The organism is Herbaspirillum sp. RV1423, from assembly GCF_000577615.1.
Lineage (GTDB): Bacteria > Pseudomonadota > Gammaproteobacteria > Burkholderiales > Burkholderiaceae_D > Herbaspirillum.
Window position 1 is genome coordinate 57,672 of the sequence record NZ_CBXX010000008.1, and the last position, 56,641, is coordinate 114,312.

The window sequence follows — 56,641 nt, forward strand, 5'->3', positions numbered from 1 at the left end:
GTCTTGCCGGTCTGGCGGTCGCCGATGATCAGTTCGCGTTGACCGCGGCCGATAGGCACCATGGAGTCGATCGACTTCAGGCCGGTTTGCATCGGCTCGGAGACGGATTGACGCGCAATAACGCCCGGAGCGATCTTTTCGATCGGAGCTGTCAGCTTGGCGTTGACCGGTCCCTTGCCGTCGATCGGCTGACCCAGCGCATTGACCACGCGGCCGCGCAGTTCAGGACCGATAGGCACTTCCAGGATGCGACCGGTGCACTTGACGGTGTCGCCTTCGGAAATATGTTCGTACTCGCCCAGAATAACGGCGCCGACGGAATCGCGCTCGAGGTTCAGCGCCAGACCGAAAGTGTTGCCTGGGAATTCCAGCATCTCACCTTGCATCACGTCAGACAGACCATGGATACGGCAGATACCGTCGGACACGGAAATAACCGTGCCTTGATTGCGAATCTCAGCGGTATCGCCAAGGCCTTGAATCCGGCTCTTGATCAGCTCGCTGATTTCAGATGCGTTGAGTTGCATACTAACTCCTAAAAATTTTTCTATCGCTTAGCTATTACGCCAGGGCTCAGGCACACGCAATTAAATTACGCAGCCAGAGCAACATGTAACTGTTGCAGCTTCGCGCGCACCGAGGTATCGAACACTTCGTCACCGACAACCACGCGCACGCCGCCGATCAAAGCATTGTCCACCTTGACGGTTGGCGTCAGCTTGCGACCGAATTTCTTTTCCAGCGTGGCGACCACATCCTTCAATTGCGCATCGGACAGTGCGAAGGCGCTGGTGATCTCTGCGTCGGCTGCGCCTTCCTGTGCGTTTTTCAACGCATGGAATTGCGTCGCGATCTCCGGCAACAACGCCAGACGGCCGTTCTGCACCAGAGCGTTGACGAAGTTTTGCGCTTCGACGCTCAGCGGTGTTTTCAGGACGGAAGCGAACGTGGAAGCGACCTGCTGATCCGACAGCGCCGGATTTTGCACGAACGCCTTGACGTCAGGATGCGCTGCGGCTTGCGCCATTTCGGAAACGAGATCGGCCCAGGCTGGCAGACTGCCGGCCTTGGCCACACGGAACAGGGCTTCTGCGTAAGGGCGAGCAATCGTTGCGAGTTCGGCCATATTACAGCTCTGTTTTCAGTTGGTTCAGCAAGTCGGCATGCGCCGCTGCATTGACTTCACGCTTCAGGATCTGTTCGGCGCCTTTGACCGCGAGGGTCGCAACTTCGCCGCGCAATTCTTCCCGCGCTTTGGTCACTTGCTGCTCTGCATCCGCCTTTGCATTGGCGATGATGCGCGCTGCTTCGTCGGAAGCGGTCTTCTTTGCTTCTTCGATGATCAGTTGCGCACGCTTTTCAGCGTCGCCGATACGTTTCTGGCCTTCGTCGCGTGCGGTCGCCAGCTCTGCCTGGACGCGCTTTTCAGCGGCGGCCAGGTCGGCCTTGCCGCGGTCTGCTGCGGCCAAACCGTCCGCAATCTTCTTCGCACGCTCGTCGAGCGCCTTGATCAACGGCGGCCAAACGAATTTCATCGTAAAACCGGCGAGGATGAAGAAGACCACGAACTGCGCAAACAATGTTGCATTTAAGTTCACGGTAATTTCCTTCTCAGAATATCGTGTGCCGAATCAGTCAATCCGGCAAAAATGAGAATCGGCTATGCCGTCGGATTATTTCGCGATGAACGGATTTGCAAATGCGAACAACATGGCGATACCGACACCGATCAGGAACGCAGCGTCGATCAGGCCGGCCAGCAGGAACATCTTGGTTTGCAGGGTGTTCATCAGTTCTGGCTGACGTGCAGATGCTTCGAGGTATTTACCACCCATGATTGCGATACCGATACAAGCGCCGATAGCACCCAGGCCAATGATCAAACCGCAAGCCAAAGCAACGAAAGAGACATCAGTCATGACAATTCCTTAGAAAGTTAAAGTTAATACGAAAATCAAAAAACAAACCAAAAAGCTAGAACCGTACTGCAGCCTTGTTAATGCGCCTCATGCGCCTGGCCGAGGTAAACCAGTGTCAACATCATGAAAATGAATGCTTGCAGCAGCACGATCAGGATGTGGAAAATCGCCCAGATCGAGCCCGCGATGACGTGGCCGACAAAGCCGAACGCCGTGGCGGCCGAACCCAGCAACGCGATCAGCAAGAACAGCAGCTCGCCCGCATACATGTTGCCGAACAACCGCATACCCAGCGACACGGTCTTTGCAGCAAATTCGATGATGTTCAACAGCAGATTGAAAGGCGCCAGCCAGATGCCGAACGGCGCCGCAAACAGTTCGTGAATAAAGCCGCCCAGGCCCTTGATCTTGACACTGTAATACAGCATCAGCGCCAGCACGCCCAGTGCAATGCCCAGCGTGCCGTTGAGGTCGGCGGTAGGAACGATGCGATGATGGATTTCTTCCATGCCGGCCAGACGCATGATGCCCGAGACCAGATCAACGGGCAGGAAGTCCAGCGAATTCATCAGCGCCACCCAGACGAACACCGTCAATGCGAGCGGCGCGATGAAGCTGCGATCGCCGTGGACGATGGCCTTGGACTGGTCTTCGACCATTTCGACAACCATTTCGACAAAAGCCTGGAAGCGGCCCGGAACACCGGAAGTGGCCTTGCGCGCTGCCAGGTACATGAACAGACAGGCAACCACGCCGCAGAACACCGACCAGAAAATGGTGTCCATGTTAATGATTGAAAAATCAACAATCTTGCTTTGGTGCTGCGAAGAGAAATGTCCCAGATGGTGGACAATGTATTCCGAAGGAGTAGGTGCGTGCGCAGCAGCAGTCATGGTCGATGTCTAAACAGTAAAATTAAGTAACCTTTAAGCACCGCGATGAAGCTCAGCACAAATGCGAGCCAGTTAACATCGCGATACAACCAAACAACTGCGCCCATGAGCGCAAGAGTCGTAGCAATCTTGATAAATTCCCCGAAGAAAAACGTCATCGGGTTAGCCCCATCAGGTTTGCGAGCACTTGTATAGAGACGCAGGGCGAACAGACTATTGGGGACGATGCAGCACATTCCCCCCAACAATGCCGACCACAACGCAGATACGCCGCCCAACAAACCAGCTGTACATGCAGCGACGACCATGGCCACAAGCTGCAGAAGGATGATACGCAGCATATATATCCAATATCGTGCAAGCCGCACTCATTATGAGCAGACGGCGGTTTAGAAGCCCGGCGATTATAAAGGCTTGCATCCGCATCCGTCAAACTTTTGGCGCGGGATTACCGTGATATATGGTGAAGTTGCCGGTCAATTGTCGGCTTTAACATACAACTGCATAGTGAGCCAAAATCGGGCAAAGGGCGATTACCTGCGAGGTAATACGAACAATACGAAACAAACTTCGGCAAAGCTGTCATTTGACTGACAAAAACGCGATCCTGTTTGGCAAAAATGCACAGGAAATACGCCGTGAGGTACGATGACTTGTGACGAGAACCTTAATACTGGCGCGACTTCTCCCTTACCCTTGCCATTTTTCACACCGGCAAGGTGACCCTGCCCCCTAAGCGCGTGCCATCGCCGCTCGATAGACCATGCCGCGCAGCTTTGCTGTATCGCTGTGTCAAAGCTGAATTCAGGCATCATAACCTTGTCGGGCCAACAATGGGCGATAAGTTTCCCAGTGAAATTATTTTGGAATGCACCTGCGTGAAGGCGTCCTAGCAACTGAGCATTCCTAAAACTCATTTCATCAACGGGCGTGAGTGCGAGCTTGCCCTGTTTGGGATGGAGTGCAAGGCGCGAAATGGGGTCAAGACTGGACGCCTTGCCCCCATTTCGTAACCCAGCAATCCGCCCAAACAGGCCGCTCCCTTCGGGTTCTCTCCAGAAAGGGCACTGGCAAGGCGCGTAACGCGTCGCGTAGCGATGCTACGCGCAAGGAGCGCAACGCGGCCAGCGCCCTTTCTGGAGAGAACACATCTCACGCCCGTTGATGAAATGAGTTCTAGTTACTATGCTGAACCGGCCGAGGCCTTTAGCAATCCTTTGCCAAGACATGATTACCAGGCAGGACTCTTACCGGATGGCGCAGACCACGATCAGCGTTATGCTGCAGTTGGGCGCGCAGGACGGCATTGGCCTCCTCGCTCAGCCAACTACGGTTATGTCCCCATATGCTGGGACCATCGGTCAGTTCCACGGCCTGCCAATTGGCGGGATCGATGACCAGACCGCCCCAGCCGTACTCGATCATGAATTCCGAAGGCGTCCTTACATAGAAGGACGTCATGTGGTCGTTGGAATGCCGCCCCAAAGTCACGGCGATGTCTTCCTCGCGCAACTGGGCGAGATCGTGCGCGTGGCCCACATCGTCGAACTGCATCAGCTCCATCATCAGGTGATGGAAGCCGCGCTGTCCCGTTTCTATCAGAGCAAAGCTATGGTGGCGCGGATTGACGTGCATGAAGTAGGCCTTGAACGGGGCCAGCACGTAGTCGGACACACCGAAGCCGAGCAGTTCGGTATAGAAAGGCAGGACGGACTCGATCCTGTCGCACGTCAGCACCACATGGCCGATGCCAAGCGGGCCGGTGCGGAATCCGGCGATATTGCGACCGGGCTCAAATGGATGATCGGCTTTTTCCGGTCCCCAGTAGAGTTCGACCCGGTTTCCTGCTGGGTCAAGCATCCAGATGAGTTCACGCACGCGACGCTGCCCGGCCAGCGCGGCACTGCCCCGCTGGACCCGAACGCCAGCCGCCTCCAGCCGCGCCGCCAGCGATTGCAAGGCCGCATCGCTTTCCACTTCCCATCCTATATGCTGGATGACGCCGTCCGGACCTTCTTCGAATTGAAAACGCTGGCTCTGGTCGTCCATGCGGAAGGACAGCGTCCGCGCCGATTGGTCGGCAATTTGCAGACCGAGAAATTTCGTGCCGAATTCAGCCCATTCTGGAAGGCGGCTGGTGCTGACACCCACATAACCCAACGCTACGACGCTCATACGGATTCCTCCATGAAACGGGTGACGATGCCAAGGAATTGCTGTTTCTTTTCGATCTGCACCCAATGGCCGCATTGGTCGATCGGATATAGGGTCGCATTGGGCAGTTTTTCCGCCAGCATTTCCGCCACCCGGAATGGGATGACGCGATCGTCGCGGCCATGCACGAGGGCCACAGGCATACGGATGGCGTTCAATTGCGCGTCGCTCAGTGCGAGCATGTCGACGCCCTGCTGTCGCGGCGCCGGGAACAACCGGGAAAAACGTTCCTGGACGTCGGCGCGAATGCTGGCGCGGTAGCGCATCTCAACCAGATCGTCCGTGACGATGGACTGGTCGTAGGCGAAGACGCCTATCAGTTCGCGCATGGCTTCGTGCGAAGGCTGATATCCCCACACCTTATCCAGCCCTTCGCTGATGGGAAAACTCGTCCCCACCGAACCCATCAGCACCAGCTTCTTGACGCGATCCGGATACATGCTCGCCGTCCTGAGCGCAATGGCTCCGCCGAAGGAATTGCCGATGATGGAAAACTGCGCGATCTCCAGTGCATCCATGAGGCCAATAACCTGCGCGACCCAGTTTTCCGGCGATGTCTGATATTCAAGCGGCGTTTGCGTGTAGCCGAAGCCCGCCATGTCGGGCGCGATCACACGATGTGTCGTCGCCAGCTCCGGCAGGACCAAACGCCAGTTGGCCCACGCCGTCACACCCGGGCCGGAGCCGTGAATGAGCAGGATGGCGTCGCCCTGCCCTTGGTCGTGATAATTGATGTCAACCCCGTCGAGGGTGATGCTGTCGCCAATCTCGGGAACGTTCTGGGTCATGCTTGCCTTTCGAATTCTTATGCCGTGATGAAGAAGAAAAATCAACCGCGCTTCCAGACCAGCCGTGCAGTGCGCGCCTCCGAGGTACCCTCCTCCAGGCGCGCCGCCAACACCAGTTGGCCGGCATCCATCGTTTCGATGCGGCGCTTCTGGATACCGCCCTTCCAGTTGGGAAAGGCGCTCAACTCGACGTGATGGCTGACGGTATCCCCGGCAAAGATGTAGGTGCCGGCATAGGCCAGCATGGAGCTGTATGCTTCGGCCTTTTCTTCCTGCGAGGCGTTCCATTGCCCGCCGGTGGTGAAGTTCTTGCGATCGCCGCGGCACAGAATGCACATCATGCGGCCGTCCGGATCATATTGGATGAAGCCTTCCACTTGCGGCCCCATCGGATAGGTACGGCGGCCATCGTCGTAAACCTGTTCCCAAGCAACGATTTGCCAGCGTCCGATTATTTTTTGCTCGCTCATTGACTGTCTCCTGTCATGTAAATTGTTGAAATCCCGTCACCCGGCAAGAGGCAACCTGTGGGTCTCTTCCTGCCGCATCAGTCAGCAAGGAAGTCCAGCACCATGCGATTGAATTTATCCGCATGCTCCCACTGCGCCCAATGGCCGCAGCGATTGAAGATGTGCATCTCGGCATTCGGCATGCCCCACAGCAAGCGCAGACCGACATCGAGAGGTACGAAACGATCATCCCGACCCCAGATGATGAGAGTCGGCGCCTTGACTTCGGAAAGGCGCGGGCCGTAGTCGCTGAACTGCTTCGGATTGGCCGCCAGGCTCTTCACCCAGTTGTCGAGATGGTCGCGGCGCGAGAGCATGTTGTCCACCCGCAGTTGCAGCAAATCGTCCGTCAGTGCGCTGGGGTCGTACACGAAGATGTTCATCATGCGCTTGACATTGTCGAGCGTCGGTTCGCGGTAGACGTGGTTGATCAGCTTGATGCCTTCCGTCGGCATCGGCACGAACTGGCTCGGACCGCCTGTGCCGCCGCCCATCAGGATGAGCTTGCCGACGCGATCCGGATTGGCGAGCGCGAAGGCCGTGGTGCTGTGTCCGCCCATCGAATTGCCGAGCATGTGAGCGCGCTCGACCTTGATCTGGTCGAGCACGAGCTTGACGATGCGGCCGTTGAAATCCGAACGCGAACCGGCCGTATTGAGGAACACATCGCTCTTGCCGAAACCGGGCATGTCGATCAGGAGCAGGCGATAGCCGGCAGCGGCAAAAGGCTCGATGTTGCGATGGAAATTGGCCCAGCCGGTTGCGCCCGGGCCCGAGCCATGCAGCATCACGACGGCTTGCCCGGATGCAGGACCGACATCGTTGTAGTGAACGTTGTATTCCACATCGCCATCGCGGACTTTTACGAACTTGCTTGTCGATGCTTCACTACAGGTTGTACTCATCTGCGATTCCTTCGCGTAAACGTACTTCGATGAAATGCGCCTGTGTCAGGCAGCCTTCTGCTTCAACATATCGAGGGCGACGTCGACGATCATGTCTTCCTGGCCGCCGACCATGCGGCGCTTGCCGAGTTCGACGAGGATGTCGAAGGCCAGCAGGCCGTACTTCTGCGCCGTCGCTTCGGAGTGACGCAGGAAGCTCGAATACACGCCGGCGTAGCCCAGCGCCAGCGTCTCGCGGTCCACGCGTACCGGACGCTCCTGGATAGGACGCACGATGTCTTCGGCCGCATCGATCAGTTTCTTCAAGTCGCAACCGTGGTTCAGGCCCATGCGATCCACCGCGGCAACAAACACTTCCAGCGGCGCATTGCCGGCGCCCGCGCCCATGCCGGTGAGACTCGCGTCGATGCGATCGCAGCCGTTCTCCAGCGCAACGATGGAGTTCGCTACGCCCAGGCTGAGGTTGTGGTGCGCATGCATGCCGGTATGCGTCTCCGGTTTAAGCACGTCCTTCAAGGCCTTGAAGCGGTCCGCGATGTCGTACATGTTCATCGCGCCGCCTGAGTCCACCACATAGATGGTGGTCGCGCCGTAGCTTTCCATCTTCTTGGCTTCTTGCGCGAGATTCTGCGGTGTAGTCATGTGGCTCATCATCAGGAAGCCGACGGTATCCATGCCGAGTCCGCGGGCGTATTCGATGTGCTGCCTGGAGACGTCCGCTTCGGTGCAGTGGGTGGCGACACGCACGACGCGGGCGCCGGCGTCGTAGGCATTTTTCAAATCGTGGATGGTGCCGATGCCGGGAAGCAAAAGCGTGGCGACCTTTGCATGCTTCAGTACACTGGCGACCGCTTCGATCCATTCCAGATCGGTGTGTGCACCGAAGCCGTAGTTGAAACTCGAACCTTGCAGACCATCGCCGTGAGCGACCTCGATGGAATCGACCTTCGCTTCGTCGAGCGCCTTGGCAATCTGAATGGCTTGCTCCAGCGAATACTGGTGACGGATGGCGTGCATGCCATCGCGCAGGGTGACGTCGGAGACGTAAATCTTCTTGGATTTGTCGAATTTGGCAGTCATGTTCTTTCCTTTGCTCGTTCTTACGCCGCCACGGGCGACAAGATGCGTCCGGCCATGCGCTCCGCCGTTTTCAGCGCGGCGCTGGTCATGATGTCGAGGTTGCCCGCATACGCCGGCAAGTAGTGGGCTGCGCCTTCGACTTCGAGGAAGACGGAAACTTTGAGGCCGGGTAGTTTGCCGACGCCAGGCACGTTCAGCGGGGTGTCGAAGCGGTCGAACTGGACTTCCTGCTTCAAGCGATAGCCCGGGACGTACTCTTGCACTCCAGCGACCATGTCGGCGACCGATTTGCGGATGGCGTCCTGGTCAGCATTGGCTTCCGTCAGGCAGTACACAGTGTCGCGCATGATGAGCGGCGGTTCGGCCGGATTCAGGATGATGATGGCCTTGCCCTTTTGCGCACCGCCGACCTGCTCAATCGCATTGGAAGTCGTCTCGGTGAATTCGTCGATGTTGGCGCGAGTGCCAGGGCCGGCGGATTTACTGGAAATGGAGGCGATAATTTCGCCGTAATACACCTTGGCCGCGCGGGACACCGCTGCCACCATCGGAATCGTGGCCTGGCCGCCGCAGGTGACCATATTGACGTTCTGCGCGTCGAGGTGGGTATCGCCGTTCACGACCGGAACGCAATACGGGCCGATGGCGGCAGGCGTCAGGTCGACCATGCGGATGCCGGGCTTGAGCTTCCTCAAGAAGGCGTCGTTCTTGACGTGCGCGGATGCGGAGGTCGCGTCGAACACGATGTCGATATCGGCGAAGTCCGGCATGCGCGTCAAACCCTCCACGCCTTCATGCGTGACAGCCGCGCCCATGCGCAAGGCACGCGCCAGACCATCCGAACCCGGATCGATGCCGACCATCGCGCCCATTTCGATATTCCTGCCGTGGCGCAGGATCTTGATCATCAGGTCCGTGCCGATGTTGCCCGATCCGATGATCGCGGCTTTGAGTTTCTTGCTCATGGTGACTCCTTAGTCGATAAATATCGCGCGCACACTGCCAAGTCCGTCGATCTGCGCCGTGAACGTCCCCGGCTGCGTGACGGCCACCATCGGACCGAGCGCGCCGGTCAACACCACATCGCCTGCGCGCAAGGGGGTGCCCATCTTCACCATCATGTCCGCCAGCCAGACGGCGGCGTTCAGCGGATTGCCGAGACAAGCGGCGCCATTGCCGCGCGACAGGACTTCGCCATCGCGGGACAGCGTCATCGCCGCTGCGACGAGATCCAGATCCGCAAGCCGCACCGGACGGCTGCCCAGAACGAACAATGCACTCGATGCGTTGTCGGCAACCGTATCCACAAAACGGATGTCCCAGTTCCGGATGCGACTATCGACCACTTCGATCGCCGCCAGCGTGTAGGCGCTGGCGGCGACGACATCGGCGAAGGTGTGCTTTTCTTGCGTCAGATCATGCTCCAGCACGAGCGCGATCTCTGCTTCGACCTTAGGCTGGATCAGGCGCGACAGCGACATCGGTGCGCCGTCGCCATAGGCCATGTTCGCAAAGAGCGCGCCGAAATCAGGCTGATCGACGCCGAGCTGCTTTTGCACCGCCAGCGAGGTCAGGCCGATCTTGCGGCCGACGATGCGCTCGCCTTGCGCAAGACGTGCATCGACGTTCGCCTGCTGCACGGCATAGGCCAGCGACAAGTCGTCGAGCGGGATTTCTCCGCGCAACGGAGACACCGTCTGGCGTGTTTCTTCTGCGTTGCGCAGCCTGCTTGCCAAGGTTTGTACAAATTGTTCTGACATTGGTATTCCTTTTGTGTCGGCTGTATTTTTTATGCCGCAGCGGGCACGGCGTGCATGGCTGCGAAACCCGCGATCCATTCCGGAATCGGGCGATAGAAATCCAGCGAGGCGCGGTAAGCGCCGTAGGCGGACAAGGCGCCGAAGGCCGCGACCCAAGTGCGGATTTCTTGCGCCGACCTGCCGCCCTCACGCACGATTTCTTCGTTGGTCATGCCATCGACGGCCGACAGCTCGAAGGCCAGTCGCACGAGAAACGCGCGGTCCCATTCGGGATTCAACGGATGCATGTTGCTGGCGCCTGCCGTGAATGCCCTGGCTGCGGCAATGGTGCGATCCTGGCGTGCATTGCGCGCCTCGGGCGTCGGATTGCGTCCGGCAATCAGCCGTTCCGTCGCTTCCGCATTCGCGCCTGTCAGTTCCGGCACCGGCGGCTCGTGCGAAATACCGCCGGAGCCGATCACCAGCACGCGCTTTCCGCTATGCGCCAGGAAGCGTCCGATGGCTTCGCCCAGCAGGCGCGCACGACGCATTCTCCCCATCGGCGGTGCAACCGAATTGATGAATACCGGGATCACTGGAAAGCGGTCCAATCCACCGGTCAGTACTTCCAGCGCCTGCGCGCAACCGTGATCCACCTGCATGCGGTAAGACAAGGCCACATCGATATCGGCAGCCAGCACGCTGCCGACCAATTCCTTGGCCAGTTCGGTTGGCACCGGTAACGGCCCGGCGAGACTTTTGTAGTCGCCGATCGAATGCGCTGCCGCGCCGATGCAAAACGGCGGCATCAGGTCGTAAAAGAAGCCGTTGTAATGATCCGGCGCAAACACGACCACGAGTTCCGGGTCGTAGGCGAGCACACGCTCGCGCGCGGCGGCCTGCACACGCTCGACTTCGGCGAGCACTTCCGGTACAGGATCGAAATAACCATGCAACGGCGTGTGGGACAGGCATTCGAGATGAATTGGCATGGATGCTTTATAAATTCTTGCTGAAAGTAATGCGCAAGGCGTTGCGGAAAATCCGTTCTTTCAATCCGCTGCGGCGCCATCGACCGGCCGGCGCCGCAGCGACTATCCCGAAACAATCCGCTCGTCCATCCGCATGAGTGTGCGAAGGAACGAGCGGTCCCGCGACCGACATCAGCGTCCTGCGGATTCCAGACGGGTCAGTGACACGTCGCTCGGCTTGGCCTCGAAGTTGGTGCGCCAAGTCGACACGTCGATCAGCGAAGCCGTCGCGTGGTTGCGCTGGAAGTCGATCACGTCCAGAGCGACAGTACGGACGTCGCCTTCCTTCTGATTGACATAGGAATGCAGTTCGATGAACTTCCAGAATTCGCCCTTGCGGTTATATGCCTCGACGTAGTGCACGCGAGGATACTGGGTCTCGATGTAGAGCACCTTCTTGCTGTACGGGTGCTGCGACGGCGTGACGGCCTCGACCACATAGACTTCACGCGGCTCGAAGGTGTCATCCAGATTCCAGTACGGCGCGGCGCGATCCAGGGTCGGATACTTCTCGGGAGTCGAAGACGCCTTGGTGTTCCAGACGTCAAGCTTGCTGTTGGCGGCAGCCAATACCCAGCGCTTTCCCAGCAACTTGTATTCGGGGTACCAGCACGGACGCGCATTGAAGCCGTCCAGATCGTCCTGCAACTGGTCGGAAGAGCCGACCGGGTCCATCCATGCGCCGCCCGACAGGCGGCGAGTGCGGCGAACGGCGGGAACGTAGGCCCAGACGTCCGGCACCTTGGTGGAGTCGTAGATCACGGTGTAAGTGCCGACGCCCTTGACTTCGGAAGGCGCCTTGAAGAACAGCAACTGGCGTACGCTCTCGTTATCGTCGCCGATGGATGTCGCGTTGCCGGTCAGGCGGCCCTTCATGTTATAGCGGGTGAACTCGGCCACCAGCTCGGCGTGGATGCCGCTCTTGCCGTCGATCAGCAACTGCGTGAAGCTGGGTACGGAAGACACGTCGCCGACCAGGGAACCCAGACTCAGGTTCCAGATAATCTTCTTCGCCGCTTCCGGATCCTTCGCGTCAATCGTCGGGAATGGTTCACCTGCTTTCCAGCCGTCGACTTGGCATGTCGCATCGTTGATCTTGGTCTTGCCTTCATTGGCCTTGCTGGCCTTGACCCAGCGCGCATCAAGGGCAACTTTCTTCGGCTTGGCCAGCGTCAGCTTCCAGCCGCTGTTACGGATGCGCCACTCCATTTTTTCGGTCAGCATGCTGGCGATGGTATGGCCTTCGAACGTGGCGCTCTTGACCTGGTCCAGGTTGGCGGCGGAAATCACCGTGCCTTCGGTCAGATCGGCAGCCAGGGCTGGCAGGCAAGCCGCGCCGATCAGCGCAGCCATCAGGGATTGGTACAGGGTAGTTGCTTTCATGATTGTTCTCCAGTGCGATCGATTAGAACTGATAAGTCAGGCTGGTGTAGACCTGGTCGCGATTGTGCAGATAGCCGAACAGCGTGGTCCTGTCGTTGGCATTGTTGGCCTTCATGTAGCCGCTGTCCCAGAAACCGTCGTACTCGACCTTCCAGCGCCAGTTCTTGCCGAACTGCATCGTGACCGACGGAATGAAGAAGCCGCCGCCATTGGTGATGTCCGAACCCAGCACGAGCTGCGGATGGACACGGCCGTTGTCGTAGCTCAGATCGAAGATGGTGGTCAGCAGCGCATTGTGCCGCTTCACACGACCGCCCCAACCCACGTTATAAAGCAGGTTTTCATTCGCGTCGAAGTTCTGAATCCACTTGTCGAACAACTGCACCGAGAAGAACATCGGCTTTTCCGTTCCCAAAAGCCCCTGCGTGAAAGCGAAGTTCTTGTCCATGCGGATCATGGAAGCAATCACGTTCTTGGTCTTCCAGCCATCGAATCCCGGCGCGATGAACTGGGTCATCAAGGACGGCGTCGCCGATGCATAGTTGAAAGGAGCGTCCTTGATATAGGCTACTTCGGCGCTGAACACGGCATCGGCCAGGTCGGAGTAGCGGCTGGCCGTTGCTCCAAACACGTTCACGATCGGATAGATGATTTCGCCGGCCATGCCCGCCGTGGTCGTACTGCCAATCGGCGTCGCGCCGGAAGGTACGCCCGCGAAGGTCGGCGACGGGTTCAGGATCGGCGAGTTGTAGAAGGTGCGCATCCACGACACCGAATAGTTGGTATCGCCGGCGATGCCGCTCCAACGTACGCCGCCGGTCTTGCTTTGGATGTCGGCCTTGGAATTATTCCAGGCGTAAGGATCGATATTCCGGAAATCCACGCCGGCATAGGGTTGGCTGGACCAGCGACCGCCATAGATATCGATTTCCGTACCGATATCCTTCTTGCGATCCCAGCCCGGACGAATGAATGCCTCGATGCCGCCGTTCGCTTCGGGAACGTCGACATTGACCTTGAGCGCGATATTGCCCTTGCGCAGTTCTTCGTTGGCTGGCTCCAGAAAGCTGCGCCAGACATTGCTATAACCCATGGCAAGGTCGTTGGCGACGAAGAAGTCGGTCTCGCCCCAGACGATTTGCTGCTTACCCAGACGGAACTTGACGCGGTCGCTGGCCTTGTAATCGGCATACCATTCACGCAGATCGACCTCGTTGTACAGGTCCATCACGCCGTGGTTGTTGTAATTGTTCGCCCCCATCCCTTCCAGATGGCCCAGGAACGACGTCTTGATTTCCTGAGAAGCGCGCGCCTTGAGGACGAAGCCGAGGGAATCATTCGCCTTGAAGTCGGTGTTCAGACGCAAGGTCGTACGTGCCATCGACACCTTGCCCTGGTCGTTATAGTTTGGCGTATCCTGCCAGTCCTTGGCATTGATGGATACTTCTTCCCGCACATAGCCGTCGAAGTGAAAACGATTCTCGCCGCCGTTGTCGTCGGCCATTGCCAGCGGAGCCGCGGCCACCATCACGGCAGCACGAATCAGCGGGCGGACGAGGCGGCTGGGTCGCATGATGCTCGATTTGCGTTGCTTCATTTTTTCTCCCGAAAAAGAGATGTGGATAAGAGCTGCATGTATTGGTGGGACTTTTTGTTTTTGTTCAGTAAATCAAGCCGCCTGCGGCAGCAGTACTTTGGCGTCGCCCCCCTGCGCGCCAAAGATGAACTTGGGACGGAACACGTAAATCAGCGAAGGCATCACGAACAGCGCCGACATCGCGGACACCGAGAGCCAGATGGCCATCAGCAGCCCCATCTCCGCCTGGAAACGCAGCGACGAAGCCCACCACAAGAGCGTGCTCAGGATCAGCACGCTGGCCGTGACGATGACGCCCATGCCGGCCGAGTGCAGCGCCTGACGGATGGCATGCTCGGGCGAACTGCCGATGGCGATTTCTTCCTTGACGCGGTCGGCGATGTAGAACGCGTAATCGACACCGAGGCCGATGCCGAGCGCGGCCACCGGCACCGTATTGATGTTCATGCCGATGCCCTTCCAGACCATGAAGGCGAAGGTCAGCATGTTGGAGATGATGACCGGCACCATGAACAGCATCCCGGCGATCGTCGAGCGATAGACGATCGTGCACAGCACCGCCAGCACCAGGAGCGCCAGCGCGATGGCTTCGATCTGGCTGGACAGGATGATTTCGTTGATTGCCGCCATCACGCCGACGACACCGCCGGCCAACTGCCAATGAGCATCCTTGACCGGATTGGCGGCGATGAATTCCTGGATGCGCGCGACCGCGGTGCGGATGGTTTCACCCTGACGATCGCGGAACATCAGCGTGACGGAGGCGTTGGAAGATTGCCGGTCAATAAAGCGATCCATGTCGCCCGGCTCGGAGACCGATTCCAGCATCGCCATGAGACTGGCGTTGATGGCCGCGTTGTCCGACATTTCCTGGTAATGCGGATTACCTTCGTGCAGGCTGGCGTTCACCTGCGGGATCACGTCGGCAATCGACAGCGAGCCGCCGATCTCGGGCTGTACTTCCATGAAGCGCTGGAAGCGGTCCATCGATTGCAGTACGTCGTTGCTTTTGACCGCACCCGGCTTGTCGCCGTCGCCGATCACCACGAACATGCGGTCGACGCCTTCGAAGCGCGAATTGATCGCCTTGGAATCCTGGTTGTACTTCGCGTGGGGCCACAGGATCGGCGAACCGGGATTGGCGTCGCCGATCTTCAGGTTCAGCGCATAAATGCCGGCGCTGACGATGACCACCAGGCTGACGCCCAACACTGCATAGCGGGCGCGGGACAAGGTGATGAAAACCGAGAAGTCCAGGACCTTGCGCAGGAGCGGTTGCAGGTTGAGCGGATGTGCAAAGCCGCGCGGCTTGCGGATGTAGGACAGCAGCACCGGCGTCAGGATGACGGCACTGACGGTGAGCGTGGAAACCCAGACCACAGAAAGCACGGTGAGCTTTTGCAACATCGGGATCGGACTCATGGCGACCACAGCCATGCAGGCGGCATCGGCAATCACGCCCAGCATGCCGGGGCGGAATAAATCGGCCAGCGCGACACGTGCGGCGGTGCGAGACAGTTCTTCGCCGACAAGTTGCGGTTGCGCATCCAGTTCGTCATCGAAGCGATTGACGATCTGTACCGAGTGCGATACGGCGCGTGATGTGATGAGCATCGCCACCACGATCACCAGCGGTTCGAAATTGATGTGCAGGATCTGGCAAATTCCCAGCGCCCAGATGGCGGAGACAAGTCCGGCCAGCAACGGCAGCATTACGCCGCGCCAGGTGCGCAGCAGCACGAAAAGCATGGCCAGCGTGACACCCAGCGCGTAGAGCACCAGATGCAAGGTCTCGGGCAGATAGTGATTGACCCAGCCGAACAGGATCGGATCGCCGACCACGCGAATCTTCACCGAGCCGTCATCGACCTTGGCGATCTGCGCGTTGATTTCTTTGAAGACCGTGGCGTAATCGACTTTCTGGTCGATGAAATCCACCGTGATCAACGTGGCCTGCAAATCCTTCGAAACATACGGGCCGTACACCAGCGGATTGCGCAGCACCGCCGACTTCAGCTCAGCCATCTTCTCGGCCGTCTGCGGCACATCGGGCCACATCAGCGGCGAACTCTCGATGCCGCTGGTCGAGGCATGCACTTCCTTGAGTTTCTTCGAGGCCAGCGAGGTGATCTGGAACTGGTTGACCGCGGACACTTCGCGCATGCCCAGAGTCAGGTCGCGCACCTTCTCCAGCAAAGACTTCTGGAAGATGTCGCCCTTGTCGACTTCGAGCATGATGGTGACCATGTTCGAGCCGCCGAAGGTGTCCTTGAATTTCTCATGCGTCTTCACGTACTCATGCTTCGAGGGCAGCATGTCCTCGAACACCGTACGCACCTGAATGTGCAGGGCGAACCAGCTCAGGATGAGGGTACAGGTCAGTAACAGACAGACGACCAGTTTGCGTCGGCTGATGCAGAAATGCGCGATACGTTCAATCATGGGAGCAATCTCGAAAATGGTGCGGTGATTTAATTCGATGCCAGCGGTTTCCATTGCTGGCCATCCCAGCTACCGACATCGGCGCCGGTCAGCCAATAGGAAGAACCGGATGCCAGCGCGCGGGTGTGCCACGACAGGGTGTGTTCGCCCAGCGTGCCGGTCTTCCATTGCAGGCCGTCTGCGCCTTGCTTACCGCTGATCCAGCGGCCCAGCGCGCCGACCGCGAACCATTCGTTCTTGTCGGCGTTCCACAGCACATCCAGCAAGTGGTCATGCACCGGCAACTTGGCGCTGGTCCATGTACGTCCGCCATCGCTGCTGCTCAGCACCGCTCCATCGAGGCCGACGGCAACGCCATTGGCCGCATCGCGGAAGGCGACGGACATGAGCGAACCCTGCACCGAAGCCTGCTCTTTCTCCCAGTTCTTGCCGCCGTCGCCGCTGCGCAAAATCTTGCCGAACTCCCCCACCGCGACGAACGTACCGCCATCGAGGATGGCGACGTCGTTCCACGCCACATCTTCTTCTTCGCGCATGCGCTCCCAGGTCTTGCCGTAATCCTGCGTGCGCAGCAGCGCGCCCATCTCGCCCACGGCGACCGCGACGCCATTGGGGCCGGTGCGCACGCGGTTGAGCTTGTTTGCGACTTGCGAGCGCGGCACGCTGTCCGCCTTGGTCCAGTGCTTGCCACCGTCTTCGGTATGCAGAATGACGTTGTCGTTGCCGACGGCCACGGCATGCGCGGCGTCGAAGGCGGCGATGTCCTGCAGGGACAGATTGACCGGCGTTGCCTGGCGCACAATCTTGTGGTCTTCGCCGATAGAGAGAATCTTGCCGTTGGAAGCGGCAACCAGAAGCGTGCCGCCTTCACCCTGCGCAATGCCGTAGACGCGGTCGCGCCGCTCCAGCGCCGGCGGCGTGACGCTCGCGCCAACGGCCTTGGGTTTGATGAACAGGCCGGCATACAGCAGACCGGCAATGATCATCCACGGTAGGGCTGACACAAGCAGACTGGTAACGCGCCGTTTCTCACTTGGCAGCGTCGGGTTCTCCACACGAAGACTGAAAGACTTGTTCATAGAGCAATTCACTTGGTTGACATGTAAAAAACTACTGGTGCGTACTGATTTTCTCGATTCCGATCCGGCGCGACTATCCGAACAACGCGGGCTTATCCCTTGCCCGCAATATTCATGACGGCGGCGTGACAATTTTTGGGTGGGTGCATCGCGCAAAAAGACGGCGCGCCGGGAATTGCCCCGGCACGTGGCCAGCCAAGGATCAGAAAAAGAATGTTTCAGGCCGGCGGGATGCGACCGAGCACGGATTCGAGGGCGATGCCGATCGCCAGCAGACGGCGATCGCTGCCCGCCGGCGCGTCCAGCTCCAGTCCGACCGGCAGGCCGGTGCGTCGTCCCAGCCCGACCGGCAACTGGATGCAAGCCAGTCCGGCGCTGGCCCCGGGCTCGGTATTGCGGATCAGGCGCTCGAAGATTTCCGGCTCGTTGACTTCGGGACATGCCACCGGTGCAACGATAGTGCTGGTGGGAAAGATCAACGCATCGGCAGCGTAGGTGTCGTACAGATACTGGTAGTGTTGCTTCAGCGCGGTGCGGCCGGTGTTCTCGGCGGCTTCGAACAACGGTTCGACATCGACCATGCCTTCGGGCGTCGGCGATTTTGCCGGCAGCACCAACTGCTCGTAGATCGACTTCACATCCGGGCTGTGGATCTTGCTGACCATTTCTTCGATGGACATGCCCGGGCCCTGTTCGCGCAAATAGGCTTGCATGCCGACCCGCGCTTCGTGGATCACCACCGGAAAACCGATCGGCTGGTTGAGTTCAAAAATCTGCGCATGAGGAATTTCGACCACGGTCACGCCGTGCGCACGCAGCTTGTCCATCGCCGCCAGCGCAGCTTCCTGCGTGTCTTCGTCGAGTCCCTGCCAGAACTGGGCCGGCATCCCCAGCCGCAACTTTGACAGCTCGATGGGCGGCAGCGTGTATTCGTCGGTGATCAGCGCATCGAGCAAAGCGACGTCGGACATACATTGCGCCATCGGTCCGACCGTATCGCGACTGGTCGAGATGGGAACCGTGCCTAGGCGCGGGTAGCGGCCGCTGCTCGGACGCAGAGAAGCGCAACCATTGAGCGCGCAGGGAATACGCATGGAGCCGCCCGTGTCAGTGCCAAGCGCCGCCAACGACATGCGCGCGCCGAGCGCTGCCGCACTTCCGGAAGACGAACCGCCGGCGATCCGTTCGCTATCGTAGGGATTGCGGATGCCGACCTTGCTGCCGGTATTGAATGCGCGGTTATAACCGGTCGCACCAAAAGCGAACTCGTGCAGGTTGGTCTTGCCCAGCACGATAGCCCCCGCATCGCGCAGCTTCTGCACGGTGGGTGCATCCTTTGCCGGCACGAAATCGGCGAACGCCGGCGAACCCGCCGTGCACGGCATACCGGCCGCATGGATATTATCCTTGACCACGAAGGGAATGCCGGCCAACGGCTTGAGCGGCTTGCCGGCGGCACGGTCCCTGTCGGTTTGCTCAGCCGCTTGCAATGCACCTTTTGCATCGACGGTCACAAAGACATTCAAATGCCTGAGTTCATCGATGCGGCGCAGACAGGCTTCAACCAATGCCGTGCTGGTCAGCGTGCCGTCGCGAAACGCCGTCATCGCTTCGTGAATACAGAGATCGGTCGACAGCGCCTCTGCTACCAATGGGGAAGTGCTCATACAGTACTCCTGGATTGTCGAATCAAGTGCAAATCAAATACAGATCAAATACGGAAGGCGTAGTCCTTGATCACTTCCGGACTAGGGAAGGCGGTCTTGCTGTGGCTGATGCCGAGGTCGAGCATCAGTTCGCACATCTTGTAGGCGATCACGCCGGGATTGAGGACCGGCACCGACAGGTTGGCCGCCAGGTAGGCATGCGACTGGTGCATGGTGGTGGACCCCAGCACCAGCACATCCGCGCCGTCTTGCTCGATGGCCAGCTTGGCTTGTTCGAGCAGCTTGCCGAACACGACGTCCTCCTTGCCTTGCAGCAAGGACTCGGTGTCGGGACGCACATCGATGGAGCGGATCGATGCCAGGCGCGATTCGAGGTTGTATTCCTTGAGCGTCTTGCGATACAGCGCGAACCACTGCGGCCACATGGTCAGGACGCTGAACTTGTGGCCCAGCGTGCAGGCCAGATGGAAGGCGCTCTGGCCCGGCGCCATCACGGGAATGGACAGGCGTGACCGCAAACCGTAGAGGCCGGAGTCGCTGACGGTATTGATGCACACCGCATCAAAGCCCTCCTCCTCGGCCTTCATGCCGGCAGCCAGCACGGCGGCGTCCATCATGGTCGTATCGTAGTAACTGTCGGCGAGGCTGAGCACGCTGCCCGCGCCGACGAACTCCACTTCGATGTCGTCGCGCACCATGCCGGGGGGAAGCTGCGAGGCAAACATCGCCTTGGTCTGCTCGTTCATTGGCACGGGGACGATAAGCTTGATGCGTTTCTTCATGACAGATCCTTTCGTTTTTTGCAGATTCATCGACAAAATTCCTTTACAAACCTATTTCGCTGCGCGGGCGCGTCAGCGTGTCGATCAACGCGTACATGATCTTTTGGGCGCAGGGAATCAACTCGGGTACGTAGGTCGCGCCCATGCCGCCCAATCCTTCAGCCACCGGCAACGGTGCGCCTTGCGCCGGCCACGGCCAACCGATGCGCGCGGTCGGCACGCCATAACGGCGCAATGCCGCACCATCCGTCTGTCCGCCCAGCCAGTCGGGCGTGCCATGCGGCTTGCCTTCGATGTGTTCCCAGCCGCGCTTGCAGGACTGGATGATCCAGTTCTGCGGATCGGTAGTGCCGCCGGGCACGGATCCGTACATTTCCCAATCCATTTCCAGCTCGGGACGTCGCGCCTTGAGGTCGGCGACGAAGGCCGCGAATTGCGCCTTCACATCGGCCGGCGAACTGCGCGGATTGACACGCACGTCAAAAAACAATTCGGTGAGGAAGGAAGGGAAAGCCGGACGCTCGGGATTGCCGCCGCGCACACCGGCGATCCAGCCGTGCGGCTTGATCACGCCGGAGGTGTTTTTCTCGGCATAATCGAGAATCCATTTTTCCAGTTCGGGAATGACTGTCGCAGTCGCACCGACCGAGCTACGGAAGCCCGGGATGTCATGCGGTACGCCCGCGTAACCCAGCGTGCCGTACACGCGCAGCTTGAACCAGGCCATGCCCGGCTCTTCGTGATAGACCCAGTTCCACGGCTTCATGATGACGGCGAAGTCGGGATACATGCCGCGATTGAGCAGATGCAACACCCCTCCGGACATGCCCGCGTGCTGGCGCGAAGAAATGTCCACCGGCATGCCGCCGTCGGCCATTCCCATCAGCAGATCGCCCCGCAGCGGTACCTTGGCTTCGATCAGTGCGGCGGCGACTTCGGTGAGCGTGGCGATCATGCCCTTGGGGTTGGATGCGCCGAGACCGAACACCCAGTCGTCGACCTGTTGCGCGCGCGGCTGCATGTCGGCCTCGGTGGCGGGGCCGGTCAGCAGTTCGCGTTCTTCCGGCGTGCAGTCGAGGTGCGTGTCGATCGGTGCATACAGCATCACGGAAGCGCCGCCGCCTGCGCCCTTGTATTGCGCCTTGACGTTGCCGCTGATGTCGGTCAGCGGCTGGTAGTCGGCCTCAAAGCCAAGCTTCGCCAGGTGGGCGACCATGAATTCGCTGGCTGCACGCGTGGCGCCGGTCGGGCTGTGGATATCGGTCAGATCGAACAACAGTCGTTGCAGGCGCCTGGGGTCGATTTTCGCGCAGGCCTGCTCATACCATTTCTTCTGTTCGGCGGAAAATGGGAGGGGAGTTGTTGTGGGTAGCATGACGGCGCTCCTTCTTGTCTCAATTGGTGGGCGTGAATTGTTCGCTGTAGATGTTGGCCGGGTCCGCACCCAGTTCGATCAGGCGTTTGGTGGCTGCGTCGATCATCACTTGCGGACCGCAGAGATAGGCGACGGTGTCGGGCGTCACATCGCCTTCGCGCAGGGCGCTGACCGGATTGCCGTGATGCATGCCTTCCTGCGGATCGCGGTCTACGCAGATGCGTGATTCAAGCGTCGGCAGCCATTGCTTGCGCAGCGCGATGTCTTCCAGGCAGAACAGTGCGTCCGGCGTGGCGCAGCCGAAGCTGAGCAGCATCGGCGGCTTGCGTCCGCCGCTCTGGCGCAGGGTGTCGATCATCGACAGGATGGGGGCAAGGCCGGTGCCGCCGGCGACGAAGATATGCGGGGCACGCCTTTTCTCTTCGCGCAGGAAGAACGAGCCGTACGGGCCGGTCAGCCTCAGCACCTGATCCGGCTCGGCCATCTTCGACAGGAAGTTGGACATCGCGCCGTCGGGCAGGATGCGAATGAGAAATTCCAGCTTCGGTATATCAGTGCCTACGCTCGAGGGCGAATAGCTGCGCAGCACGCCGAGTCCCGGCACTTCGATCTGCATGAACTGGCCGGGACGGAATTCCATCCACTCGCCATCGGCCAGCTCCACCGTCAGACGCACGGCATTGCTGGCAATCTGCTCGACTGAATCGATAAAAGCGTGGACTTCGTGCGCGACGCTGGTGCCGGCTTTGCTGGTGTAAGCGAGGTCGAAACTGCAATCCGACTTTGCTTCGCACACGCACAGCAGGCGTGTGCCGGCCGCCACTTCGCTGGCGAGCAGGGTCGAGCTGACACCGGCGCGAACCTGCGCGTCGCCGGACGCCAGCGTGGCGACGCAAGTCGAGCAACTGCCGGATTGGCACTGGTACAGCACGGGAATCTCGGCGGCGATGGCGGCGTCGAGGATGAATTCGCCGGCGGCGACGTCGAAACTACGGCTGACGCCGTCGGCATAGTGGAGGGTGACATGAGGCATGGTGTTTCTCGTGGCGATGAAATTTAAATACCGGGCGGATGCTGCTTGTGCCAGTCGCTGACGCGCTGCACGGCGATTCCCGCGCGGCACAGGAGGTTTTCCGAGCCTTTTTTCCCGATGAATTGGGCGCCCAGCGGCAAGCCCTGCCGCGTGAAACCGCAAGGCAGGCTCAGGCACGGATGGCCGCTGACGTTAAAGGGTGAAGTGAACTGAATCAGGCGCCGATTGGCTTCGGGGTCCGACGCGAGGTCGGCCAGTTGTCCGTAGGTCGGTGCGGCATACGGCTGCACCGGTGCGAGCACCAGGTCGACCTGGTTGAACAAGGCATCGACTTCACCGGTAAAGCGCTGCGCAGCGAGCAGGATGCGCTGGTAATCGAGGCCGCTCAGTTCGCGCCCGCCGTCGATCAGGCGGCTCAACGCCGGGCCGTATTCGGCGGCGCGACTCGGATAAGTGGCTTCGTGCGCGATCGCTGTCTGCACGCCGCAGTGACGTTCCCAATTGGTGCTGACGGTGCGCGTGTCGGGCATGCACACGGCCTGCAACACGCCGCCGCCTTCACGGATGAAGTCGATGATTTGCTGCAAGCCTTTCTGGATGGCGGGATCGACGCCGTCGCTCAACCAGGACTCGTCCACGCCGATGCACAGCCCCTCAAAGGTTTCACTGACGCCGGAGATTTCCAGGCTGCCGCCGGGTAGCGACGTGGGATCCTTGGGGTCATGACCGGCGATGACGGACAGCAGCCAAAGTACATCCCTGGCGCTGCGGGCCATCGGACCGACATGGTCGAGGCTGGCTGCCAACTCGAATGCACCGTACCGGCTGACGCGGCCCCACGTCGGTTTCAGGCCGGTAAGGTTATTGGCGGCGGAGGGGAAACGGATCGAACCGCCGGTGTCGGTGCCCAAAGCTGCGTAGCAAAGGCCGGCCGCCGTGGCCACGCCGCTGCCGCTGGAAGAAGCGCCGGCCCAATGCGCCGCCCCCCAGGGATTGTTGGGCGCCGGCAGCTCCGGGTGATGGATGGCGAACGCGCCTTCGGTCATGCGCATCTTGCCGAGGATGACCGCACCCGCATCCTTCAGCCGCGTCACCACCGTGGCATCTTCCGATGCGAGATAATCGCGATAAATCGTGGTGCCCGCCGTGGTCGGCATGTCCTTTGTCCAGAACAGGTCTTTCACGCCGATCGGCACGCCATGCAAGGGGCCGCGGGATTCGCCGCGTGCGAGTTCGGCTTCGGCCTGACGCGCTTGCGCCAGCGCTTGCTCGGTCGCAGCACAGGCATAGCTGTTGAGTTTGCCGTCAAGCTGTTCGATGCGCGCGAGTTGCGCCTGCGTGACTTCGACGGGCGAGATCTTGCCGCTGTGGAGGAGCTGCGACAACTCGGATATTTCCAGATAGTGCAATTCGTTTTCCATGCTCGCTCCAGGCCACGGAAGAAGCGCAATGTGAAGGTCTCGGCGCACGGCGACGTTGTTCGACGCGCCGTGCTGCGAAAAAAAGAAAAGTTGCGAACCCGGATCGAACCTGCCGACGGTCGGCAGGTTGCGAGTCGACTCAACAAGACCGTGCTTGATGGCACAGCCTTGTGCGCGACTTACACGTCATCCGAGATCTTCGGGACCTTGTAGCCGGGGCGCATGCCGTCGGCCGTATCCTTGAAGCGCAGGCTGGTGTTTTTCAGCGCGCCGGCAACGCCGCGTCCGGGCTTGGCGATGCCGCGATTCCAGCGCGAGGCCAATTTTCGCCAGGTGATCGGGGACACGTCGGTCGCCACCAGTTGCTCGTCATCCCAGCCGGTGCCGTCAGAATAGAAGTTCTGCATGGCTTCGCGGGCATACAGGTCGCAATCGTTGAAGCCGTGCAGGGCGAGCGGCTTGAAGACGCGGTCGAAGCGGTACTGGAACTTGTCGCGTTCAGCCTGAGTTGGACAAACGCGCACCAGCACTTCCCAGTATTCGTGCGTGTCGTCGGTGATCGGCACGTACCATTCGTACTGGACCACGTGCTCTTCCGGCCAGTTCTCGACCATCAGCACGCCCGGCAACACGACCGAGGTGCGGTAGAAACGGCCTTTGATGCCCTCCACCTTGAGGCCCAGCTTTTTGTTCTCCAGTACCGGTGCCCACTTGTCGGTGAACAACCACTGCATCAGCCCCTTCGGGCCCTTGTCGTCTTCGACGGTGGTGATGCAGTCATCGGCAGCCGGCAGGATACCCAACGGCAGCACCCACTCCATTGCATGAACGATGGTGTTGTCCTTGTGGACCAGAATGTGGGCATTGTCAAAACCGTTCTCGCAAGCGATGCGCCAGTTGCCGAAGCCGGTGCGGTGCATGCCCAGCGCGACAGCGCCTTCATCCAGCACGCTCGGTGCGGATGGCCACAGCGGATGTGGGAAGCGCTCGCTATTTTCCGGGAAGCGGAACGGCAGGTCGTCGGAAAGCGGCGGCACATCGGCATCGGGGAAATCGTCTTCGCGCACGAACACGAAGATCATGCCGGCCAGCTCCTGCACCGGGTAGGTAGTGATGCCGGTCGTGCCGACCAGTTTGTCGTCGGGGTTGGCCACGATGGTGGACAGCACGCCGGAATCGAGATCGAAGGTGAAGCCGTGGTACCAGCAGGAGATCGTTTCCTTGTTGAAGCACATCGGCTTCTCGGACAGGCGAACGCCACGGTGTACGCACTGATCCTTCAGCGCGTAGACCTTGCCGTCGACACGGCGCAGAACGATGGGGATGCCGCAGATCTGGATGCCTTCGACGTGGTCTTCCGGCAGCTCATTGCTGAACAAGGCCGGATACCAGTGATTAATGAAACCCCAAGCCGCATCTTTGTACGGCTGGTATTGACTCTGGACTTTGCTGCTGTTGGTGCGCTCTTCGCTGATGCCGTTCTTGATGACGCGGCGACGGACAACGGGTTGATCTGCCATGAAAGCCTCCTACGGACTGGAAAAAAGCTTCGCGCCTATGCGAAGCAGTTGATCTCATCCTACGTATCGCCATCCCGCTTGGCGCTCCCGTAGGTGAAACCTCTATCCCGTCAATGCACAAAAACACCGGAACTTCTCACGCTCACCTGTGTGCAGCGATCGGGATGTATCGATGTAGTCGTGGAGTCGATCCTGTAGCCAGCGAAATGAGGAAAGCCCCGGCAGAACGTCCGCCGGGGCTTGAGAGAAATGTTGCCGCGTTACTGCCTGCTTCACGCCGTCAGGCCGTCATGCCGCCATCGACCGACAGCATCGCGCCAGTGACGTAGCTCGACTTGTCGGACAGCAGGTACAGCACTGCTTCGGCCACTTCATTGGGCTGGCCGATACGGCGAATGGGGATCATGTCGTCGAGCAGATGGACATCGCCGCCGGTCGAACGCATGTAGTTCGGCGTCTCGGTCGCACCGGGACATACCGCATTGATACGGATGTTCTGACCCGCGTATTCTTTTGCGACCGCCTTCGTAAGACCGACCACCGCGTGCTTGGCGGCCACATAGTGGGCGATGCCGTTCATGCCTCGCAGGCCGAAGATCGACGCATTGTTCACAATGGCGCCGCCCCCCGTGCGCAGCATCGCTTCGATCTGGTACTTCACACCGTAGTAGACGCCCTTGAAGTTGAGGTCGATGATCCATTCCGATTCTTCGACCGGCGTCTGATCGATCGGTTTGAAGTCGGCGTGACCTCCCGCATTGTTGAACGCGAAATCGAGACGGCCGAAACGCGACTCGATGAACTTGACGAGTGCTTCATTATCCTCGCGGCGCGAGGCGTCGGTCACTTTGATCTCAGCCTTGCCGCCTGTCTTGACGATTTCGTCGCGCACCGCGGCAAGCTTGTCTTCGGTACGACCGGCCAGCACCACTGTCGCGCCTTCGGCTGCGAGCGCCAGAGCCGCGGCGCGTCCCATACCCGAGCCGCCGCCTGTCACCAGGCCGATCTTATCTTTCATCAACATACGAATCCATTTTTAACACTGCTTTCGCTCAGGTGAAGGCTGACTCTTGCTGCACACCGTTACCGAGGTCGCGCCGCAGGATCACCGGTGCGCCGCCGTACCGACGTTTGCTGATCCACGCGGACAGCGCGGAATCGAGATAGGTGGCGTGCTTCGGGAACCAATCCGCGAGCGCGACGGCAAGACGACGCACGTCGCGTAAGCCGACCTGTCCGATCTTCGCCAGCGCATTCACTTGCTGCACGGAGTCGAGCACCTTCTGATGTTCGTCGAGGTGACAATCCATATTCGGATACTCGGTGCGCTCCATCCACTCGCGCTCAGTACCGAAATGTGCAAGCAGGTGATCCTCAACCGCCTGGAGGCAGCCGAGGGCCGTCACCGCATCACATTTGGAAAGCGCCTTGACGACGCAGACGAATTCTTCATGGGCGTCGTCGATCGGACCATGACCGAGCAGCATCGCATCGCTCCACTCGAGTTTTTCGGCAGCCTTCTCGTCTAACCCGACCTGATGTGCGTGCGCGTGGTGATGGGACATGCATGAACTCCTGTGTCAGTCTGTCGGACAGTATTATTTTTTGGCGCCGATGAGCACGGACAGCATCACTGCCGGTGTTTGGCTGCGATTGCGCCAGGCATGGCGCGTACCGTTCTGGATCACGACATCGCCCGCTTTCAGATGCCGAATCTCGCCATCGTCGAGTTCGAGCCAAAGCTCGCCGGACAGGATCACGTCGTAGTCGACCGTTGCAGTGCGGTGAAAACCCGATCCGTCAGTATCAAACGACTCGGCCAGGCCCGGAAGGTACTTGGCGTATTCCGCGCCGGCAGCGGCGCCGTCGAAGTCCTGCGCAGCCATCACGCTATCGGGCGGAAACTGCACGACGATCACGCTTGTGCCGTGCGGCGCGGGCAGCATGGGTTGGATGCCGACCACCGGGTCGCGTCCATCGAAAGGCAACTTGGGCTCAGCCGTGGTCGTGGCCCATACCAGCGTGGTGCGAAAACCCGGCACCGCCGCGTAGTCGTGCGTGTTCTCGACCGGACCGTCAGACATCACCACCGACTTGCCGTTACGCTCGCCGGTTACGATACGTCTTACCATTTCAAACTCCTTGTTCTTGTTGCGAATGGGTCGTGCACTTACTGCACGATCACCACGTTGACGAAACCGCCCTTGCGTTTTTCTGCATCGGCGAGCGCCTCATTGGCCTGCTCGAGCGCATAGGTGTGATTCTCGAATACGCTCAAATCCAGTGTGCCGGCTGCGGCCATATAGGCCAGATCCTGGCCTTCGCCGACCGTGAACCACAGAGAGGTCAGCAGACTGATTTGCGAGCACATGATTTCGTGCAGGTTCAACGGCAGCGGATCGGACATCGCCCCCACCTCGACCAGACGACCGCCTCGCGCCAGCGACCGCAGGCAGTCGAGCGTGACCTGATGCGACGCGCCCGGGCCGATCGCGTCAAGCACCGCATCGACACCCATGCCGTCCGTCTCGCTCCGCACCCATTCACCGAGATCGCCGGAACCATACGAGAAGGTGCGAATGCGGTCTGGATCAAGTGCCCGCAGACGTTCGAGCAACTCGACATTGCGCGCCACGCAGAAGATCTTGACCGCGCCCATCGCCCTCGCAATCTGCACCGCGCCCAAGCCCAGCGTGCCGCTGGCGCCGCTGATCAGGACCGTCTTGCCGGCGCCGATACCGGCTTTGCGCAAGCCCGAATAGGCTGTACCCAGATAGCCGAAGCGGGCAGCTTGCTCGAAGCTCACCGCCGCCGGCAGCTTGACGAGACCGTCGGCCGGCGCCGTCGCATACTGGCTGAAGCCGCCATAGGGGTACTGCTGGTAAATCTGCTTCGAACGCGGGCCGAAGCCGAAATAGCCTTGGAAGGTATAGGCCACGCAGTTGGTCGGCTCACCCATGCGGCAAGCGTGGCACGAGCCGCAGGAGCGGCCCGGGTTGATGTACACGCGGTCGCCCGGCACAACCCCCGTCACAGCCGAACCGACTTCAGCCACTACGCCGGCGATATCGAGACCAAAAATCGCAGGCAGGTCCGGCAACGTCAGGTAAGAACGTTCGCCATAGTGGCTAATCACATTGCGCAGGTTCGGCACGACGCCGGACGCCTTGACCTTGACGACCACATCCGTCGGACGCAACAGCGTCGGGCGCGGAATCGTGTCCAGTTGGAAATGCCCACTGGAGTCGTACACGCGCATCGCCTTCATTACATTCTTTGCATTCATGTCTGTTTCCTTGATCTGGTAATAGGGTCGAGTTCACCCCGTGCGGCCCGCGCAGCAGCGGGATGTGGAGTGCGCCGCTCACGGCGCGGCCGACAACACCTGTCCTGGGGTCGATCCTATGCATGTAGAGCGCGGCTGGCGCTCCCGCAGGCGAAACTACTATCCCGCTAATGCAGAAAAGCGGGAGCCTTTGCGCTGACCGGCCTAGTTAATTACGGCGCGGGGGCGTTCAGGAGCGCATCAATGTTTCGGAGGGATTTCGTGGAAGGCGGTGGCGGTGGCACTTCGCCTGGCAGGGTGAGACTGAAGGAAGTTCACACATGCTGCAAGCGCACTACCTTGAGGTAATGCATCCGCGAGGGTGCTGTTATTTGGCTGGACAAAGCGCCCCTTGTTGAACCGGCGGGCAGCCGACCGGATTCCGAAGCCGTCGTAGGCCAGGACCTTGATCGTAGTCAGGCGCACGTCATATGTCACGCCGGCGAAGACGACGTGGCGAATTCAATCGATGAACAAGGCGACCTGAAGCGGTAAATTGAACCGCGACAGATCGGTCATGTCGGCAGCGTTCAGGAGCGCATCAATGTTTGGGACGGGGTTTCACCGAAGCGGCGCTTGTAGTCCGTCGTGAAATGCCCCAGATGACTGAACCCCCAGCGCAACGCGACGTTGGTCACCGCCCCGCTGGTAGGGGAGGCCAGCAGGAGTTCCTCATGCACACGGCGCAAGCGGACTTCCTTCAGGTAATGCATAGGCGAGGTATTGCGGAAGCGACGAAAACCCGAGTACAGGGAACGGCTGCTGACACCGGCATATTCCGCCAGGTCGCCCACCGTGATTGGCTCATGGGCATGCTCTTCAATGTAATGTTCAACTCCCTTGACAAAGGAGGGCGCAAGAGACTTCCCTTTGTCCTCGTACAAATCTTCACTGTAGTTGTTCTCCTGGCAGTTCAGCAGCATGCCCACGAACGTGCTTTCGAACTGGGTGCTCAACAGCGGCGATACCTTATCCGTGTTCGACAGAACATCGCACATCCATGCCAGCATCTGAACCAGACTGCGCCCATCCGGCGTATCCAGCGCCATTTCCATCTTGAATTCGACATCGTTCTGCAAGGTGCGTCCCAGATGCTGCTGGCACTGGCGCCTGACCACGTCATTGTTGACACGGACGATGATTTTCTCGGTGCCGGCCATGTGTCGAATGCTCGTGCGGACATGTGCATTCAGCACAATGCCCTGGTCGGGCTCGAGCAAAGCCCGTTTACCGTCGGACTCGATGAATTCGCGCCCCCTGATAGGAATCTGGATCAGCGAAAACGATTCCATCACGTCTGGATCAATGATGGTCTCGCCGCCATAGGTCATCCTTCCCACGCCCAAGCCGCCCACACGCCGATAGTTGATACGCGTATTGAACTGGGGATCTTTGGAATAGATGGCGTTTTTGCAAAAGATGCGCTCGCCAACCGAACGCGCCTCTTCGATATCGGATGTTTTGCACACGTCGTAACGTGACAGCACGGAGTCAGCCGGGGTCAGGGAAGGAAAAAGGGAGTGCGCCATTATCTGTCTCCTAGATAAATGATAAAAACCAGATACCGGGGTCCAGTTTGCCAAACGCACTGACTTCCGAGCGCACCGATCGGTACGCACATTGACGCAAAAAATGTGCCAGAAAATCCATCACTCAGCCTGTCTCCCCCATTACATGACGCGCACGATGTGAGCAGTGCTTTTGCCTGCTTCTTTATAGGAATGATCTGCGCCAAGGGTGAAAAATAGTATATACGATATGCGAACAGAACTTCCGTATTTTTGCCGCGCCCAATATTGGTGTATCGCCCAATTATGGGGCGCCCCCAGTAGGACATAGGAACGCTGCCAGCAGCAAAGGTGTGAAGCCGCTTGTGTATGCGGGAGCCGCGCCGAGTCATCCGCAGGATGACGCTGGAGCCGAACACGTGGTGCCGGCATGAAGGCAAGCCCGGCAAGGAGAGGAGTTTTTTGCGAGTGCCACTTGTAAAATGACCCAGGGCGTGCGGACTCTCCGACTCAGAGACCCGGGGCCGGTTAACCATTAATTTGGAATTATCGACGGGATTCGCTTGAAGAATGGCCCAAAGATATTTATATTGCCCAGCGTATTCGCGCTGCGCAATAAATGCACTATGTTCCCATAGCGAAATGCATTGCCATTTATGCAATTCAAAGGCCGTTTTACGGCTGGCAAACAGGCAGCGGAAAGTGGGCAGGCTCTAGAAGTGCGGATGTACAACGTTGTCGCTCGGATTCGGAAGCAAAAATCTGCCACGCGGCAAACTGATACTTCCAGCGACATGACTGATCAATAAAAGAAAACATGGTGCGGCTGGCGGGGATCGAACCCACGACCCTTGGCTTCGGAGGCCAATACTCTATCCACTGAGCTACAGCCGCTTTGGACGAACGTCGGAGAGGCATGAAGGATACAGTTTTTCCCTCTCGCCGTCCACGCAAAGCAACTATTTTCCGTTCCCAATGAATTACATTGTGTCTATAATCAAAGGTTGGGCGAGACAGCGCTTCTCTAAACAGTAATAAACACTGATTTTGCTTGAAATCAGGTCAACGCTTTCGAAGAATATTGCACTGAGGGAACTATGAGCGACGCACATAACGAACACGAATCCGCAATCAAGACGCCGAAGCAACTGATTGCCGCAGTATTGGCAGCTTTTCTGATCCCCATCGTCTGCATCGTCCTCCTGGTCCAGTACGTGACCAATGCCCAGAAGACCGGCGCCGGCTCCGAGAGCCAGACTCCCGAAATGATCGCCGCACGCATCCGGCCCGTCGCCGACGACGGCTTCACTTTCCGCGACTCCAGCGCACCGAAGCAATTGCTGAGCGGCGAAGAAGTCTTCAAGACCACTTGCTCGGCCTGTCATGCAGCCGGTGTTGCCGGCGCACCGAAAGTCGGCGATCCGGCCGCCTGGAAAGCCCGCATCAGCCAAGGTTACGACACACTGCTATCGCATGCGATCAATGGCCTGAACGCAATGCCTGCCAAGGGCGGCAATCCCGACCTGGATGATGTCGAAATCGCCCGTACGGTGGTGTATATGGCCAATCAGTCCGGCGCCAGCTTCAAGGAACCCGAAGTGAAAGCACCGGCGGCTGCGCCTGCAACCGATGCCGCAGCTCCTGCGGAAAAGAAATAAAGCGACGCCGGCTGCACGTCGGCAGCCCAGTCAAAAGCCCCGCATGTTGAAGTGCGGGGCTTTTTTCATTCCAGCGCGACCGACTTTCGTCGCAAACAAACATGAGACTTACCGCTGCTGTGGTTCCGCGACGAAAATTTCAACACGGCGGTTCCTGGCGCGATTGGCTTCGGTATCGTTCGCCACCAATGGCTCATGCGAACCACGGCCATCGATATGGAAACGGCCCGGTGAAACGCCGCGTGCGGTCAGGTAATCACGTGTACGTGCGGCTCGTTCCATCGACAAAGGGTTGTTGATGGCATCGCTGCCGGTGCTGTCGGTGTGGCCGATGATGGTCACCGTGGTTGACTGATTTTCGTTCAGCGTAGCGGCAAATCTGTCCAGCACGGGGCGCATGTTTGGCTTGATGTCGGCACGACCGGTGTCGAAGGAGATGTCGCTCGGGATTTCCAGCTTGAGGCGATTGTCCTGCGTCTGCGTGACTTGCACGCCGGTGCCTTGCGTGGCTTGCTCCATGGCGCGCTTCTGGTTTTCCATACGGGTTGACCAGACATTGCCGATTACGGCGCCAAGGCCTGCGCCAATGGCGGCACCTGCAGCGGTACGACCACCGCCGCCACCGCCTGTGGCAGCGCCCAGAATGCCGCCGATACCTGCTCCGACGCCAGCTCCCGTGGCCGTGCCGCGCTGGGTCGGCGACATGTCGGCGCAGCCGGCTGCCATCAGGGTCAGCGCGAGCGCGCCGATTGTTAATTTACGCATGATGATTTCCTTCTTTCTGATTGATGCGCCTGACGTATTGCGGCGCATCTTTGTCATTCAATTCATTCGCCGTCCGGCGTCGAAATATTATTGTCGACGTCATCGGCTTCAGGCGCGTTTTGCGCGCGATCCTCGCGACGCGTCAGATAATATGCAAACGCCGCGCCGGCGCTGATCACGGTGCCGTACAGCAAAGGCTTGCGCAGATAACGCTTGGAGAGCAGCGAAATGCCGCCGATCAGCAATGGCGACAGCGATTGCAGAGTGCCGCCACGCTTGCCCGAAAACGCCGCGCCGAACGTCGAAGAAACCGCGCCGACGATGCGGCTAAGCGCGCCTTTGGCCAGCGACTCGGCGGTCAGGTTGGCGCGCACGGTGCCGCGCGCCTGCATGATGCCGATCCGGAACAAGGCGCCTTCGGCCAACAGCTTGCGCTTGCGTTCTTCCAGCGGAACATCGGTTTTCCAGTCTGTTTGCGCCATGATTTTCCCTTATAGCAAGGCGTCGCGGTCTTTGCGCAGTTCCGCCATGGTGGCGGGCAAAGAGAGCTTGCCCTGCTGCAGGAGGGAGCGTGCATACCAGGCGATCGCCGCCGTTGCGATGGTGAAGAATGCGCCCAGGACTAAAAAAATCTTCCAGCCCCAGGAATCCCAGGCGAGGAAGACCAGCAGCACGGCCCAGAACGCCACCGCAAACCACAAGGCAATCGCCGCCAGCGTGAACAGCACGAGGAACCTCACCAGGTTGCCGCCTATTTCCGACAACTCCAGCGATGCCAGCTCGATGCGATTGATGATCAGGCCGAGCAGGTTCCGGGTGATGCCGAGCAATCCGGCAATCAGCCCGGGATTGGCCTGTTCCGCCTGCGCGTGTTTATGCTCCATCGTCGGCGCGCGCGATTACTTGCTGCGACCGATGACCAGACCGACCAGCAAGCCGACGCCGGCCGAAATCGCTACTGCGCGCCATGGATTCTCATGCACGTAGTCGTCGGTGCGGGCAGCCACTTCCTTGCCCTTCTCGATGGCGACGGCTTGCGCATTTTGTGCCGCCTCAACCGCTGCTTCCAGCATGGTCAGACCCTTGCTGCGCAGTTCGTCGGCCTTGTCGCCGGTTGCGGCTGCGGCTTCACGGAATAGTTCTTGTGCATCTTTGACCAAAGTTTTCATATCGTTTCTCACTGTTTTAAGGGCGGACTTCGTCATGGAGATTCTCCTATTGATTGAATGCTCAAGCGCATCAAAGCGATAAATGCAGAGAGAGCCCGAGCACGGCATCGACGATACATGATACCGCTACGCGCTTCGTGAGTCTGCCATTTCGACTGCGAAAAGCCAGACAAACCATCACGACGCAGGCTCGTTTTGATAGCGCCCTTCCATTATAAGTTTCCTGAAGGGCAAAACCGTTCAAAACCGCGTTTCCCGCGCAGTACGCAGGAAACTGTCGAGAATCGGCATGCAATCCAGCAATTCCGGCCCACCGGCGCGGTGAAATTCCGGATGCCACTGCAAACCCATGACGAAAGGCGCTTTGCGGTAGCGGATCGCCTCGACGATGCTGTCCGTGCCGGACACCGCCTCCACCGACAAGTCGCGCCCCAGGTCCTTCACTGCCTGGTGGTGAATGGAATTGACCACGGCGTTCTGGGCATTGAGCAACGACGCCAGCGTCGAACCGGCCGGAAAAGTCAGCTCATGGTAATTGCTGTCGTACAAATCGTTGACGTGAGCGATGGCAGCCGGCACGTCGGTTGCGATGTCCTGGTAGAGCGTACCACCAAAAGCGACGTTGATCAGTTGGCAACCGCGGCAAATGCCAAGTACCGGCTTGCCGGCTTCGATGAATTCATGCAGCAGTTCCAGCTCGTACATATCGCGCACGCGGTCGCCGTTCCATTCGGGACGGGTGGCGGCCTCGGCGTAGCTTTGCGGCGAGACGTCGGCGCCGCCCTGCAGCACCAGGCCGTCCAGATGCTTGGCGTAATCGCGCAGGCGGATGTTGCTGGGATGGACCAGGCCATTGGTATTGACGGTCGGGATCATGAACACCAGCACGTCGCGCGACATGACCCATTGCGCGATCGATTCTTCGAGATATTGCAGGGTCTTGCCGCGCAAGCCTTTGGCGCCGGTTTCGGGATGGAAGATGCGGGCCGAAATGCCGATCTTGAGCGTGCGCTGCATGATGCGGCGGCCCGCCTTGTCGGACATGGCCTTGAAGCGCGCGGCCAGCAGCTTCCAGGTTTGCGCCCACGGCGTTTCGATGGGCGGCGGCGAGAAGGACGAAGGCGGCTGCGGCGATTGGTGCGGTTGGTGCGGCTGTTGAGACGACGATGAGGTGTCTGGACGAGGCGGAGGCGGCGGGGAATTCGACTGATTGGCTTCGGAATCGCTAATATCGGACATGGCGGCTATCTAGGGTTGAAATCAAGGCTGTGACCAGGTGCAGCGCCCGCGAACAGGATTGCCAAAGTATAAGCGCATTGATTTGCTTTTGGCATCCGGAAAAGCGGGGGAACGGGCAAAAACGCCGTCGATGGCCTTTTGCGCTTCCCATTCGATGCAATAAACCAGACAACAATTCCGCAAGATATGTTCCAATCCTTGCTGATCTATTTCATTTTCAGGCATGCCCCACCATGACCACCTCTCGCATTCTTATCCTCTATGCGCACCCCGGCAGCGAACACTCGCGCGCCAACCGCGCCATGATCGAGGCAGCGCGCTCCTTGCCGCAGGTGCGCATTCACGACTTGTACGAGTGCTATCCCGATTTCCATATCGACGTCGAGTATGAACAGGCGCAATTGCGTGAAGCGGACCTGGTCGTGTTCCATCACCCTATCCACTGGTACAACATGCCGGCGCTGCAAAAGGAATGGACCGACCTCGTCCTGCAGCGCGGCTGGGCTTTCGGCCCAGGCGGCGAAGCCTTGCACGGCAAGGACTTCTGGCTGGTCGCAACCACCGGCGGCGATGAAGCCGCCTACCAGGCCGGCGGCCGCCACGGCCATGCGTTCGCCGACTTCCTGCCGCCTTACCAGCAGACCGCCAGGCTGTGCGGCATGCGCTGGCGGCCGCCCTACGTCCTGCACGGCGCGCATCAGGTGAGCACCGAAACGCTGACCATGCATGCCGCCAACTACCGTGCGCTGCTCGACAGCTATCCGGACTGGCCAGCCGCCGATTCTCCACAATAAAACAAAGACTTCACCATGGAACAACACCTGCTCAACCCGCTGATCTACCTGCTGGCGGCGGTCATCGCCGTGCCGATCGCAAAGAAATTCGGCCTGGGCGCTGTGCTCGGCTACCTGCTGGCCGGCATCGCCATCGGGCCGTGGGGACTGGGCCTGATCAGCCAGGTCGAGGATATCCTGCATTTCTCGGAATTCGGCGTGGTGCTGCTGTTGTTCCTGATCGGTCTGGAACTCGATCCGAAACGCCTGTGGTCGCTGCGCCGGCACATCTTCGGCTGGGGCAGCGCGCAGGTCGGGCTGGTCAGCCTGGGCCTGTTCGGTGCGGCGCTGGCAGTCGGCATCGACTGGCGCGTGGCGCTGATCGGCGCGCTCGGCATGTCGCTGTCTTCCACCGCGATCGCGCTGGCGACGCTGGGCGAACGCAAGCTGACCGCCACACCCGCCGGCTCGGCCGGATTTGCGATCCTGCTGTTTCAGGACATCGCGGCGATCCCGATGATGGCGGCGGTGCCGCTGTTGGGCGTGGCCGTCGCGCAAGGCAGCGGACAGGGCTGGCTGCACACCGGCCAAGTGGTTGCGGTGATCGCGCTGCTGATCTTCGGCGGCCGCTACCTGATCCGCCCCATCCTGCGCATCATCGCCAAGACCGACATGCGCGAAATTTTCACCGCATTCGCGCTCTTGCTGGTGATCGCCACCTGTCTGCTGATGCAATCAGTGGGCATGTCGATGGCGCTCGGCACCTTCCTCGCCGGCGTGCTGCTGGCCGATTCGGAATACCGCCATGCGCTGGAGAGCGATCTGGAACCGTTCAAGGGCCTGCTGCTGGGTCTGTTCTTCATCGCCGTCGGCATGTCGGTGGACTTCGGCATCTTCCTTGAGCAGCCCTGGCTGATCCTCGGTCTGGTGTTCGCTTTCCTGGCCATCAAGATCGCTGTGTTGTACGGCCTGGCGAAATGCTTCCGCATTCCGCGCGACCAGCAGGTGTTCTTTGCCTTCCTGCTATCGCAGGGCGGCGAATTCGCATTCGTGGTGTTCGGCGCAGCAGCAGCCGCGCAAGTCCTGACGCCGCGCATCTCGTCAATCCTGGTCGTGGTGGTAGCGCTGTCGATGGTGGTTACGCCGTTGCTGCTGCTCCTGCACGACCGCCTGCTGCTGCCGCGCCTGCTCGCCGCCAACAAGCGCGCCGAGGACGACATCGAGCCGCAGGACAATCCCGTGATCATCGCCGGCTTCGGCCGCTTCGGCCAGATCGTCGGCCGCTTGCTGCATGCCAACGGCATCGGCCTGACCATCCTCGACCACGATCCCGACCAGATCGAATCGCTGCGCAAGTTCGGCTTCAAGGTGTTTTACGGCGATGCCACGCGCATCGATCTGCTGCGCACCGCCGGGGCCGACAAGGCGCGCCTGTTGCTGATCGCCATCGACGACGCGCCGGCCAGCCTGAAACTGGTGGAGGCGGTGCAGCGTGCTTTCCCGCACCTGAAGATCGCGGCGCGGGCGCGCAACGTCACGCATCTGTACGACCTGATGGACCGTGGCGTCACCGTGCTCGAACGCGAAACCTTCGAAAGCGCGTTGCAGATGGGCCGCCAGGTGCTGCGCCAGCTCGATTTCGGCGCCTACCGCGCGCATCGCGCGGCGATGAAATTCCGCGCCCACAACATCGAAACGCTGCACAAGCTGTATCCGCATTACAAGGACCAGCAGCAAATGGTATCGATGGCGGTGCAGGCGCGCGAAGAACTGGAAGCCATGTTCGCCAGCGACAACGAGGCCATTTCAGACGACAAGCATCGCTGGGACTGAACGCCGGAAAACAAAAAAAGGCCGGACGCTGCCGTCCGGCCCTGGCCTGCTTACCGCCCGATATCAATTCAGATACACCGGCACGAAGATCTTGTCGTCGCCGCGCTCCACCAACAAGGCCACGCTCTTGCCGGCCTTGCTGACCAGGCTGCGCAACTGCTCGACGCTGGTCACCGCATTGCCGTTGAGCGACAGGATCACGTCACCGCTCTGGATGCCGGCCACCGCCGCCGGGCCGTTGACGTCTTCCACCAGCAAGCCGCCATGCACGCCGATCTGCTGCTGTTCATCCTTGTCGAGCGGGCGCACCGCCAATCCGAGACGGCCTTGCGGCTCGCCGCGATTGGCGCCGGTTTCCTTGGCGACCTTCATTTCGCCGACCGTCACGTTCAGTGTCTTGAGCGAACCGTTGCGCATCACGTCCATCTTCTGCGTGCTGCCGGGGGCGGCATCGGCCACCAGCGTCGGCAAATCCACCGAATGATCGATAGGCTGGCCGTTGAAGCGCAGGATCACGTCGCCGGGCTGCACGCCGGCTTTCTCGGCGGGACTGCCCTTTTCAACCGAACTGACCAGCGCACCTTCGGACTTCTTCAGGCCGAAAGATTCCGCCAGCGCCTGGTTGACTTCCTGCACCGAGACGCCGAGACGGCCGCGCGTCACCTTGCCATGCTGCACAAGTTGCTGCTCGACCTTCATCGCCACGTCGATCGGGATCGAGAACGACAAGCCCTGATAGCCGCCGGTCTGGCTGTAAATCTGCGAATTGATGCCCACCACCTGGCCCTTCAGGTTAAACAACGGACCGCCGGAATTGCCCGGATTGACGGCGACATCGGTCTGGATGAAAGGCACATAGTTATCGTCCGGCAGGCTGCGCGACTTGGCGCTGACGATGCCTGCGGTCGCGGTATTGTCAAAGCCATAGGGCGAACCGATCGCCAGCACCGGCTCGCCGACCTTGACCAGCGCCGGATTGCCGATCTGCACCGTCGGCAGATCCTTGGCTTGGATGCGGATCACGGCGATGTCGCTCTGCTTGTCCGAACCCAGCACCTTGGCCTTGAACTCGCGGCGATCGGTCAGCTTGACGGTCACCTCCTGCGCGCCGTCGACCACATGCGCATTGGTCAGGATCAGGCCGTCGGGGCTGATGATGAAACCCGAACCGAGGCCGCGCATGATTTTCGGTGTGCGCGGCTGTTGCTGAAACTGCGGGCCGAAGCGCTTGAAGAATTCGGAGAACGGATCGTTGGGATCGGCATCGGTGTTGTCGTCGGCCACGCGCTGCGCCTTGCCGGTGACGCTGATGTTGACCACCGCCGGACCGGCGCGCTCGACGATGCCGGAAAAGTCGGTGGGCGTCGCCAGTCCGCCGGGAGCGGCCGCAACAGCAGGCGCAATGGCCGCGGTCTGGACCGGCAGGATGCCGGCATGCGCGGCGGGAATATCGGCGCCACGGAAATACACGTAACTGCCGCCGACAACAGCGGCCAAGACGACGGCAAGCGTGTTGCGAACGAAAACGGTACGTCGATTCATGATGCACTCCTTAGAAATGGGCGTCTTTTCACCCGTTGGAATGCAGGATAAATCGCGAAAATTAAGACAGACTTAAGGAACGAAAAAAATCAGACAAGCCGGAATTCAACCGTCGCCAGCAAACCTTTCGCGGTGTTTTCCAGACGTACGGCGGCACCGTGCAAATCGGTAATCTGCCTGACGATCGCCAGTCCTAGACCGCTGCCCAGCACCGACTGCACGTTGTCGGCGCGATAAAAGCGGTCGAATACGCGCATCAGGTCTTTTTCCGGAATGCCCGGTCCGCTATCCCTGATCGTCACGATCATCTTGCCGCCGCCGGTCTGCATGGCGACGTCCACGGTGCTTCCCGGCGGACTGTATTGCACTGCATTCGACAACAGGTTGCCGAACAGGATGCGCAGGGCGTCGGCATTGCCGGCCACGCTGCCGACCGCTTGCGCAGTAATGCCCAGATCGATGCCTTTATGTTCCGCCAGCGGCGCGAAATCCAGCAGCACGCTGCGCAGCAAGGACGCCATCTCCACCGGCGCGTGCTCCTGCACGCCGGGCTCCTGCCGGGCCAGGGTCAGCAGTTGATGCACCAGATGGGTGGCGCGCTCCAGTCCGTTTTTCAGGTCGGCGAAGGCGGCGCGGCGCTCCTCGTCGTTGCCGGCGCGCTCGGCCAGTTGGGCCTGCAGGCGCAGCGCCGTCAACGGCGTGCGCAATTCGTGCGCGGCGTCGGCAACGAAGGCGCGCTGCACCTGCATGGCATGACGCAGGCGTTCGAGCAGGTCGTTGAAGGCATGCGTCAGGGGGCGAATTTCCTCCGGCAAGCTCTGATCGGCGATCGGCGTCAAGGTATGCATATCGCGCGACTGGACGTCGGCGGCGGCGCGCCGCACGGGCGCCAGGCCGTGGCTGACGGCGGCCCAGATCAGTGCGCCCAGGAAAGGAAACAGCAACAGCAACGGCATCACCGTCTTCACCGCCAGTTGCGCCGCCACTTTCTGACGCGCGCTTTGCGGCTGCGACACCTGCACCACGGTATTGCCGATCTGGGCGCTGTAGACGCGCCACATGCCGCCCGGCCCCGGCACGTCGATGAAACCGAGTTCGGCCTGCTGCGGCATGACGCTGCGCGAGTGCGAATGATAAATCACGGTGCCGGTGCTGTCCCAGATCTGCATCATGATTTCATCGTCCAGACCGGGCACATCCTGGCCCGGCGCAATCGGCGCGAAGGCCTGGCGCGGCAGCGAAGCCGCGATCTGGCGCATCTGGTAATCGAAAATCTCGTTGGCTTCGCCACGCGCCTGAAAATACAGCGCAATGCCGGCCAGCAAAATGCCGGCGCTCAGACCCAGCGCCAGCCACAGCAACAATTGTCGTCGGATGGAATTCATTTCGGCACCAGGTAGCCAATACCGCGCACATTCTTGATGAAATCGCTGCCGAGCTTCTTGCGCAGGGCATGGATGTGGACCTCGACGGCATTGCTGTCGATGCTGTCGTCCCAGCCGTACAACTTCTCCTCCAGTTGCGCGCGCGACAGGACCACGCCGGGCCGGTCGAGGAATGCGCGCAGCAAGGCGAACTCGCGTGCCGACAAGGCCACCGGACGGCCTTGCAAAAACACTTCGTGCGTGGCCGGATTGAGCACCACGTCGCGCACCTGGATCAGGCTGTCGGCGCGGCCCGATTGCCTGCGCAGCAAGGCGCGCATGCGCGCGGAGAGTTCCTCCAGGTCATAAGGCTTGATCAGGTAATCATCGGCGCCGGCGTCCAGCCCCGCGACGCGATCGGCCACCGCGTCGCGCGCCGTGGTGATCAGCACCGGAATCTTGTTGCCGCCGGCGCGCAAGCCTTGCAACACGGCCAGCCCGCTCTTTTGCGGCAGACCGAGATCGAGCAGCAGCAAGGCATATTCTTCCTGGCTCAGCGCCAGTTCCGCCGCCTTGCCGTCCTGCACCCAATCGATGGCGAAGCCGTCCTGGCGCAAACCCTTGCGCACCGCTTCGCCCACCATCAGATCGTCTTCGACCAGCAGGATGCGCATGTCGGCTTCCTACAAAAAACGCGCCAGCAAAAAAATCACCGCCGAAATCAGGATGGTCGACGCAAACGGCAATGAAAACACCCGGCCGAACAGCTTGAAGCGCACATCGCCCGGCAAGCGGCCGATGCCCAGCTTTTCGAGCCAGGGCAGGATACTGGAAAACACGATCACAGCGATGAAAATGACGACGACCCAACGTATCATATGCGGCCTCTGGATTTATAAGCGATAACTGCGGTCGTGCGCATACAGCCGCTGCGGCCAGTCGATGTGTTTGCCCACGGCGAGCACCTTGAACAATTCCCCCATCTCGGCCGGCGAGATCAGTTTTTGCACGGCATTGGCTTGCGGCAGGTATTGTGCACTCTGTTCCGGCGGCGTGCGCAGCAACAGATCGCCGATGCCTGCGCTGAGCAGGAAAGCCGCCTGGCTGGCATAGCCGAGCACCTCAAGACCGCCTTCCGCGGCAGCGCGCGCCATGGCCGTGAAATCGACATGCGCGGTGACGTCCTGCAAACCCGGCAAATAAAAGGGTTCGGCATGCGCATGGTGGCGGTAATGGCACATCAGCGTGCCTTGGCCACGCTCGGGGAAGTAATATTCCGACGCCGGAAAACCGTAATCGATCAGCAGCGCGGCGCCTTTTCCGTGCTGCAACATCGCCGCCAGCGATTGCATGAAGCCGACGGCGATCGGATGCACTTCAGTCAGGTAACCGGCCGGCAAACTGTCGGCCTCGGGAATCTGCGCCGTCAACCCGGCGTCGCAAGGCCGGTCGGCATGGATGAAAGCGCCGACATCGTCGAGCGCGACGCCGCGCTCCAGCCAGCCGTGCTCACCGCGCACGACCAGTTGCACCGGCATGGCGTCAAGCACTTCGTTGCCGATCACCACTCCGGAAAACGTTGTCGGCAAGCTGTCGAGCCAGCTTACCTGCGGAAAATCGCGCAGCTTCTCCTGTTGCCTTGCGCGCAACTGTGCGGAAATCTCGACGATGTAATAGTGTTGCGGCAACTTTCCTGCCGCGCGCAGTTCGCTCAGGATGTCGAAAGCCAGTTTGCCGGTGCCGGCGCCGAATTCCATGATGGCGGCATCGGTCTGCGCGAACAATTCTGTCGCCAGATGCGCCAAGGTGGCGCCGAAAAGCGGCGAAATTTCCGGCGCGGTTGTAAAATCACCGTCTTTGCCCAATTTTGCCGCGCCGCCGCTGTAATAGCCCAAGCCGGGCGCGTACAACACCAGCTCCATGTAGCGTGCAAATGAAATCCAGCCGCCGTTGCGCCGGATGTCGTCGGCGATCAGAAGCTGGAGGGAACGGGAAGCGGCAAGCGCGTCGGCGGATGGTTCGGGTAGTTGCAATTGCATGATGGGGCGTATTGTATTTGAATCCGCCGCCTTCTTTCCCGATTACCCGCAAATGCCGCCGCAAGCGCAGCATCCGCAACGCTCCATGATGAAATGAATGCCATGATTCCGTCTCGACAACAAGTTGCTCTCGTCACCGGCGCCGCAAGGCGCATCGGCCGCACGATTGCGCTCGCGCTGGCGCGCGACGGCTGGGACGTCGCGGTGCATTACGGCCAGTCGAAAGACGAGGCGCAGGCGGTCGTCGCCGAGATCGCGGCGCTCGGCCGCCGCGCCGTCGCGCTGCAATGCGATCTGGCCGACGAAGCCGCCGTGCGCAAACTGGTGCGGCAAGCCGGGCAACTCGGACCGATCGCCTGCGTGATCAACAACGCCTCGCTGTTCCGCCAGGACCAGGCCGACAGCTTTTCGATGGCGTCGCTGGACGCTCACATGCGCGCCAATGTCGGCGCACCGGTATTGCTGGCCCAAGCCTTGTACGACGCCACGCCCGCAGGCAGACAAGCGGTAGTGGTCAACCTGCTCGACCAGAAGCTGTACAATCCCAATCCCGATTTCCTGTCCTACACGTTGTCCAAGGCCGCGCTGCAAAGCGCCACCACCTTGCTGGCCCAGGCGCTGGCGCCACGCGTGCGCGTGGTCGGCGTGGCGCCCGGCATCACCATGGCGTCGGGCGACCAGAGCCAGGCCGACTTCGATAAAGCCCATCGCGTGACGCCGCTGGGCAAGAGCAGTACGCCGGACGACGTCGCCGCTGCGATCTGCTTTGTTGCGACTGCGCCGGCGATCACCGGTACGACGATCCTGGTCGACGGCGGCCAGCACCTGATTCCGTTGCAGCGCGATGTGATGTTTCTCGCGAAGTAAGCGTTTCCTTTCACTCTTTTTTATGCGGACTCCATGTTCTCCCTTTCCCATCCCGAATTAAACGATTGCCGCCGCCTGTTCCTGCGCAACTATGAAGTGCTGATCAACATCGGCGTGCATGAATTCGAGAAGAAGGGGGAACAGCGTATCCTGATCAACGTCGACCTGTTCATTCCGCTGGCGATGTCGACGCCTGAAAAAGACCAATTGCAGGAAGTGGTCGATTACGACTTCATCCGCAGCACCATCGCCAGGCGCATGGCGCAGGGCCACATCCATTTGCAGGAAACCTTGTGCGACGACGTCGTCAAGGCCATGCTGGCGCATCCCAAGGTGCGCGCCGTGCGGGTTTCCACAGAGAAACCCGATGTCTATCCGGATTGCGATTCGGTCGGCGTGGAAGTGTTCCGCGTCAAAGAAGCGCTCTGATTACTTATTTGCAGGACCACACAATGAACGATCTGCTTGAACATGCCCGCCTGGCCGAAGGCGAACAATCCGCCGCGCCGGCAACCGCGCCTTCGGTGAAGCAAGCCGAAAAAATCGCCTACGAAAACAACAAGCTGCACAAGCGCCTGTGCCGCCTGACGGGCCAGGCCATCGGCGACTACAACATGATCGAAGACGGCGACAAGGTCATGGTTTGCCTGTCCGGCGGCAAGGACAGCTACGCCCTGCTCGACATCCTGCTGACGCTGCGCGAGCGCGCGCCTATCCATTTCGACATCATTGCCGTCAACCTGGACCAGAAACAGCCGAATTTCCCGGCCGACGTACTGCCGGCTTACCTGGAAAAACTGGGCGTGGCGTATTACATCGAGAATCAGGATACCTACAGCATCGTCAAGCGCGTAGTGCCGGAAGGCAAGACCACCTGCGCACTTTGCTCGCGTTTGCGCCGCGGCATTTTATACCGCGTTGCAACAGAACTCGGCGCCACAAAAATTGCCCTGGGGCATCATCGCGACGATATCCTCGAAACCTTCTTCCTCAACATGTTCTTCGGCGGCAAACTCAAGGGCATGCCGCCCAAGCTGCAGTCCGACGACGGCAAGCAGATCGTCATCCGTCCGCTGGCCTACGTGAAGGAGGCCGACCTCACGCGCTACGCCGAAGTCAAGGAATTTCCCATCATTCCATGCGACTTATGCGGCAGCCAGGAAAACCTGCAACGCAAGCAGATCAAGGGCTTGATGCGCGAATGGGAGAAAAAATTCCCGGGCCGCGTCGACAATATTTTCGCTGCCTTGTCGACCGTTGCGCCGTCGCATCTGATGGACCGCAAGCTGTTCGATTTCGCCAATCTGAAGGCGACCGGCGAAGCTGATGCCAATGGCGACATCGCCTTCGACGAAGAGCCTTGCTCGACCGGCAACTCGCATGTCATTTCGCTACATCTGGACACTTGAGCTGCTACGGAAGAAGTCCGCCTGTCGGAAGCGCTTGTAAATTAAATTTACAAAGCCCGATATTTGCACGGATTAGATACCAAATACCCTCCTGATCATCGCTTGAAGCCATGCAGCATCATGATTTAATTTGCTCGTCGGATACGTAATTTCCGGTAAAGCCGGAAATTCGCTCCGGACGACGATATCAATCAAATCAAGAAAGTCGCGACAGCCGCAGGGGGCATCAAAAAAGGAAGCGGGTGATCCACCCCTTCCGCCACCGTGATGGATTCCATCCACGCCTCTGCCCATGCCGACACTGTTTATTTCGTGCATGAGGAAGTTTGATGGCAGCACAATTCTGGCGCGACAAGCGCGTTTTCATCACCGGCCATACCGGCTTCAAAGGTAGTTGGCTGACCTTATGGCTGCACCGTTGGGGAGCCAGGGTGTACGGCTATTCCTTGCCGGCGCCGACCAATCCGAGCCTGTTCCATCTGGCGCGGCTCCAGAATTGCGTGCAAACCGTGACCGGCGACATACGCGACCTGAAACACCTGAGCGAATCCATGGCGGCGGTCCAGCCCGACGTGGTCTTCCATCTGGCGGCGCAACCGCTGGTGCGCGACTCCTATTCCGCGCCGATCGATACCTTTGCCACCAACGTCATGGGCACCGCCCATGTGCTGGAAGCCGTGCGCCATACCAGCAGCGTGCGCTCGGTGATCGTTGTGACCAGCGACAAATGCTATGAAAACCGCGAATGGCTGTGGGGTTACCGCGAAGACGACCCGATGGGCGGCCACGATCCCTACAGCAGCAGCAAGGGCGCGGCGGAACTGGTCACCTCGGCGTATCGCCGCTCCTATTTCCATCAGGACGCGGATACCCAGGCCGCCGTTGCCAGCGTGCGCGCCGGAAACGTCATCGGCGGCGGCGATTTCGCCAACGATCGCCTGATTCCCGACTTCATCCGCGCCCTGGAGAAGGAAGAACCGGTCAGCATCCGCAATCCACACGCCATCCGCCCCTGGCAATTCGTGCTGGAACCGCTGTCGGGCTATCTGCAAGTCGCGCAAAAGCTGTACGAATCCGGTCAGCAATTCGCCGAAGGATGGAATTTCGGCCCGGCCGACACCGACCTGCAGACGGTCAGCCAGTTGTGCGCCACGTTCAACCATTCGCTGCAAAAGAACGACGTGACGCCGGTCGAAGTGCGCCTGGAAAGCCAGGCCGGCGCGCCGCATGAAGCGGCTTTCCTGCGCCTGGACATTTCCAAGGCGCGCCAGCGCCTGGACTGGATCCCCAAACTGGAGTTGTACACCGCGCTGGAGCTGACGGCGCAGTGGTATAGCGGCTATATCAACAATGAAGACTTGCGCACCCTGAGCGAAACCCAGATTGAGTTCTACCAGAATCTGACATAATTCCAACCTTATGTCACCGAGGCAAGAATCAGCATGAACATTTTGGTTACAGGCGGCGCGGGTTATATCGGTTCACATACCTGCGTCGAGCTGCTCAATGCGGGACACCGGGTTGTGGTATTCGACAATTTCTGCAACAGCTTCCCCGAAGCGGTGCGGCGCGTCGAAACAATCACCGGCAAGTCGCTGGCGCTGGTGGAAGGCGATATCCGCGACCGCGCGGCGATTGAACAGGCGCTGCGCCAATATCAATGCGAAGCCGTGATCCACTTCGCCGGCCTGAAAGCCGTCGGCGAGTCGGTCGCCAAACCGTTGGAGTACTACGACAACAACGTCGTCGGCACGATCCGCCTGCTGGAAGCCATGCAGGCGACCGGGGTCAAAACGATCGTGTTCAGCTCGTCGGCGACGGTGTATGGCATGCCGCAATTCCTGCCTTATCGTGAAGACCACCCGCTTTCAGCCACTAATCCGTATGGCCGCGGCAAGATCATGGTCGAAGAGATTCTGCGCGACTTTCATGTGGCTCAGCCGGATTCGCGCATTGCACTACTGCGCTACTTCAATCCGGTCGGCGCACACGAAAGCGGTCTGATCGGCGAAGACCCGCAAGGCGTACCGAATAATCTGATGCCTTTCGTCACCCAGGTGGCGATCGGGAAACGCGACAGACTCAATATCTGGGGCGGCGACTACGAGACGCCGGACGGCACCGGCGTGCGCGACTATATCCACGTGACCGATCTCGCGATCGGCCACGTCAAGGCTTTGGAATATCTGCAAAAACCGCAATGCTTTGCCGTCAACCTCGGCAGCGGCCAAGGCCATAGCGTGTTTGATGTCGTCAAGGCATTCGAGCAGACGAGCGGCAAGAATATTCCCTACAAGATCGAGCCGCGCCGGCCCGGCGACCTGCCCGCCTACTATGCCGACGTGACGCTGGCCAAATCCGTCCTCGATTGGGAAGCGACCCGCTCCCTGAAGACGATGTGCGCCGATAGCTGGCGTTGGCAGATGAACAATCCCAACGGTTTTCGTGCGTAATCGCCGGGAATACTGGAACAGATCATGATTTTTATCACCGGCGGCGCCGGCTTCATCGGCAGCAATTTCATCCTAGACTATCTGTCGGCTCATAATGAACATGTCCTGAACATCGACAAACTGACTTATGCCGGCAACCCGTTTAACCTGAGCAGCCTGGATAACGACGCGCGCTATCATTTCGTCCAGGCCGATATCGCTGATCGGGAAACAATCGCGGCGCTGTTTGCGCAACACCGGCCGCGCGCCATTCTCCATTTTGCCGCGGAAAGCCACGTCGACCGCTCCATCCATAGCCCCGGCGAATTCATTCACACCAACGTCAACGGCAGCTTCACCCTGCTGGAAGTCGCGCGCCATTACTGGTGCGACCTGCCTCCAGTGGAAAAGGAAAGCTTCCGTTTCCTGCATGTCTCGACCGACGAGGTCTACGGCACCTTGGGACCGAGCGATCCGCCATTCAGCGAAACCACGCCCTATGCGCCCAACAGCCCCTACTCGGCATCCAAGGCGGCATCCGACCATCTGGTGCGGGCCTATCATCACACCTACGGGCTGCCGACGCTGACCACCAATTGCTCCAACAACTACGGCCCTTACCACTTCCCTGAGAAGTTGATCCCGCTGGTCATCCTCAATGCGCTCGACGGCAAGCCGCTACCGATCTACGGCGATGGCCGGCAGATCCGCGACTGGCTGTTCGTCAGCGACCATTGCACGGCAATCCGCGAGGTGCTTGCGCGCGGGACGCCGGGTGAAACCTACAATATCGGCGGCTGGAACGAGAAAACCAATCTCGAAGTCGTGCACACCTTATGCGACATCCTCGACCGCCTGAAACCCAAAACCGCCGGCAGTTACCGTGACCAGATCGCCTTCGTGCAAGATCGCCCTGGCCATGACCGCCGCTATGCCATCGATGCGCGCAAGCTGGAACGCGAACTGGGCTGGAAACCGGCCGAGACATTCGAAAGCGGCATCGCCAAAACCGTGCGCTGGTATCTGGACAATCCGCAATGGGTGCTCAACGTCCGTTCCGGCGGCTACCTGAAGTGGCTGGAGCTTCAATACGGCAGGAAGGAAAATACATGATCTCAGCAGACCGCAGCTTGCCCGAGCGCAAAGGCATCATCCTGGCCGGAGGTTCCGGAACCCGCCTTTATCCGGCCACGACGGTGATCTCCAAGCAATTGATGCCGATCTACGACAAGCCGATGGTGTATTACCCGCTGACCAGCCTGATGCTGGCCGGCATCCGCGACATCCTGATCATCTCCACGCCGCAGGACACGCCGCGTTTTGCCGAACTGCTGGGCGACGGCCATCAATGGGGACTCAATCTGAGCTATGCGGCGCAACCGTCGCCGGACGGCCTGGCGCAGGCCTTCATCATCGGCCGGCAATTCATCGATGATGCGCCATCTGCGCTGATCCTGGGCGACAACATTTTTTATGGGCGCGAGTTCGAAACCCAATTGCGCACCGCCTCGGCGACGCCGGACGGCGCCACCATCTTTGCCTATCATGTCAACGACCCTGAACGTTACGGCGTAGTCGAATTCGACAAGAACCGCCGCGCCGTCAGCATTGTCGAAAAACCGGCCACGCCAAAATCGAGTTACGCCGTCACGGGACTGTATTTCTACGACAAGCAGGTCTGCGATATTGCCGAGGATATCAAACCGTCGGCACGCGGCGAATTGGAAATCACCGATGTCAACAACATCTATCTGCAACGCAACCAGTTGCAGGTCGAACTCATGGGACGCGGCATCGCCTGGCTGGATACCGGCACGCATGAATCCCTGCTGGAAGCGGGCCAGTTCATCGCCACCATCGAAAAACGCCAGGGACTCAAAGTGGCCTGCCCTGAAGAGATTGCCTATCGTCGCGGTTATATTGACGCAGCACAGTTGGAAAATCTGGCGGCCCCGCTAAAGAAAAACGCTTACGGCCAATATCTGTTGCGCCTGCTGACAGACATGAGCTATTAATCAGGTCCGACACTATCCATGCATATTATTCCTACCGCCATTCCCGATGTCCTGATCGTCGAACCCAAAGTATTCGGTGACGAGCGCGGTTTCTTTTTCGAAAGTTTCAATGCACGCCGCTTTACCGAGCTTACCGGCATCGCGGTCAACTTTGTGCAAGACAACCATTCGCGCTCGAGCCGCCATGTATTGCGCGGTTTGCATTATCAGATACAGCATCCGCAAGGCAAACTGGTGCGCGTCGTGGCCGGCGAAGTGCTGGATGTCGCCGTCGACATCCGCAAGCACTCTCCGACATTCGGCCAATGGACCAGCACCGTGCTGTCGGCCGAGAACAAGCGTCAGCTCTGGATTCCGGAAGGCTTCGCGCATGGCTTTCTCGTGCGCAGCGACTACGCTGAATTTCTTTACAAAACCACCGATTACTGGATGGCGGAACACGAACGCTGCATTGCCTGGAACGATCCCGCCATCGGCATCGATTGGAGTATCGATGCAGCGCCGATCTTGTCGGCCAAGGACGCCAACGGCAAATTGCTGGCCGAGGCTGAGGTATTCGCATGAAGATATTGCTGACCGGACAGAGCGGCCAGATCGGCCACGAACTGGCGATAAGCTTGCAAGGTCTGGGTGAAATCGTTTCATTTTCAAGACAGCAGATGGACCTCGCAGACCTGGATCAGGTCCGTGACGTCATCCGAGCAACACGCCCCGACCTGATCATCAATCCGGCGGCCTACACCGCCGTGGTCAAGGCGGAAAGCGAACCTGAACTGGCCATGCGCATCAATGGCGAAGCGCCGGGCGTCATCGCCGAAGAAGCACAACGTCTCGGCGCGCCGCTGGTGCACTACTCGACCGATTACGTATTCGACGGGTCGCAGGAACAGCCCTACGCCGAGTCCGCCCCGACGCACCCGATCAATGTCTACGGCCAAAGCAAATGCGCAGGCGAAGAAGCCATTGCACGCCATTGCGAAGCGTATTGGATATTGCGCACCAGTTGGGTCTACAGTGTCGGCGGCGGCAACTTCCTGAAGACCGTGATTCGCCTTGCGCAAGAACAGGAAAAATTCACCATCGTCGGCGACCAGTTCGGCGCGCCGACGTGGTCCAGAACCATCGGCGACGTGACGCGCCGCCTGCTGCTCAATGGCGGCTCGCAGATTGCCCCGGACCATGTGCGCCGGACCAGCGGCATTTACCATCTCACCGCCGCCGGCGCGACCTCCTGGCACGGTTACGCCTCCTTCATTGTCGATCGCTTGCAGGCGCTGAACGTGCCGCTCAAGGTCGGCGGAAACGCGATGATTACGCCCGTGCCGTCCAGCACCTATCCGGTTCCGCCTCACCGCCCCAAAAGCTCGCGGCTGGCGGGAGAAAAGCTGGCATCGACATTCGGCGTGTCGATGCCGCAATGGCAAACCGATGTGGCCGCCTGTCTGGAAGAAATCGTGCGCGAATATGGCCTGGCGGAAGGACTCCGGCTGCCTTGAGCGGAATGCGCATGCCTGCGAAAATATCCATCGTCGCAGGCATGCGATGAATATCAGTTGCTGGGAACGTACAATTTCTGATCGTCCTGCGTGATCAGATTCAACTGTCCCATGAACTGTTCATAATTGTCGCCGCCGCACACCGCGCGCAAATAACGCAGCAACAGATAACTGCCGAGACGCTCGGCGCAAAACGCCCACGCGCGCGACTGATAGGCTTCGCGTTTGACCTGGTAGCGCTGCACGCAGGCCCAGGCCACCGCCTCGATGTCGGCGATACTCTTGAGCCAGAAATCTGCAGGGAAGACGCCCAGTTCGACGCCGCCCATGAAAAATACGCGCTCGTCGAAAAAGCGCTCGACTTCATCGCTGTGGAGGACGCCAAGTTCAACCGCCGCCGCCGTGAAACGCAGCATGTCTTCTATATGGTGCGCACGGCCATAGTGTTTCAGATAACCGGCGCTTTGCCCGTCTACGACGAAACCGCAGGTCTTGCCGATCAGAAGATCGCTCGAACCCGGGTCCAGCATGCTGTCGAAGCTCTGGCGCTCCAGCTCCTTGTTCGACACCACGTCCATCATCCAGTTGTCTTGCGCCGGCACGCCGCTGATGCGTTCACGCGAAATGAACTTCCGGTACATGCAAACGCCGATGCGTTTGACGTTCGGATGATGCTTGAGGATGTAATTGCGCAAGGCGAAGTTGCCCACCATGCCGCCGACAATAGGATGGTAAGGCACCCATTGCGGCGCCAACTCGCGTAAATTCAGCCGCCCCTCCGCCTGCGATTCGCCGAGATAAATCGGCGTCACAAAGTCGGGAAACCGGATCGGCAGTTCAACGTGTGTGATGCATCCGTACACCAGCTCGGCGTCGCGTCCGCCAATAGCCGCTTGAGACGTCGCCGCTGCCTGCGTCGGCGGCTGCCGGCTGTACGCCAGAATACTGTTTCTCAGTTCCAGGAACCGGTCGATATAGGATATGTCGCCGGTAACAAGATAGTCTCGCTTCAGGGCATCCAGTTGCGGCAGTTTGTCCTGGTAGGCAAGCGAGGCAAGATCGGCGAGCGGCAGCGCTGCATGATCGAAGACCGCGATGCGCAGTTGCTGGTCCAGCGCCAGCACCAGTGAAGCGATGCGCTCCGTCAGCAAGACCTTCATGGCCGTCGCCGCCCCGGCAGATGACGCATTGAGCCGTTCGGCGAGCGCACTGTCGCCGGATTCGGCAAGCTCAAACACCTTTTCGGTCAGATCGAACCAGGTCTTCCAGAACACCGGTTTCGCCAGGACATAACCGGTCCATGCCGTTGTCCGGAAATCGGTGACGAATTCCCGCAAATCGAGAGACAACCCCAGCGCATCCAGATAGTCCTGAGCAAGCTGCTGCAAGCCGGGATGATGAAACTCACCCTCCTCGAACACATTCAGAAAACACGCCGCGTCGCGCGCATGCGGAAAAAAAAGATAGGCGTCGTTGCCCGGATTCTGCGCCACGAACTGCGCAATCCGTTCCGGCCCCATTCCGGTCTGCGCACCGAAACCTTCCGAAAAAAAACCGTAGAGCGCTTCATCGTCGACCGCTTCGTCCATGAAATAAGCACGAATGGCGGCATAGTCGCCCCAATCCTCGCGACCGCCCGGCGGCAACGCCATGAAACCGGCCTCGACAATGCGGGAAGTCTGATAGAGATGGATATTCATAAATCGTGCTTTTGCATCAACGAGTTCATCGGCAGCGGAGAAATAGTTACCATACCTGCAATCGCGGCACGGCGATGACAAAGCGGCCGCCCCATTGACGGATCGCCGCCAGTTGCGTTTCGACCTCGGCTTTCAGGTTCCAGGGCAGGATCAGAACATACTCAGGTTTTGCTTCCAGCAGCGCCGCCGGCGAAACGATGGGGACATGGCTGCCCGGCATGTACTTGCCCTGCTTGGATGCGGCGGCATCGGCCACCAGGGGCAGCAGGTCGGCATGCACGCCGGAATAATTCAGCAAGGTATTGCCTTTGGCGGCGGCGCCATACGCCATCACCTTCTTGCCCAGGCGTTTCTGCTCCAGCAGGAATTGCAACAAATCCAGCTTGATGGCTTCGGCCCTGGCCTGAAACCCCTGATAAGTGGCAATCGTCTCCAGTCCGAATTGCAGTTCCTGCTGCCTGACTCGCTCCAGCGCCTGGGTAGGCTGGTGGCCAGCGTGCTGATGGCAGGCATAAATACGCAGGCTGCCGCCGTGCGTACTCAACTGATCGACATCATAGACGCGCAACCCCAACGTGCGCATCATGCGATCGACACTACCCAAGGCCAGATAGGAAAAGTGTTCGTGATAAATGGTGTCGAACTGGCTTTGCTCGATCAGATTCAACACATGCGGAAACTCGATTGTGATGGTGCCTTCATCGGCCAGCAGCACCGCCATGCCGCCGAGGAAATCATTGATATCCGGCACATGCGCAAGCACGTTGTTGGCGGCGATCAAGTCGGCCTTGCCGTCGCGCGCCGCGATTTCCTGCGCCAGTTTCACACCGAAGAATGCTTCAACGATGGGAATCCCTTTGGCGCGCGCCGCGTCGGCGGTGCTGGTGGTCGGTTCAATGCCCAGGCAGGGGATGCCGCGTTGCTGCACATACTGCAAAAGGTAACCGTCGTTGGCGGCGATCTCGACCACCTTCGAGCCTTGGTCCAGCTTGAGGCGCGCCACGATCATGTCGACATAGTCGGCGGCATGCTTGAGCCAGGTGGTCGAGGTCGATGAGAAATAGGCGTAATCGGATTCGAACAATTGGTCGTAGTGCGCATAGTCCTGTGTCTGCACCAGCCAGCACGAACGGCAGACCATCACGCGCAGCGGATAGTAAGTCTCCGGCCGCGTCAGGTCTTCCTGGCGCAGGTATGCGTTGGACGGCGGCGAAAAACCGAGGTCGATAAAGGTATCGTGCAACTCGGTCTGGCAATGACGGCATTTCATATTGTTATCCCGGAAAAATCGGCGGTCAGCAAAGGATGCTGCAGATCGCGCGCGGACAAATGTTGCGGCGGCAGAGGCCACGCAATGGCGACGCGAGGATCGTCGTAGCGCAGGGCGCCTTCGGCAGCCGGCGCATAGGGCGCGGTGTGCAGGTAGAGCATCTGTACGTCATCGGTCAGCGCCTGGAAACCGTGGGCGCATCCTTCTGGAATGAGCAAGGCAAGGTCGTCGCCGGCCTCCAGCTCAAAGCCGCGCCAGGCCAGAAAAGTCGGCGAGCCGCGACGCAGATCCACCACCACGTCGAAGATCTTGCCGGCCAGGCAGCGAATGATCTTTTTTTCCGCATGCGGCGCATGCTGGAAATGCATGCCGCGCACGCTGCCGCGCTGCACGGTGTGCGAATGATTGATTTGCCGGATAGTCGCGCCTTGCAGCGCATCGGCCAGGTCGGTGTCGCAGAACCAGCGGGCAAAACCGCCGCGCTCGTCGCGCCGGCGGTCGGTCTCGACCAGCAGCACGCCCGGCAAGTCGGAAGCTAGCGTCCTCATGTCGTCGGACTCAGGCCCATTTTTTCCATTGCGCCGCGCCGTTGTCCCACAACTGGTTGAGCTGGATCTTGTCGCGCAGGGTGTCCATGCACTTCCAGAAGCCGTGGTGCTGCCAATTCAGCAGCATGCCGTCGCGGGCGATATTTTCCAGCGGGGCACGCTCGAAAATGGTGGCTTCGCCGTCTTGCAGGTAGTCGAATACACCGGCGCGGCACACCATGAAACCGCCATTGATCCAGCCGAGGTCGCCCGGCGGCTTCTCGCGAAAATCGTTGATGTAACCATTTTCGTCCGTATTGACCATGCCGAACCGCGCCTCCGGCTGCACGGTCGTCATGGTGACCAGCGCCTTGTGCCGCTCATGGTGCGCAACCAGCGCCTTGATATCGACATCGGCGACGCCATCGCCATAGGTCAGCATGAAATCCTCGTCGCGCAGGTAGTCGCGCGCCGCCAGCAAGCGGCCGCCGGTCTGGGTGTGCAGGCCGGTTTCCAGCAAGGTGACCTTCCAGGGTTCGGATTTGTTGCGATGCACTTCGACCTTGTTGTCGACCAGGTCGATGGTGACATCGCCCTGGTGCAGGAAATAATTGGCGAAGTATTCCTTGATCAGGTAACCCTTGTAGCCGAGCAGGATCACAAATTCGTTGAAGCCGAAATGCGAATAGCTTTTCATGATGTGCCACAGAATGGGCTTGCCGCCGATTTCGACCATCGGCTTGGGGCGCACATCGGTTTCCTCACCCAGACGCGTTCCCAGACCACCTGCAAGAATGACGACTTTCACTTTCTGCTCCCCGAACTGAACCGGCACCCGAGATTCCGCTTGAAGAGCCGGATCGGCGCTGCCATGAAACTACCGTTAGATATGCTTTATCGCGGTTATGTTACCTGTTTTGCCTGGACGACATCCCTTGGACTGGATGGTTTATCGCTTTCAATTTGCCTTTTTGGCACCACCCAAAGGATAAAACAGGCTGCCAATGAGGCGATTTATCGGGATTTTTGCCGCCATCTTTGAATTTAGGGCAAAAAATAGACTGCTATACTGGGTTCGCCGGCCCGGAACTGGCAATCTGCCAGCCCGGCAGCGATTCCCATCGTCGGCCGTGCCTCCCCCGCGAGCGTCCACAGAACACATGAGCACCACATGAGACAAGATTTGTTTGCCCGGCTGAATTCCCCCTATTACATCTACAGTCCACCGTTTCCGGCCACTTCCGGCGGCGGGAAAGCCCTGCACTATCTTTGCCATGCCCTCAACCTGGCGGGAGAAGAAGCCTATGTCACCGACGCCAGCATCGACACCTTGCGCGCCCCCCGCCTGACCCAGGAAATCATCAACGCGCACATCCAGATCGGACGCCAGCCGATCGTGATCTACCCCGAGGTCATCAGCGGCAATCCGATGAGCGCCCCCCATGTCGTGCGCTATCTGCTCAATCTGCCGGGCGCACTCAACCAGGAACCGCTGGACTGGGGCAAAGACGACCTGATCTACGCCCATCGTGAAGAACTGATCCCGCCGGGCATGACAGCGCCTTTGCTTGCCACGCCTCTGGTCAACGATCAGATCTTTCATCCCGGCGCACAGAATCAGCCTCGCCGGGGAACGCTGGTGTGGATCAATCGTTACCTGAATAAAGGCGGAACGCTGGATCCGCTGACACGCGATGCGACCGAAATATCCCTGCGCGTACCGCAACGATCCGCCGAGGAACTGGCCGCGCTGTTCCGTCAGAGCGAGTTGCTGTATACCTACGAACCGTCCACCACCTGTTACGAAGCGCTTCTGTGCGGCTGCCCGGTGGTCTACCTGCCGAATCCGGTCTCGCTGGCCAACCCGATGTTCGGCCTGGGCTACCTGAATGCGGCGGGCTCCGCCTGGGGGCCTTCCACGGAACAACTCGCCCACGCCAGAGCAACGGTGCATCAGGCGCCGGAAATATATCGCCAGCGCAGCAGCGCCTTCTGGCAACAGCTCGACGATTTCATCCATGCCACGCAGCAATCTGTGCATGACAAGACCATGTCGACGCGAACCTCCCAGGCGCAAACGCCGGCTTCCGCCTTGCCTCGGACGACCGCTCCGGCGGCGGCAATGCCATCCCGCATCCCGGGGCTGCTTGCCACGCCCGTGGGCCAATCGCCTCAAGCGAAGCGCAAAAAGCGCCTCCTCGTGTATTCGGCGGAGTCGACCTGGAGCCCCTGTCCGCAAATCCGCCTGATCCGCCCCTTCGCGCACCTGCAAGAGGATTGGGAACTCGTCTGGGGCATCCAGAACGGCAAATTGCAGACGGACCCGATCGATG

General features: G+C 59.8%; 58 protein-coding genes and 1 tRNA gene (2 of these 59 only partly in view). 13 read left to right on the forward strand and 46 right to left on the reverse strand.

The features are described 5' to 3' along the window. The 30 genes from atpA to RV1423_RS10700 form a co-directional block, all read right to left on the reverse strand. Positions 1–527: the beginning of a F0F1 ATP synthase subunit alpha gene (atpA, locus tag RV1423_RS10555; protein ID WP_034296253.1), read on the reverse strand. The gene continues 1,015 nt to the left of window position 1, outside the view; the window shows 527 of its 1,542 coding nt (coding positions 1–527); its start codon is at positions 525–527; its stop codon lies beyond the left edge, outside the window. 65 nt (positions 528–592) lie between these two features. Beyond that, a complete protein-coding gene (locus RV1423_RS10560) occupies positions 593–1,126 on the reverse strand; it encodes a F0F1 ATP synthase subunit delta (RefSeq protein ID WP_034296256.1) in 534 nt (177 codons plus the stop codon). Position 1,127: 1 nt separating this feature from the next. After that, positions 1,128–1,598, reverse strand: a complete 471-nt coding sequence (locus RV1423_RS10565; RefSeq protein WP_034296260.1) for a F0F1 ATP synthase subunit B — start codon at positions 1,596–1,598, stop codon at positions 1,128–1,130. 75 nt (positions 1,599–1,673) lie between these two features. Continuing rightward, the gene (gene atpE / locus RV1423_RS10570) at positions 1,674–1,919 is read right to left on the reverse strand and encodes a F0F1 ATP synthase subunit C (protein WP_006461334.1); all 246 of its coding nucleotides are present in this window, start codon (positions 1,917–1,919) and stop codon (positions 1,674–1,676) included. Between the two features lie 77 nt (positions 1,920–1,996). After that, positions 1,997–2,812: a F0F1 ATP synthase subunit A gene (gene atpB / locus RV1423_RS10575; protein WP_034296265.1), complete on the reverse strand. Its 816-nt coding sequence runs from the start codon at positions 2,810–2,812 to the stop codon at positions 1,997–1,999. Next, the gene (locus tag RV1423_RS10580; protein ID WP_034296268.1) at positions 2,809–3,153 is read right to left on the reverse strand and encodes an ATP synthase subunit I; all 345 of its coding nucleotides are present in this window, start codon (positions 3,151–3,153) and stop codon (positions 2,809–2,811) included. Before RV1423_RS10580 ends, atpB begins: the two co-directional genes overlap by 4 nt. 865 nt (positions 3,154–4,018) lie before the next feature. Further along, on the reverse strand, positions 4,019–4,987 hold the full coding sequence (locus RV1423_RS10585; RefSeq protein WP_034296270.1) for a VOC family protein: 969 nt from the start codon (positions 4,985–4,987) through the stop codon (positions 4,019–4,021). Next, entirely contained in the window at positions 4,984–5,814 is an 831-nt protein-coding gene (locus tag RV1423_RS10590) for an alpha/beta fold hydrolase (protein ID WP_034296273.1), read from the reverse strand. Before RV1423_RS10590 ends, RV1423_RS10585 begins: the two co-directional genes overlap by 4 nt. Before the next feature lie 41 nt (positions 5,815–5,855). Next, positions 5,856–6,284: a lipocalin-like domain-containing protein gene (locus RV1423_RS10595; RefSeq protein WP_034296276.1), complete on the reverse strand. Its 429-nt coding sequence runs from the start codon at positions 6,282–6,284 to the stop codon at positions 5,856–5,858. Between the two features lie 77 nt (positions 6,285–6,361). Beyond that, on the reverse strand, positions 6,362–7,228 hold the full coding sequence (locus tag RV1423_RS10600) for an alpha/beta fold hydrolase (RefSeq protein ID WP_034296279.1): 867 nt from the start codon (positions 7,226–7,228) through the stop codon (positions 6,362–6,364). Positions 7,229–7,273: 45 nt separating this feature from the next. Continuing rightward, on the reverse strand, positions 7,274–8,308 hold the full coding sequence (gene dmpG / locus RV1423_RS10605; protein WP_034296282.1) for a 4-hydroxy-2-oxovalerate aldolase: 1,035 nt from the start codon (positions 8,306–8,308) through the stop codon (positions 7,274–7,276). A gap of 20 nt (positions 8,309–8,328) precedes the next feature. Next, positions 8,329–9,273: an acetaldehyde dehydrogenase (acetylating) gene (locus RV1423_RS10610; RefSeq protein WP_034296285.1), complete on the reverse strand. Its 945-nt coding sequence runs from the start codon at positions 9,271–9,273 to the stop codon at positions 8,329–8,331. 9 nt (positions 9,274–9,282) lie between these two features. Further along, complete coding sequence (mhpD, locus tag RV1423_RS10615) at positions 9,283–10,068, reverse strand: 2-keto-4-pentenoate hydratase (RefSeq protein WP_034296288.1); 786 nt, start codon at positions 10,066–10,068, stop codon at positions 9,283–9,285. Positions 10,069–10,097: 29 nt separating this feature from the next. Beyond that, on the reverse strand, positions 10,098–11,039 hold the full coding sequence (locus RV1423_RS10620; protein WP_034296291.1) for a 3-carboxyethylcatechol 2,3-dioxygenase: 942 nt from the start codon (positions 11,037–11,039) through the stop codon (positions 10,098–10,100). Between the two features lie 171 nt (positions 11,040–11,210). Then, on the reverse strand, positions 11,211–12,461 hold the full coding sequence (locus RV1423_RS10625) for a DUF1329 domain-containing protein (protein ID WP_034296294.1): 1,251 nt from the start codon (positions 12,459–12,461) through the stop codon (positions 11,211–11,213). Positions 12,462–12,483: 22 nt separating this feature from the next. Then, positions 12,484–14,058 (reverse strand): DUF1302 family protein, encoded by a 1,575-nt coding sequence (locus tag RV1423_RS10630; protein WP_155835077.1) that lies wholly within the window; start codon positions 14,056–14,058, stop codon positions 12,484–12,486. A gap of 72 nt (positions 14,059–14,130) precedes the next feature. Continuing rightward, on the reverse strand, positions 14,131–16,500 hold the full coding sequence (locus RV1423_RS10635) for an RND family transporter (protein WP_034296484.1): 2,370 nt from the start codon (positions 16,498–16,500) through the stop codon (positions 14,131–14,133). 29 nt (positions 16,501–16,529) lie between these two features. Beyond that, on the reverse strand, positions 16,530–17,504 hold the full coding sequence (locus tag RV1423_RS10640) for a YCF48-related protein (RefSeq protein WP_197034917.1): 975 nt from the start codon (positions 17,502–17,504) through the stop codon (positions 16,530–16,532). A 293-nt stretch (positions 17,505–17,797) separates the two neighbouring features. Continuing rightward, entirely contained in the window at positions 17,798–19,246 is a 1,449-nt protein-coding gene (gene iaaH, locus RV1423_RS10645) for an indoleacetamide hydrolase (protein WP_051516622.1), read from the reverse strand. 44 nt (positions 19,247–19,290) lie between these two features. Next, a complete protein-coding gene (locus tag RV1423_RS10650; RefSeq protein WP_034296488.1) occupies positions 19,291–20,028 on the reverse strand; it encodes an aspartate/glutamate racemase family protein in 738 nt (245 codons plus the stop codon). Positions 20,029–20,071: 43 nt separating this feature from the next. Further along, entirely contained in the window at positions 20,072–21,403 is a 1,332-nt protein-coding gene (locus RV1423_RS10655) for a M20 family metallopeptidase (protein WP_034296300.1), read from the reverse strand. A 19-nt stretch (positions 21,404–21,422) separates the two neighbouring features. Continuing rightward, on the reverse strand, positions 21,423–22,436 hold the full coding sequence (locus tag RV1423_RS10660) for a ring-hydroxylating dioxygenase ferredoxin reductase family protein (protein ID WP_034296303.1): 1,014 nt from the start codon (positions 22,434–22,436) through the stop codon (positions 21,423–21,425). Between the two features lie 23 nt (positions 22,437–22,459). After that, entirely contained in the window at positions 22,460–23,857 is a 1,398-nt protein-coding gene (locus RV1423_RS10665) for an amidase (protein WP_034296305.1), read from the reverse strand. Between the two features lie 179 nt (positions 23,858–24,036). After that, complete coding sequence (locus tag RV1423_RS10670) at positions 24,037–25,377, reverse strand: Rieske 2Fe-2S domain-containing protein (protein ID WP_034296308.1); 1,341 nt, start codon at positions 25,375–25,377, stop codon at positions 24,037–24,039. Between the two features lie 280 nt (positions 25,378–25,657). After that, positions 25,658–26,401, reverse strand: a complete 744-nt coding sequence (locus tag RV1423_RS10675; RefSeq protein WP_034296311.1) for an SDR family NAD(P)-dependent oxidoreductase — start codon at positions 26,399–26,401, stop codon at positions 25,658–25,660. A gap of 28 nt (positions 26,402–26,429) precedes the next feature. After that, positions 26,430–26,942: a bacteriohemerythrin gene (locus tag RV1423_RS10680; RefSeq protein WP_231502178.1), complete on the reverse strand. Its 513-nt coding sequence runs from the start codon at positions 26,940–26,942 to the stop codon at positions 26,430–26,432. 33 nt (positions 26,943–26,975) lie between these two features. Beyond that, on the reverse strand, positions 26,976–27,509 hold the full coding sequence (locus RV1423_RS10685; protein WP_034296313.1) for a cupin domain-containing protein: 534 nt from the start codon (positions 27,507–27,509) through the stop codon (positions 26,976–26,978). 38 nt (positions 27,510–27,547) lie between these two features. Further along, positions 27,548–28,663, reverse strand: coding sequence for an alcohol dehydrogenase catalytic domain-containing protein (locus RV1423_RS10690; RefSeq protein WP_231502180.1), 1,116 nt, complete (start codon positions 28,661–28,663; stop codon positions 27,548–27,550). 569 nt (positions 28,664–29,232) lie between these two features. After that, complete coding sequence (locus RV1423_RS10695) at positions 29,233–30,231, reverse strand: AraC family transcriptional regulator (protein ID WP_034296316.1); 999 nt, start codon at positions 30,229–30,231, stop codon at positions 29,233–29,235. Between the two features lie 797 nt (positions 30,232–31,028). Then, positions 31,029–31,104 (reverse strand) — tRNA-Arg (locus tag RV1423_RS10700). 203 nt (positions 31,105–31,307) lie between these two features. On the opposite strand from RV1423_RS10700, the gene RV1423_RS10705 reads away from it, so the two are divergent. Then, positions 31,308–31,868: a cytochrome c5 family protein gene (locus RV1423_RS10705; RefSeq protein ID WP_034296318.1), complete on the forward strand. Its 561-nt coding sequence runs from the start codon at positions 31,308–31,310 to the stop codon at positions 31,866–31,868. A gap of 108 nt (positions 31,869–31,976) precedes the next feature. On the opposite strand, the gene RV1423_RS10710 is transcribed toward RV1423_RS10705, so the two are convergent. The 6 genes from RV1423_RS10710 to RV1423_RS29790 all read right to left on the reverse strand — a co-directional run bounded on the left by RV1423_RS10710 (position 31,977) and on the right by RV1423_RS29790 (position 35,266). Beyond that, a complete protein-coding gene (locus tag RV1423_RS10710; protein WP_034296495.1) occupies positions 31,977–32,633 on the reverse strand; it encodes an OmpA family protein in 657 nt (218 codons plus the stop codon). 62 nt (positions 32,634–32,695) lie between these two features. Next, on the reverse strand, positions 32,696–33,115 hold the full coding sequence (locus tag RV1423_RS10715; RefSeq protein WP_034296321.1) for a hypothetical protein: 420 nt from the start codon (positions 33,113–33,115) through the stop codon (positions 32,696–32,698). A 9-nt stretch (positions 33,116–33,124) separates the two neighbouring features. Further along, on the reverse strand, positions 33,125–33,517 hold the full coding sequence (locus RV1423_RS10720; RefSeq protein WP_034296323.1) for a phage holin family protein: 393 nt from the start codon (positions 33,515–33,517) through the stop codon (positions 33,125–33,127). A gap of 15 nt (positions 33,518–33,532) precedes the next feature. Then, positions 33,533–33,838, reverse strand: a complete 306-nt coding sequence (locus RV1423_RS10725) for a YqjD family protein (protein ID WP_034296326.1) — start codon at positions 33,836–33,838, stop codon at positions 33,533–33,535. Positions 33,839–34,042: 204 nt separating this feature from the next. Next, positions 34,043–35,041: a gamma-glutamyl-gamma-aminobutyrate hydrolase family protein gene (locus tag RV1423_RS10730; RefSeq protein WP_034296328.1), complete on the reverse strand. Its 999-nt coding sequence runs from the start codon at positions 35,039–35,041 to the stop codon at positions 34,043–34,045. Between the two features lie 21 nt (positions 35,042–35,062). Beyond that, positions 35,063–35,266 carry a hypothetical protein gene (locus RV1423_RS29790; protein WP_155835078.1) on the reverse strand — a complete coding sequence of 68 codons (204 nt, stop codon included), beginning with the start codon at positions 35,264–35,266 and terminating at the stop codon, positions 35,063–35,065. An 8-nt stretch (positions 35,267–35,274) separates the two neighbouring features. On the opposite strand from RV1423_RS29790, the gene RV1423_RS10735 reads away from it, so the two are divergent. Together RV1423_RS10735 and kefC are read left to right on the forward strand one after the other, a co-directional pair. Further along, the gene (locus tag RV1423_RS10735; RefSeq protein ID WP_034296330.1) at positions 35,275–35,835 is read left to right on the forward strand and encodes an NAD(P)H-dependent oxidoreductase; all 561 of its coding nucleotides are present in this window, start codon (positions 35,275–35,277) and stop codon (positions 35,833–35,835) included. A 15-nt stretch (positions 35,836–35,850) separates the two neighbouring features. Continuing rightward, a complete protein-coding gene (gene kefC / locus RV1423_RS10740) occupies positions 35,851–37,647 on the forward strand; it encodes a glutathione-regulated potassium-efflux system protein KefC (RefSeq protein WP_034296331.1) in 1,797 nt (598 codons plus the stop codon). Positions 37,648–37,710: 63 nt separating this feature from the next. On the opposite strand, the gene RV1423_RS10745 is transcribed toward kefC, so the two are convergent. From RV1423_RS10745 to RV1423_RS10765, 5 genes are all read right to left on the reverse strand, one after another. Beyond that, on the reverse strand, positions 37,711–39,189 hold the full coding sequence (locus tag RV1423_RS10745; protein ID WP_034296334.1) for a DegQ family serine endoprotease: 1,479 nt from the start codon (positions 39,187–39,189) through the stop codon (positions 37,711–37,713). Between the two features lie 89 nt (positions 39,190–39,278). Continuing rightward, positions 39,279–40,574, reverse strand: coding sequence for a HAMP domain-containing sensor histidine kinase (locus RV1423_RS10750; RefSeq protein WP_034296338.1), 1,296 nt, complete (start codon positions 40,572–40,574; stop codon positions 39,279–39,281). Next, positions 40,571–41,227 (reverse strand): response regulator, encoded by a 657-nt coding sequence (locus RV1423_RS10755; protein WP_034296341.1) that lies wholly within the window; start codon positions 41,225–41,227, stop codon positions 40,571–40,573. Before RV1423_RS10755 ends, RV1423_RS10750 begins: the two co-directional genes overlap by 4 nt. A gap of 9 nt (positions 41,228–41,236) precedes the next feature. Continuing rightward, positions 41,237–41,431: a DUF2905 domain-containing protein gene (locus RV1423_RS10760; protein WP_034296342.1), complete on the reverse strand. Its 195-nt coding sequence runs from the start codon at positions 41,429–41,431 to the stop codon at positions 41,237–41,239. Positions 41,432–41,446: 15 nt separating this feature from the next. Further along, positions 41,447–42,592 carry a class I SAM-dependent methyltransferase gene (locus RV1423_RS10765; protein WP_034296344.1) on the reverse strand — a complete coding sequence of 382 codons (1,146 nt, stop codon included), beginning with the start codon at positions 42,590–42,592 and terminating at the stop codon, positions 41,447–41,449. A 93-nt stretch (positions 42,593–42,685) separates the two neighbouring features. Between RV1423_RS10765 and RV1423_RS10770 the strand changes: the two genes are divergently transcribed. From RV1423_RS10770 to ttcA, 3 genes are read left to right on the forward strand one after another with little or no spacing between them, the layout of a single operon-like run. After that, positions 42,686–43,459, forward strand: coding sequence for an SDR family oxidoreductase (locus RV1423_RS10770; protein WP_155835079.1), 774 nt, complete (start codon positions 42,686–42,688; stop codon positions 43,457–43,459). Between the two features lie 33 nt (positions 43,460–43,492). Then, complete coding sequence (locus RV1423_RS10775; RefSeq protein ID WP_034296349.1) at positions 43,493–43,888, forward strand: dihydroneopterin aldolase; 396 nt, start codon at positions 43,493–43,495, stop codon at positions 43,886–43,888. Between the two features lie 23 nt (positions 43,889–43,911). After that, positions 43,912–44,868 carry a tRNA 2-thiocytidine(32) synthetase TtcA gene (gene ttcA / locus RV1423_RS10780; protein ID WP_034296352.1) on the forward strand — a complete coding sequence of 319 codons (957 nt, stop codon included), beginning with the start codon at positions 43,912–43,914 and terminating at the stop codon, positions 44,866–44,868. A 72-nt stretch (positions 44,869–44,940) separates the two neighbouring features. Here ttcA and RV1423_RS29795 read toward each other — a convergent pair whose 3' ends face one another. Further along, positions 44,941–45,186 (reverse strand): hypothetical protein, encoded by a 246-nt coding sequence (locus RV1423_RS29795; RefSeq protein ID WP_155835080.1) that lies wholly within the window; start codon positions 45,184–45,186, stop codon positions 44,941–44,943. A gap of 11 nt (positions 45,187–45,197) precedes the next feature. Between RV1423_RS29795 and rfbG the strand changes: the two genes are divergently transcribed. The 6 genes from rfbG to rfbD are packed head-to-tail and all read left to right on the forward strand — an operon-like array spanning position 45,198 to position 50,811. Then, the gene (rfbG, locus tag RV1423_RS10785) at positions 45,198–46,277 is read left to right on the forward strand and encodes a CDP-glucose 4,6-dehydratase (protein ID WP_034296355.1); all 1,080 of its coding nucleotides are present in this window, start codon (positions 45,198–45,200) and stop codon (positions 46,275–46,277) included. Positions 46,278–46,310: 33 nt separating this feature from the next. Continuing rightward, positions 46,311–47,321: a UDP-glucose 4-epimerase GalE gene (gene galE, locus RV1423_RS10790; RefSeq protein WP_034296357.1), complete on the forward strand. Its 1,011-nt coding sequence runs from the start codon at positions 46,311–46,313 to the stop codon at positions 47,319–47,321. A 24-nt stretch (positions 47,322–47,345) separates the two neighbouring features. Continuing rightward, positions 47,346–48,413: a dTDP-glucose 4,6-dehydratase gene (rfbB, locus tag RV1423_RS10795; RefSeq protein ID WP_034296359.1), complete on the forward strand. Its 1,068-nt coding sequence runs from the start codon at positions 47,346–47,348 to the stop codon at positions 48,411–48,413. Further along, positions 48,410–49,315 carry a glucose-1-phosphate thymidylyltransferase RfbA gene (gene rfbA, locus RV1423_RS10800; protein WP_034296361.1) on the forward strand — a complete coding sequence of 302 codons (906 nt, stop codon included), beginning with the start codon at positions 48,410–48,412 and terminating at the stop codon, positions 49,313–49,315. The genes rfbB and rfbA overlap by 4 nt, the downstream gene beginning before the upstream one ends. An 18-nt stretch (positions 49,316–49,333) precedes the next feature. Next, complete coding sequence (gene rfbC / locus RV1423_RS10805) at positions 49,334–49,879, forward strand: dTDP-4-dehydrorhamnose 3,5-epimerase (protein WP_034296363.1); 546 nt, start codon at positions 49,334–49,336, stop codon at positions 49,877–49,879. Continuing rightward, a complete protein-coding gene (gene rfbD / locus RV1423_RS10810; protein WP_034296365.1) occupies positions 49,876–50,811 on the forward strand; it encodes a dTDP-4-dehydrorhamnose reductase in 936 nt (311 codons plus the stop codon). Before rfbC ends, rfbD begins: the two co-directional genes overlap by 4 nt. Positions 50,812–50,864: 53 nt before the next feature. Here rfbD and RV1423_RS10815 read toward each other — a convergent pair whose 3' ends face one another. The 4 genes from RV1423_RS10815 to rfbF are packed head-to-tail and all read right to left on the reverse strand — an operon-like array spanning position 50,865 to position 55,116. Continuing rightward, positions 50,865–52,511: a hypothetical protein gene (locus tag RV1423_RS10815; RefSeq protein ID WP_034296367.1), complete on the reverse strand. Its 1,647-nt coding sequence runs from the start codon at positions 52,509–52,511 to the stop codon at positions 50,865–50,867. Positions 52,512–52,557: 46 nt separating this feature from the next. Next, entirely contained in the window at positions 52,558–53,781 is a 1,224-nt protein-coding gene (locus RV1423_RS10820) for a class I SAM-dependent methyltransferase (protein ID WP_034296369.1), read from the reverse strand. Beyond that, positions 53,778–54,329 (reverse strand): dTDP-4-dehydrorhamnose 3,5-epimerase family protein, encoded by a 552-nt coding sequence (locus RV1423_RS10825; RefSeq protein WP_034296371.1) that lies wholly within the window; start codon positions 54,327–54,329, stop codon positions 53,778–53,780. The genes RV1423_RS10820 and RV1423_RS10825 overlap by 4 nt, the downstream gene beginning before the upstream one ends. A gap of 10 nt (positions 54,330–54,339) precedes the next feature. Further along, entirely contained in the window at positions 54,340–55,116 is a 777-nt protein-coding gene (gene rfbF, locus RV1423_RS10830; protein WP_034296497.1) for a glucose-1-phosphate cytidylyltransferase, read from the reverse strand. A gap of 363 nt (positions 55,117–55,479) precedes the next feature. Here rfbF and RV1423_RS28510 point away from each other — a divergent pair, with 363 nt between their 5' ends. Further along, positions 55,480–56,641, forward strand: partial view of a glycosyltransferase gene (locus RV1423_RS28510; RefSeq protein WP_231502182.1) — the 5' portion only. It continues 866 nt past the right edge of the window; the window shows 1,162 of its 2,028 coding nt (coding positions 1–1,162); the start codon lies at positions 55,480–55,482; the stop codon falls past the right edge of the window.

Coding starts and splice junctions, on each gene's coding strand:
- RV1423_RS10560 (WP_034296256.1), bottom strand. CDS start 1,126: ATGGCCGAACTCGCAACGATTGCTCGCCCTTACGCAGAAGCCCTGTTC.
- atpE (WP_006461334.1), bottom strand. CDS start 1,919: ATGACTGATGTCTCTTTCGTTGCTTTGGCTTGCGGTTTGATCATTGGC.
- atpB (WP_034296265.1), bottom strand. CDS start 2,812: ATGACTGCTGCTGCGCACGCACCTACTCCTTCGGAATACATTGTCCAC.
- RV1423_RS10580 (WP_034296268.1), bottom strand. CDS start 3,153: ATGCTGCGTATCATCCTTCTGCAGCTTGTGGCCATGGTCGTCGCTGCA.
- RV1423_RS10585 (WP_034296270.1), bottom strand. CDS start 4,987: ATGAGCGTCGTAGCGTTGGGTTATGTGGGTGTCAGCACCAGCCGCCTT.
- RV1423_RS10590 (WP_034296273.1), bottom strand. CDS start 5,814: ATGACCCAGAACGTTCCCGAGATTGGCGACAGCATCACCCTCGACGGG.
- RV1423_RS10595 (WP_034296276.1), bottom strand. CDS start 6,284: ATGAGCGAGCAAAAAATAATCGGACGCTGGCAAATCGTTGCTTGGGAA.
- RV1423_RS10600 (WP_034296279.1), bottom strand. CDS start 7,228: ATGAGTACAACCTGTAGTGAAGCATCGACAAGCAAGTTCGTAAAAGTC.
- dmpG (WP_034296282.1), bottom strand. CDS start 8,308: ATGACTGCCAAATTCGACAAATCCAAGAAGATTTACGTCTCCGACGTC.
- RV1423_RS10610 (WP_034296285.1), bottom strand. CDS start 9,273: ATGAGCAAGAAACTCAAAGCCGCGATCATCGGATCGGGCAACATCGGC.
- mhpD (WP_034296288.1), bottom strand. CDS start 10,068: ATGTCAGAACAATTTGTACAAACCTTGGCAAGCAGGCTGCGCAACGCA.
- RV1423_RS10620 (WP_034296291.1), bottom strand. CDS start 11,039: ATGCCAATTCATCTCGAATGCCTGTCCCACACGCCGTTGCATGGTTAT.
- RV1423_RS10625 (WP_034296294.1), bottom strand. CDS start 12,461: ATGAAAGCAACTACCCTGTACCAATCCCTGATGGCTGCGCTGATCGGC.
- RV1423_RS10630 (WP_155835077.1), bottom strand. CDS start 14,058: ATGAAGCAACGCAAATCGAGCATCATGCGACCCAGCCGCCTCGTCCGC.
- RV1423_RS10635 (WP_034296484.1), bottom strand. CDS start 16,500: ATGATTGAACGTATCGCGCATTTCTGCATCAGCCGACGCAAACTGGTC.
- iaaH (WP_051516622.1), bottom strand. CDS start 19,246: ATGAGCACTTCCCCATTGGTAGCAGAGGCGCTGTCGACCGATCTCTGT.
- RV1423_RS10650 (WP_034296488.1), bottom strand. CDS start 20,028: ATGAAGAAACGCATCAAGCTTATCGTCCCCGTGCCAATGAACGAGCAG.
- RV1423_RS10655 (WP_034296300.1), bottom strand. CDS start 21,403: ATGCTACCCACAACAACTCCCCTCCCATTTTCCGCCGAACAGAAGAAA.
- RV1423_RS10660 (WP_034296303.1), bottom strand. CDS start 22,436: ATGCCTCATGTCACCCTCCACTATGCCGACGGCGTCAGCCGTAGTTTC.
- RV1423_RS10665 (WP_034296305.1), bottom strand. CDS start 23,857: ATGGAAAACGAATTGCACTATCTGGAAATATCCGAGTTGTCGCAGCTC.
- RV1423_RS10670 (WP_034296308.1), bottom strand. CDS start 25,377: ATGGCAGATCAACCCGTTGTCCGTCGCCGCGTCATCAAGAACGGCATC.
- RV1423_RS10675 (WP_034296311.1), bottom strand. CDS start 26,401: ATGTTGATGAAAGATAAGATCGGCCTGGTGACAGGCGGCGGCTCGGGT.
- RV1423_RS10680 (WP_231502178.1), bottom strand. CDS start 26,942: ATGTCCCATCACCACGCGCACGCACATCAGGTCGGGTTAGACGAGAAG.
- RV1423_RS10685 (WP_034296313.1), bottom strand. CDS start 27,509: ATGGTAAGACGTATCGTAACCGGCGAGCGTAACGGCAAGTCGGTGGTG.
- RV1423_RS10690 (WP_231502180.1), bottom strand. CDS start 28,663: ATGAATGCAAAGAATGTAATGAAGGCGATGCGCGTGTACGACTCCAGT.
- RV1423_RS10695 (WP_034296316.1), bottom strand. CDS start 30,231: ATGGCGCACTCCCTTTTTCCTTCCCTGACCCCGGCTGACTCCGTGCTG.
- RV1423_RS10705 (WP_034296318.1), top strand. CDS start 31,308: ATGAGCGACGCACATAACGAACACGAATCCGCAATCAAGACGCCGAAG.
- RV1423_RS10710 (WP_034296495.1), bottom strand. CDS start 32,633: ATGCGTAAATTAACAATCGGCGCGCTCGCGCTGACCCTGATGGCAGCC.
- RV1423_RS10715 (WP_034296321.1), bottom strand. CDS start 33,115: ATGGCGCAAACAGACTGGAAAACCGATGTTCCGCTGGAAGAACGCAAG.
- RV1423_RS10720 (WP_034296323.1), bottom strand. CDS start 33,517: ATGGAGCATAAACACGCGCAGGCGGAACAGGCCAATCCCGGGCTGATT.
- RV1423_RS10725 (WP_034296326.1), bottom strand. CDS start 33,838: ATGACGAAGTCCGCCCTTAAAACAGTGAGAAACGATATGAAAACTTTG.
- RV1423_RS10730 (WP_034296328.1), bottom strand. CDS start 35,041: ATGTCCGATATTAGCGATTCCGAAGCCAATCAGTCGAATTCCCCGCCG.
- RV1423_RS29790 (WP_155835078.1), bottom strand. CDS start 35,266: ATGCCTGAAAATGAAATAGATCAGCAAGGATTGGAACATATCTTGCGG.
- RV1423_RS10735 (WP_034296330.1), top strand. CDS start 35,275: ATGACCACCTCTCGCATTCTTATCCTCTATGCGCACCCCGGCAGCGAA.
- kefC (WP_034296331.1), top strand. CDS start 35,851: ATGGAACAACACCTGCTCAACCCGCTGATCTACCTGCTGGCGGCGGTC.
- RV1423_RS10745 (WP_034296334.1), bottom strand. CDS start 39,189: ATGAATCGACGTACCGTTTTCGTTCGCAACACGCTTGCCGTCGTCTTG.
- RV1423_RS10750 (WP_034296338.1), bottom strand. CDS start 40,574: ATGAATTCCATCCGACGACAATTGTTGCTGTGGCTGGCGCTGGGTCTG.
- RV1423_RS10755 (WP_034296341.1), bottom strand. CDS start 41,227: ATGCGCATCCTGCTGGTCGAAGACGATCTGATGGTGGGCGAAGCGGTG.
- RV1423_RS10760 (WP_034296342.1), bottom strand. CDS start 41,431: ATGATACGTTGGGTCGTCGTCATTTTCATCGCTGTGATCGTGTTTTCC.
- RV1423_RS10765 (WP_034296344.1), bottom strand. CDS start 42,592: ATGCAATTGCAACTACCCGAACCATCCGCCGACGCGCTTGCCGCTTCC.
- RV1423_RS10770 (WP_155835079.1), top strand. CDS start 42,686: ATGAATGCCATGATTCCGTCTCGACAACAAGTTGCTCTCGTCACCGGC.
- RV1423_RS10775 (WP_034296349.1), top strand. CDS start 43,493: ATGTTCTCCCTTTCCCATCCCGAATTAAACGATTGCCGCCGCCTGTTC.
- ttcA (WP_034296352.1), top strand. CDS start 43,912: ATGAACGATCTGCTTGAACATGCCCGCCTGGCCGAAGGCGAACAATCC.
- RV1423_RS29795 (WP_155835080.1), bottom strand. CDS start 45,186: ATGCACGAAATAAACAGTGTCGGCATGGGCAGAGGCGTGGATGGAATC.
- rfbG (WP_034296355.1), top strand. CDS start 45,198: ATGGCAGCACAATTCTGGCGCGACAAGCGCGTTTTCATCACCGGCCAT.
- galE (WP_034296357.1), top strand. CDS start 46,311: ATGAACATTTTGGTTACAGGCGGCGCGGGTTATATCGGTTCACATACC.
- rfbB (WP_034296359.1), top strand. CDS start 47,346: ATGATTTTTATCACCGGCGGCGCCGGCTTCATCGGCAGCAATTTCATC.
- rfbA (WP_034296361.1), top strand. CDS start 48,410: ATGATCTCAGCAGACCGCAGCTTGCCCGAGCGCAAAGGCATCATCCTG.
- rfbC (WP_034296363.1), top strand. CDS start 49,334: ATGCATATTATTCCTACCGCCATTCCCGATGTCCTGATCGTCGAACCC.
- rfbD (WP_034296365.1), top strand. CDS start 49,876: ATGAAGATATTGCTGACCGGACAGAGCGGCCAGATCGGCCACGAACTG.
- RV1423_RS10815 (WP_034296367.1), bottom strand. CDS start 52,511: ATGAATATCCATCTCTATCAGACTTCCCGCATTGTCGAGGCCGGTTTC.
- RV1423_RS10820 (WP_034296369.1), bottom strand. CDS start 53,781: ATGAAATGCCGTCATTGCCAGACCGAGTTGCACGATACCTTTATCGAC.
- RV1423_RS10825 (WP_034296371.1), bottom strand. CDS start 54,329: ATGAGGACGCTAGCTTCCGACTTGCCGGGCGTGCTGCTGGTCGAGACC.